This is a genomic window from Butyrivibrio sp. DSM 10294 (assembly GCF_028539135.1).
GTDB lineage: Bacteria > Bacillota > Clostridia > Lachnospirales > Lachnospiraceae > Butyrivibrio.
The window spans coordinates 1-57,671 of record NZ_JANSWL010000049.1 but is presented as its reverse complement, the minus strand read 5'-3'; the positions used below and the strand labels follow the sequence as shown (position 1 = coordinate 57,671).

Sequence of the window (57,671 nt, the reverse complement as noted above, 5' to 3'; positions counted from 1 at the left end):
GATATTACAAATCATAGCGCAGACAATGTACGGGGACGTATCTGTCTGCGCTTAGTTTTTTGAATGAGGCACGTCCCGCCGCAAAAGAGAATGAACGGATTTGAGAACAAAGTTTATAACTTCATAAAGAAAGAGCGGATGCTGGAACAGGCAGACGCTGTAGTGGTGGGCTTTTCCGGCGGAGCAGACTCAACGGCCCTGATGACGGTTCTGTATGAGCTTAGAAGACTTCTTGGAGTAGAGCCCGTGGCAGTTCATATCAACCACGGTATCAGGCAGGAGGCGGCAGAGGACGAGGCCTTTGCCGGGAATTACTGCAAGGAGCGGGGGATCCGCTTCATCTCGGTTCAGGAAGATATTCCATCGCTGTCTAAGAAATGGAACATGACAGAGGAGGAGGCAGGCCGCAAGGTAAGATATGAAGCCTTCAATAAGGCGGTAACAGACCTTGCCGGAGAAGGGAAAAAGGCAGTAATCGCCGTTGCTCACCATGAGGACGATGTGGCGGAGACTCTGCTGATGAATCTCCTTCGGGGCTCGGGTCTAAGAGGAGCCGGCGCCATAAGACCCGTTCGCGACAACGTGATAAGGCCGCTACTGTGCGTCACCAGAAGAGAGATTGAGGAATATCTTCAGGAAAAGGGCATAAGTTACTGCACCGACAGTACCAATGCCGAGAACATTCACACCAGAAACAAGATCCGCAATGAGGTGATGCCATATCTGATAAAAAATATCAATGATGAGGGCGCGGAGCATTTATCCCGTGCGGCTACGGATTTTGCCAGGGCAGATGAGTATATCAGAGGGCAGGCAAGCGAGCTTTTTTCCCGAATCGTTACCATTACGGGGGGCAAAGTGGTGTCATTTAATGTGACAGAGTTTGGCCTTCAGCCCGGTATCATCAGAGAGTACCTGATACTTATGTGCTTTGAAGCGCTGGTCACTGCCAGGAAGGACATTACAAGAGCCCATGTGGAAGCGGTTCTTGAGCTTACGGATACAACAGACGGAGGAGGGTGTTTGAATCTTCCCTATGACATTCTGGCAGAAAGAAACTATAATGAATTCAGGATGTTTGTTCAAAATACCGGGAAGCGCGAAAAAAGTGAAACATCCGTGGAAACCCGTTTTGACGTGCTATCGCTTTTAAAAGATAAAAATAGTCAAAAAATTAACATAAATTTGCCGGGATTGGGTGTAGCGGAAATTGAAATTTTAGAGTACAATGGCAAGACACCATATCCTACTGCTTCATATACGAAGTGGTTTGATTATGATAGAATACAAACAGCTGTCTTTAGGACAAGAGAGCCTGAGGATGAGATAATTCTCGATAAAGGCGATGCTTTTTACAGTAAGAAATTGTCCAAATACATGACGGATGAGAAGATTCCGGCAGCTGTGAGAGACAGTTTGCCGATCCTGGCGGAGGGAAACAGCATCATCTGGGTTCCGGGTTACCGCTACGGCAGCAAATACAAGGTCAGCTCAAACACCAAAAAAATTTTGGCTATAAATATAATCAATGGAGGAAATAACAATGGCTGAATCAGTTCGAATTCTACTTACAGAGGAAGAGGTTGACAAGAGAATCAGTGAACTTGGAGAGATGATCAGCAGAGATTATGCAGGTAAGACAGTTCATCTCGTATGCGTACTTAAGGGTGGTGTATTCTTTATGTGCGAGCTTGCCAAGAGAATCACTGTTCCTGTAACAATGGACTTCATGTCCGCATCAAGCTACGGCAGCTCAACCAAATCCAGCGGAGTGGTCAAGATCGTTAAGGACCTTGACGAGCCTTTGAAGGACAGGGATGTTATTATAGTTGAGGATATCGTAGACTCAGGAAGAACACTGTCATACCTTATCAAGATGCTGGGAGACAGAGGACCTGCAAGCATCAAGCTCTGCACAATGCTTGATAAGCCTGAGAGAAGAGTTACTGACGTTAAGGTAGACTACACAGGTTTTGAGATACCTGATGAATTCGTTGTGGGTTATGGTCTTGATTATGACCAGAGATACAGAAATCTTCCATATATAGGAGTAGTCGAATTCAATTAAACTTTGGGGGGAAAGAAGTTGAATCGTTCAAGAAATTTTAGTCCCATCTTTATTTTTGCACTGATCATGCTGGTATTTGTGGTAATACTGGAATATGGCTCAAGTCTTATGGCAGGAGGCAGTACCACATATTCCAGAGCCTTATTGGAGAGTGATGTCACAGCAGGGAGAGTCAAATATGTTGTGATCATGCCAAATGCTGAGACGCCTACAGGCTCTGTGAAAGTCAGCTTCACCGAGGGAAAAGATGATGTGACCTTTTATACCACAGATGTGGTATCGCTGGAGGAGTTCCTGACAAGCAACAATGTCACCGTTGAAGTTAAGGACATACCTACAGAGAACGTACTGATTAACGGCATAATTCCCATAATAGTGGGACTTGTGCTGATGGTCTTCATATTTAATCTGATGACCAATATACAGGCGGGCAATTCCGGCAACAGCAAGATGATGAACTTCGGCAAGAGCAGAGCCAAGATGTCCACCGGTGAGGAGAACAAGGTCAAGCTAAATGACGTGGCAGGTCTTAAGGAAGAGAAGGAACAACTTGCGGAGATAATTGAATTCCTGAAGGACCCCGGCAAATTTACCCAGGTGGGAGCAAGAATTCCCAAGGGAGTTCTGATGGAAGGCGCTCCCGGAACAGGTAAGACACTGCTTGCAAGGGCAGTTGCCGGTGAAGCGGGAGTTCCCTTCTTTAGCATCTCCGGCTCCGATTTCGTAGAGATGTTCGTGGGCGTAGGTGCTTCAAGAGTAAGAGACCTTTTTGCCGATGCCAAGAAGAATGCACCCTGTATCGTGTTTATCGATGAGATCGACGCCGTTGCCAGAAGGAGAGGAACCGGAATGGGCGGCGGACACGACGAGAGGGAGCAGACCCTGAACCAGATGCTTGTTGAGATGGACGGCTTTGGCGTAAATGAGGGAATCATCGTCATGGCAGCCACCAACAGAGTGGATATTCTCGATCCCGCAATTCTTCGTCCCGGACGTTTTGACAGAAAGATTACCGTTTCAAGACCGGATATTGGCGGAAGAGAAGAGATCCTCAAGGTTCACGCAAGGAACAAGCCTCTTGCAGAGGATGTTGACCTTAAACAGGTTGCTCAGACTACAGCCGGATTTACCGGAGCAGATCTTGAGAACCTCCTGAACGAATCGGCCATCAATGCAGCCATCGGAGACAGGAAATTCATTACACAGAACGATATCAACAAAGCTTTTATACAGGTTGGAATAGGAACAGAGAAGCACAGCAGGATCATCTCCGATGAGGAGAAGAAGATCACTGCCTACCACGAGACGGGACATGCGATCCTCTTCCATGTTCTTCCCGATGTGGGACCTGTTCATACCATATCTATCATCCCTACAGGCCTTGGGGCAGCAGGTTACACAATGCCTCTTCCGGAGAAGGATGAGATGTTCATTACCAAAAGGAGAATGCTCCAGGATATTATGGTTTCTCTCGGGGGGCGTATTGCAGAGGAGATCATATTCGGAGACATTACCACCGGCGCTTCCAGTGACATCAGGAAGGCCACACAGGAAGCCAGAAACATGGTTACCAAGTACGGCATGTCCGATAATATCGGCGTGATCAACTATGATGAAAATGAGGAAGATGTTTTTATCGGCTACGACATATCTCACAGCAAGAAGCACAGTGAGCTTATGGCGGGAGAGATAGACAGGGAGGTTAAGACCATCATTGACAAGTGCTATGCCAAGGCCAAGGAGATCATCCTTCAGTATGAGGATATTCTTCATGCCAGCTCCGAACTTCTTATAGCAAAAGAGAAGATCGGAAGGGAAGAGTTCGAAGCACTTTTTGAGGGTCATGCTATCACTACCGATGTTGAAGTGGCAATTTGACGGGCGAAAACGTTTGAGCCTTGTTAAAAATCTACAAAAACGAGTAGCTGTTTTTAGTAAATTTGTGAAGTATGTGTCTTTACTCATGGGTAGGTGGGTGTTAGTATAATATGCGTAACCCCCCAATACATTATATAGTTTTTTGCTATACCCCATAAGAAAGAAATACCTTCTCTAAAAAGACAGCTTGCCGCTGTCTTTTTTGCTTTATACGAAAAAATTGGGGTACAGAGGATTTTATGAACACTAAAGCTTTTTTCCACGACATGACGCTGGATTACTTAAGACCGGCGGAACCGGATTCAAACAGAGTTACACTGGTGCGCTTCAGATGCGGAAGCGGCGAGGCGGAGAGTATAGAGCTTATCTGGAATAACGAAAGACATCCCCTTAAGCTGTCGGAAACTGAGGGGGAATTTGATTACTTCGAGACCAGAGCCAAGACCGGAACAGGACCTTTTACCTATTATTTTGAGATCAGAGGCAAGGACGGAAGCTTTTTTGCCTACGATAAAAGAGGGTGCTGCAATGAGCCCATGGAGAGCATGAAGTTCAGGGTTCTTCCTGATTTCGCAACCCCTAACTGGGCCAAGGGTGCTGTAATGTACCAGATATTTGTGGACAGGTTCTGTAACGGAGATCCTTCCAATGACGTGGTGGACAGGGAGTATGCCTACAACGGCGGCTACAGCCATCATATCGCGGATTGGGATGCATATCCTGCCACCAGCTTTGATTTTTGCAATTTCTATGGGGGAGATCTTCAGGGAGTTCTTGATAAGCTTGATTATCTCAGGGACCTGGGCATTGAGGTTATCTATTTTAACCCCCTGTTCGTATCCCCTTCATCCCATAAATACGATATTCAGGACTACGACCACATCGATCCCCACTTTGGCAGGATCGTGAAGGATACCGGCAAGGTTCTTGCGGAGGGTCAGTACGACAACAGCCAGGCCAGCAAATACATCAGCAGAGTGACGGATAAGACCAATCTCACCGAGAGCGATATGCTCTTTGCAGAGGTGGTCAAAGAGGCTCACAAAAGAGGCATCAGGGTAATCCTTGATGGTGTCTTTAATCACTGCGGTTCCTTTAACAAGTGGCTGGACAGAGAGAGAATCTACGAAAAGTCCGGTGAGTACGAAAAGGGTGCCTTTGTAGCAAAGGACAGCCCCTATCATGACTATTTTGCCTTTAACGGAGGCAACTGGCCCTACAACGGAAATTACGACGGATGGTGGGGCTATGATACCCTGCCCAAGCTTAATTATGAGGGCTCCTCCGACCTGGAGGAGTACATTCTTGAGATTGGAAGAAAATGGGTGTCACCGCCATTTAACGCAGACGGCTGGAGACTCGACGTCGCAGCGGATTTGGGACATTCTGCGGAATACAACCATCATTTCTGGAGACGATTCAGACAGGAGGTATTAAGTGCCAATCCTGAGGCACTGATCCTTGCAGAGCACTACGGACCTGCCAAGGACTGGCTTATGGGTGATCAGTGGGATACTGTCATGAACTATGACGCCTTTATGGAGCCTGTCAGCTGGTTCCTTACAGGAATGGAGAAGCACAGTGATGAATTCCAGCCCTACAGAGTGGGTAATGCGAGACAGTTTTTTGACACACTGCTGTATGCCGGAGGTGAGAACTTCACAACCTCTTCTCTGTACTGCGCTATGAATGAGCTGTCCAACCATGACCATTCCAGATTCCTTACAAGGACCAGTCAGAAGGTGGGAAGGACCGAGACTCTTATGGCAGCCTCAGCCAATACAGGCATCAAGAAGTCGGTGCTGAGAGAAGCTGTTGTTATGCAGATGACCTGGCCGGGAGCGCCCACTATTTACTACGGCGACGAGGCTGGTGTATGCGGCTTCACCGACCCCGATAACAGAAGAACATATCCCTGGGGCCATGAGGACAAGGCTCTCATTGATTTCCATAAGGAGATAATAAACATTCACAAGACCTGCCCTGAGCTCAAGACGGGCTCTGTGAGAGAGCTTCTTGCAGATTATAACTTTATTGCCTACGGAAGATTCAACAGGACTGCGGCAACGGTTGTGGCTATCAACAACAACGATTTCATGGAGACCAAGGAGATCGAAGTATGGCCCCTTGGAATTCCGAGGAACGCCAAGCTGTCAGTTCTTATGAAGACCGATAATGCGGGATATTACACCACTAACACAACATTTTCTGTGGTGGAGGGAGTTCTTACACTGACACTTCCCGCAAGAGGCGCAGCCATCCTTCGTTACAACAGTTTCGAGGCTGTATCCAGTGATGAATTCTGGGCTGAGAACGAACTTGATTTCGGAGGCAATGAAATACACTAAATTTGTTTATTTTTCTGAACTACAAGTATATAATGAAATATAACTATAACCATCAAAAACACAAGTAAGGGAGAGAAACAAATGTTAGTATCCGCAAAAGACATGCTTGTAAAAGCAAAAGAGGGCCACTATGCAGTAGGCCAGTTCAACATCAACAACCTGGAGTGGACAAAGTCAATTCTCTTAACAGCAGAAGAGCTTAAGTCCCCTGTTATCCTCGGTGTTTCCGAAGGCGCAGGCAAATATATGACAGGTTTTGAGACAGTAGCAGCAATGGTTAAGGCTATGGACAAGAGCCTTGGAATCACAGTTCCTGTAGCTCTTCACCTTGATCATGGTACATATGACGGATGTTACAAGTGCATCAAGGCAGGTTTCACATCCATCATGTTCGACGGTTCACATTATGACATCGAGGAGAACGTTGCCAAGACATCTGAGCTTGTTAACGTATCTCATCAGCTTGGCCTTTCAATCGAGGCTGAGGTTGGTTCCATCGGCGGCGAGGAAGACGGCGTTGTAGGAATGGGCGAGTGTGCTGATCCCGATGAGTGCAAGAGAATCGCTGATCTCGGCGTAGACATGCTTGCAGCAGGTATCGGTAACATCCACGGCAAGTATCCTGAGGGATGGCCGGGACTTCGTTTCGACGTTCTTGATGCTATCCAGCAGAAGACAGGCGTTATGCCTCTCGTTCTTCACGGCGGCACAGGAATTCCTGCAGATATGATCAAGAAGGCAATCACACTTGGCGTATCCAAGATCAACGTTAACACAGAGTGCCAGCTTTCATTCGCTGAAGCTACACGTAAATACGTTGAGGCAGGCAAGGACCTCGAGGGCAAGGGATTTGATCCTCGTAAGCTTCTTGCTCCCGGCGCTGAAGCTATCAAGGCTACAGTTAAGGAGAAGATGGAACTCTTCGGATCAGTTGGCAAGGCTTGATAGAAGATTTACATTCGAAAAAATTAGGAGACGGGGCCCGGGTTCGGACCCCGTCTTTTTTAGGAGTAAACTATGCATAACGAACTTACAAGAAAAGACATTGAGGATATGGAGGCAGAGATCGAACACCGCAAATGCGTGGTTCGTAAGGAGCTCCTTGAGCATGTAAAGGAAGCAAGGGCTCAGGGGGATCTGTCCGAGAATTTCGAGTACTATGCGGCTAAAAAGGCCAAGAACCAGAATGAAAGCAGAATCAGATTCCTGGAGAGAATGATCAAGACCGCAAAAGTAATTGACGATAAGGCCGGAGAGGACGAAGTTGGCATGAACAAGTCTGTTACGGTCAAGATCGTGGAGGACGACACCGAAGAGACCTACAAGATTGTCACAACCATGAGACAGAACTCTCTTAAGGGGCTTATCAGTGTAGAATCTCCTCTTGGCAAACAATTACTTGGACATAAAGTAGGTGACCGTGTTAATATTGTAGTAAGTAATGATTTCAATTACGATATTATTATTACCAAAATTGAGAACACAGGTCTCACGGATGATGATGTGATAAGAGACTTCTGATCTCGGGAAATGGAGGTTTTATGCGCGTTTTTCAGCCTGTTGACCCTACGGATATTGAAGATGGACCATATACCTTTGTGGGCGATAAGATCATTATCACCAGTACAGATGGCAAGAAGGTTAACATCACTGCGGCTGCCTGGGGCGGCGTAGGATATCTGTGGGACAAGCGCCTTGTTTTTATCTTTGTCAGAAAGAGCAGATATACAAGGGAACTGCTGGATACAACGGGAGAGTTCTCCGTAAGCTTTGTTGACCAGCAGGAGTTCAGAGGAGCGCTGAAGTACCTTAGTCTTGTGTCCGGAAGGGACGAGGATAAGGTGGCCGGTGCGCGCATGAATATCGGTTATTATGAGGGCATCCCTTATGTAGAAGAAGCGGGGGAGGTCCTTATCTGCAAGACTGTTTTCAGGCAGGAGCTTGAGAAGGAAGGCTTTATGGAGGAAGGCCTTGCTGAAAAGTTTTATAAGGATGAGGGTGAGTACCACATCCTCTATGCGGGAGAGCTATTGAAGATCCTGTTAAGATAAGCGGTTTTGTTTTACATATGAACATGGGGATGAAGATATAAGACTGATAAGTTGAGGTATCTATGAAAATCAGCAGAATCAAAAATATCTTTGTCGGAATGATTACTACCTTGGCGGTAGCAGCAGGGGCGCTGAATGGTTGCGGACAGGCGGCGAACCCTGCTGAAAGTACGCCAAATGCATCATCAGAAGCATTGCAGGAGGCTGCTTCGGATACAACCTCCCGTGAGCAGACTATCGGAAAACCCACTGCCGACGAAAGTACCGATATCGGCGGTGAGAAGATCACAATTCGCATAGCATCCTGGTATCAGGAGAGCTATCTTACCAATCTGAAAAACTATTTATCTGAAGAATTTCCGGAGTATTCCTTTCACTTTTTATATCTTGAAAAAAACAATTATGAGGCCCTGATGGATGATCAGCTGGCCTGTAAAGCTGCGCCCGACATTGTGTGCATCGATCCGCCAATGGCCAGAAAGCATGCAAAGAGCGGTAATATCATGAATGTATCGGATATAACCGCAGCTTTTTCCGAGGAAGGAAAAGAAGCCTTCACATATGACGGTAAGGTTTACGCTGTACCCAATACCTGTAACTACGAGTGCTTTTTCTACAACAAGAAGCTGTTCGAGGAAGAATGGAAAAAAGAACCTGCTGATTACATGGAGTACATAGAGCTCTGCGATTATTTCAGGCTGGAGAAAAATATGAAGCCTCTTGCTGCCGGTTTTAAGGATGAGAGACTTCTGGCCAACAGTGCGATTATTTTCCCCAATGCCGGATATTTCACTACTATATATGGCAAAACCTTTGGAGACAGGCTGCAGTTTGGCAAGGCATCTTTTTACAAGGAGCTGTATGCGGACCTTAGCCTGTGGGAAGTGCTCCTGGAGCATGAGATTCTGGTTCCGGAGATGTTCCTTCTTGATAAAAGAGCAGCGATAGAGGAATTTGCCACCGGCAAGGCGGCAATGATGGTGGGAGAGCCAGCTGATTACGCTCAGGTGATGGAAGCCAACCCCGAAATGGAGGTGGGAATCTTCGTCATTATGGATAAGAGGAATAAGGAATCGGCAATGATAGGCGGGAATGAGTGCGGCTTTGCAGTAAACAGCTATGGCAAGCACGTGGAGGAGGCTAAGGCGTTTGTGGCAAGCCTCGCAACGACAGAGGGGCAGGAGGCTCTGTGGAGGGACAGAGTGGGAAGTCAGACCTATCTGGCCAATGTTAAGTTCAGCAATCCTGACAGCTTTGACCCGATCAGGGATATTCTGGAGGAAAACAGACTGGTGGCGCCTTATTACAGCTGGGGCCCCCATAGCAGAGAATTGTATCAGACCTTTGGACGAGAGCTTCAACAGGTGGTGCTGGATAAAAAGGACCTGGCCACCGCATTACAGGATATGGACCAAGAGGCGCAGTTAATCCGAGAAGAAGAGTGGTAATAGAGGGGCTTATATGAACGGGAATAACAGAAAGAGCATAAAATTTCAGCTGAGGATAACATTCGCGATACTGATCGTGGTACCTATTGTGGTGCTGGGCGTGTATGCGTACATTGTGGCGCGCAATAACCTCATAGCGCAGACTAAGATAGCAATGCAGGGAAATGTGGATGTTATAGCCTATGGTATTGAGAACAATATCAAGAATGAGAATGATGTCATTAAGTTCTTTTCCTATGAGACGGATTTCAGAAAGGTGCTGCAGCATGTGAATCGTGATCCATATGCCCTGACGGAGTCCCTTAATGACAGGATTGAGCCTCTTATCTGGTATTACTTAAGTAGCGATACTAATATTTCTGATATTCATATCTATTCGACGCTTCTACAGCAGGATCATATAGGTGATTTTACCAGCATTCCTGAGACAGCGCAGGAACTTGCGTGGTACGAAGAGTGTAAAAAAGAGTACTCAGCCATGTGGGTTGTGGACGGCGAGGGCGGCGTTTATGTCATCAAGACTCTTCTTGATGTGGCTACATCTTCGCAGGTTATCGGAATGATCACCTTAAAGATAGACACGGATCAGTTTTTCTCTATCCTGAACCAGGCCAGCTATCTGTCCAACGGTATCTATGTGCTTAACGATAATGATGAGATAATCATCCATAAGGCCACGGGCAGCGAGGCAGTTGATAAGGGGGTTCTTGAGAATATCACAGCGGGAACCACAGAGCAGAATGCTGAGAAGTTCAGCTATACTCAGAAATATTTTCTTTTGCCCTCTGAGACGATCTCAAATGGCTGGACTGTTTATTACTATATTGACAGAAGTGACATTACCACTGACGTTTTTGGAATGCTGAGGACGGTGATAGTGATAGCACTGATCATGTTCCTGTTGTCTTACAGCTTTGCCAGCATTTTCGCAAGTAACTTAAGCAGGCGTGTTACGGGGCTTAATAAGCTGGCAAATGAGGTAAAGCACGGCAATTTCGAGGTGTCCTACAGCGATGCCTATGAAGATGAGATAAGCCAGCTTGCGGATTCCATGAACAGCATGACCAGCAAGCTAAAGGAAATGATGGACGAGATCAACAGAAGGAATGAGGAGGACCTTAAGCTCAAGGAGAGTGATATTCATTACAGAGAGTGGCTCTTCGACTTCGTGGTTGAGAGAAATAATGACGTTTTGGCGGTGCTGAACACAGAGAGCTATGCGCCGGACTTTGTTACGGCCAATGTTGAGGCTACACTAGGAATCCCGCTGGATAAGGTAAAAGAGGATATCAGAGTCCTGTCGCAGATTCAGCTTGAGGACGAGAGGTTCAAGGAAAATGTGAAGATCTCTGACAAGATTCAGGAGAGCATGCGAACCGGCGAGATCATCGTTATGGATGAGCTTAAGTTCGAGCACAAGCAGACCAATGAGCATCTGTATTACAGAGGCGTTATCGTCAGCACCATTGACGACGGCGGTAAGAGGCTTGCTATCGCTCTTTATGACAGAACTCAGGAATTCAGGAGAAATCACCAGCTGCAGGAGGCGCTTCAGGCAGCCGAGACAGCTAATAAGGCCAAGACAAGCTTTTTGGCAAATATGTCCCATGACTTCAGGACTCCTATGAATGCCATTACGGGCTTTAATCTTCTGATAGACAAGAACTGCAACGATCCTGAGAAGGTAAGGGAGTATACTCATAAGATCAGTCTTGCGTCCCATAATCTTCTGGGACTGTTAAATGATGTTCTTGATATGAGTAAGATCGAGAGCGGTAAGACGACGCTTGATATACAGGAAATGAGGATGGGGCAGCTCCTTGAGGAGGTTAATACCGTCATCGGAATGCAGGCCAAATCCAAGAATCAGGATTATATCATTAATGGCAACGGGCTTCTTCATGACAGGTTCATGGGTGATAAGCAGAGGATAAATGAGATTCTGGTGAATATCCTTGGCAATGCCGTTAAGTATACTCAGGAAGGTGGCAGGATAGAGTTTACGATTGAGGAGAGCACCACCTCTTCCGAGGGCTTTAACAATGTTCGGTTTATTATATCCGACAACGGTATAGGAATGAAGCCGGAGTACAAGGACAAGATCTTTGATGCCTTTTCAAGAGAGGAAAAGGGAGCCACCAAGACTATTCAGGGAACGGGCCTTGGTATGGCTATAACCAAGAGTCTGGTTGAACTCATGGGCGGAACCATCAGAGTGGATTCGGAGGAAGGAAAGGGATCCACCTTTACCGTGAACCTAAGGCTGCAACTGGCGGGAGAGAATGAGATATATTGGAAGGACAACGGAATAAAGTACTTCCTTGGAGTGAATGGCAATATCGAAGAGAACGTATTTTTCAGAGAAAGGATGAAGGCTGCAGAGCTTGAGGGCGATGTGGCTACCAGTGCAGGTGAAGCTCTGCGCTATATTGAAGAGTTCGAAAAGACGGGAAGGCATTTGGATTTCATCATAATCGATGACGACATAGAAGATATGCCGATTACGGATCTGATCAAGGCCATAAGGACCGGTGAGCAGGGCCGAAAGGGAATTATATTTGTGGCTGTCATCAACAAATCCGAAGTAGAAAAGCCTCTTATAGAGGCCGGCGCCACCAAGGTGCTTCAGAAGCCGATTCTGGAATACATGTTCAAGCAGGCCTTTGATGAGATGGCACAGGGAAGAGCCGATGCAGAGGCCAAGGCAGCTGAGAACACCAATCCACTGGATGGTATGAAGTTTCTGGCGGCAGAGGACAACGATATCAACGCCGATATCCTCATAGAGCTGATGGATATGGAAGGGGCTACGGTCACAAGAGGTGTCAACGGACAGGAAGTTGTTGAGATGTTTAAGAATGCCCATGAGGGAGACTATGACATGATCCTTATGGATATTCAGATGCCTGTGATGAACGGCTATGAAGCGGCAGCAGCCATCAGAGCCCTGGGTACAGACTGGTCTCAGAAGATTCCTATTATCGCCATGACAGCCAATGCCTACGCTGACGATGTGCAGCAGGCATTCGATGCAGGTATGAATGCGCATGTCACCAAGCCCATTGATATCCGCATAGTGGAGAAGACGATTTTGGAATTTAAGAAGTGATGTGATAGAATTGAATAAGCACCGTATTTCGTTTAATTTCTTAAATGTAAAGAGGGATAATTATGAATAACATCAAGAAAGTGACTGACAGAATTTCCTGGATTGGCGGAAGCGACAAGCGTCTTGAGCGTTTTGAGAACATTTTTCCCATACCGGAGGGTGTTTCTTACAACAGCTATTTTATTGATGATGAGAAGACTGCGGTCTTCGATACTGCGGATATTACCGTGGCAGATCAGTATCTTGAGAATCTAAGTGGGGCTCTTAGCGGAAGAAAACTGGATTATCTCATTGTTCTTCACATGGAGCCGGATCATTGTTCACTTATCAACACAGTAGTGGCTTTGCACCCCGAGGTTACGGTGGTGGGAGGAGCCAAGACTTTTACCATTATGGAACAGTTCTTCCCGGAGGCTGCGGGCTTTAACAAGCTTGAGGTCAAGGAGGGGGATACTCTTTCCACCGGTGCGCTGGAGTTTAGTTTCATCGCAGCGCCAATGGTTCACTGGCCTGAGGTTCTTATGGCTTATGAGAAGAGTAGCGGTGCGCTGTTTTGCGCAGATGCATTCGGAACCTTCGGGGCCCTTGACGGCGGCATTTTTGCCGACGAATACGATTATGAGAAGGACTTCATGGACAGCGCAAGAAGGTATTATGCCAATATCGTTGGCAAGTACGGAATGCAGGTTCAGGCGGTTCTTAAGAAGGCAGCAGGACTTGATATCAAGATGCTCCTGTCTCTTCACGGACCTGTGTGGAGGAAGGACATCAATCTTCTTATGGATAAGTATCAGAAGTGGAGCACCTACGAGCCTGAGAGCGATGATATAGCTATCGTGTACGGAAGTCTCTACGGTCACACCAGGAGCGCTGCGGATGCGGTGGCTTCTGGACTTAGGGAGAAGACCGGCAGGAACATCAAGGTGTATGATGTGTCCGGAACAGATGTGTCCTACCTGATTGGGGAGGTATGGCGCTGCAAAAAGATTGTTCTTATGTGCCCAACCTACAACAATGGGATCTATCCTCCTATGGCGGCATTTTTGCACGATATGGAGGCGCTTGCTGTACAGAACAGGACTTTTGCTCTTGCTCAGAACGGAACCTGGGCTCCGGCTACGGTTAAGCTCATGACCGAGAAGCTCTCGGCCCTTAAGAATGTTACTATACTTGAGAATAGTCTCACCATCAAGAGTGCGCTTCATTCAAGTGACGAAGAAGCTGTGAAGGCTTTTGTGGATGCTATTGCAAGTGCGTGATCTTAAATTCTTTTCGAAATAAAAAATAAAATGTGTGGAGGTTCAGTGTGAAAAAGGGTTTGTTATTTAAGAAGATTTGTGTTGCGGTGATGACTGCAGCAACTGTTGTGATGGCTGTAGGCGCCCATGACGTCGTGCTCCCTGAGGGAGTTGTAGCTGAGGCGGCCGGCCGAGTTGTAAGTATCAATTCTTGTATGATCCAGGGCGGAAGCGTTGTGGTCAATGTGGCTGCTTCCAGCATTCCGGCTTCGGATGACGGATTGTATTATCTGTACGCCGACGAGGTATATCAGGATGGAACGGTGGGAAATGTTGTTGCCACTGCTCCAAGAGATGCGGCGGCTACTTTCTCTTTTGATCTGGGACTTAATACTCCGGGTTCCAATCTCAGCAAAAAATTCCTTGTGGCAGTTAAGCAGGGCGGCAGCATGGTTCAGGTAAGTGATGAGCACTATATCACCAATCCTGAGGCGGTTGCTACGCAGACCACCGGCAGAAACGACCACGGTATCAAGGGAATTCTTCCTAATGATGCAAATGCAGCTACTTTCAAGGATCTGGGAGTTGCCCAGATGGTTTATAACCTGTACATGGGTGATATTGTAGGACCTTCATCGGATCCGGCTGTTGCAACTACAGAGTTTGCCTATGACGGAAGAGTATATCAGTTCAATACCGCAGCTCTTGCACAGTATGACGGCTTTGTTCACTGGTGTAAGGCCAACGGTTTCCAGCTCACAATGACTATCCTTAACAACAAGACTGCTGCAGGAGCTGATCTTATCCATCCACTTTCAAGGGATTCCCATGTATGCCCGGGATATGCCATGAATACCAAGGAGGACGGTGGTACACAGCACCTTAAGGCTATCGCAGCTTTCCTTGCTCAGAGATATTCAGGCGGCTCCATCGGAACTGTTGATAACTGGGTAATCGGCAATGAGATCAACGCAAGAACAGAGTGGTACTACATGAACTCCACCAATCTTGAGCTCAATGTCAGCGAGTATGTTAAGGCCTTCCGTATTTTCTACAACGGAATCAAGAGTGTCAATGCCAACGCCAAGGTGTACAATTCGATCGACCAGGAATGGCAGAGAAAGTCCAATCCCGGTTGCTTTCTTGCCAAGGACTTCCTGGACAGATTCAACTACTACATGCTCCGCGAGGGTAACATAGACTGGTCACTTTCGGTTCATCCTTACAACGCTCCGCTTTTTGACCCCTACGCATGGAAACAGCAGGCTCAGTATGTCAGCCAGAACCTGTCTACACCATATATTACAATCGAGAATATTTATCTTTTGACAGATTATATGTGCCAGCCTTCCTTCCTGAATCCTGCAGGAGCTGTGAGAGATATTTCTCTTTCAGAGATTGGCTATACTTCAAGCTTCGGCGAGGAGTATCAGATGGCATCCATTGTTTACGCTTACACGATGGCTTCCAACAATCCTTACATCAAGAGCTTCATTCTCTTTAGAGAGACCGATGATGCCCATGAGATGGAGAGCCATATCGCCCAGGGACTTAAGAATCTTGATGGTTCGCCCAAGGCTTCCTACGGCGCATACAAGGCAATGGGCACCGGCGCAGCAGCAAGCTACAAGGCCCAGGCTGCACAGGTTACCGGAATGGATATTGATGCTATGGTAACTCAGCGCACCTTCATGACCCGTGGCGGCTGGTTCCTAAATGATTAATGAATTAGTGATTAGATGGCGCTTCGTGGCAGAAATGCTGCGAAGCGTTATTTTTTGTCCAATTGTGAACATTCTGTGATTGGGGTCTGACCCCAATTTTTTTTGCGTTGAAGAGATGTGGGGATATGTGCTAGTATAGTGTGAATAGTTTTTTGAAATTGCATTAGTTTTAGAGAAAAAAGTAGGTTGGAAAAATGGGACTTGATTTGGATAAGAGAGACAAGGAATTAGAGGCATTAAATAAGATCACAAATATGCAGAAGGACATTCTGGGAAGTCTGTACGGAGACTTCTTCAATGCAGCGAAGACCACTGTTAATAACGCAAAGAATACTTTCTCCGGTAACGGATTTAACTATGACGCCATTAAGAGAGAGGAATCAGATAATCAGACAACTCTTGAGTTTGACGGAAATGTAACAGAGACACCTAAGAAGCCTGTCGCTGCAGGAAGTGTAGGGCTTGGCAGCGAGGATGCCATGGAAAAGGCTAATTCTGCACTGGATGAGGCTAAGGCACTGATCGCAGCAGATAAGCATGTAACAGCAACTTCCGGTCCCAAGGCAGAGGAAGCAGCCAAGGAGCCTGAGGAGCCTGAAGAGGATCCGATGGAGACTCTTGATAAGCTTATCGGTCTTGGAACGATCAAGGATGATGTCAAGGAGCTTGCAGCCTTCGTCAAGGTTCAGAAGCAGAGAAAAGAGCAGGGACTTAAGTCCGTACCTGTATCTCTTCACCTTGTATTTACCGGCAATCCCGGAACAGGTAAGACCACAGTTGCCAGAATTATCGCCAAGATCTACAAGCAGATCGGCGTTCTTTCCAAAGGACAGCTGGTTGAGGTCGACAGATCAGGACTTGTAGCCGGTTACGTTGGTCAGACAGCCATCAAGACCACAGAGCAGATCAAGAAGGCTATGGGCGGCGTTCTTTTCATTGATGAGGCATATTCACTGGCTCAGAAGGATGATGCTTTCGGCCAGGAAGCTATAGATACCATCCTTAAGGCAATGGAGGACAACAGAGATGATTTCGTTGTCATCGTTGCCGGATATACCAATCCTATGAAGAAGTTCATCGACTCCAACCCCGGTCTCAAGTCCAGATTCAACAAGTACATTGAATTCTCCGATTACAATATTGACGAGCTGGAAGAGATCTTCTACATGAACTGCAACAAGTATGATTACAAGGTTGCGGATGATGTTAAGCACCAGATCAGAGCTCTCATCACAGCCAAGAAGATCGAGAACATCGACAATTTCGCCAATGCCAGAGAGGTTCGTAACCTCTTCGAGGAGATCATCACCAATCAGGCCCGCAGGATTTCCCACATGGAGAATCCTACCAACGAGGATATGATGACCATTGTCCTTGATGACCTCTTTGAGAAGTCCCCTGAGGAGAAGGCCAAGGAAGAAGCTGAGAAAAAAGCTGAGAATTCAGAATCAGCTGATGTAGACAAAGCAGAGGCTGCTGATACAGATAAGAAGACCGAGGAAGAAACTACAAGTGAAGATACAGAGGCTGCTGAGGCCGTAGAAGAAAATCCTTCCGAAGAAGAAAAAGCCGCAGATAGCAATGACACAGATAAGGCAGAAGAGTGATTTATAGAGGTAAAGGGTACCGTTTTGGTGCCCTTTATTTTTTTATGATATAGGAAATTTCTTCGAAATTCCTATATCATAAAAAACGCTCCGCTATGGATGCGCACTCGCGCGATAGGAATATGTTGCCTTCAGCAACCACGCTCGGCGCGAGAATGTCGGAAGCGACATTCTTTTTTGATAGTATGTGTGACATTTCTGTGATAAAAGCTGTGATAGACTAAAAATGTAAAGAACGAAAACGTTTAAGTCATTTTCTATGAGGAGAGGAAAAAATTATGAGAAAACTTATTTTTAACAAAGTAATAATGATCGCAGCAGTAACAGCAATCGCAGGAGGTGTTCTTGCAGGTTGCGGAGCAAAGACAGAAGAGACCATCGGTGCTGAGGAAACAACAATAACGGAAGCAACAATAACAGAATCAACTGATCAGCAGGTGGCACTTTCAAATAGCCCTGAGCAGGGCGAGACTGAGTTGACCAGAGCACCTTATTTTGAGGCCGGTGTATACGCTGTTTATCCTGAGAATGCCAAGAATCAGGAGAAGACAAATTTCTATGTATTTAACGCCGACTCTTACGGATATACCACAGACGGAGCAAATCATGGAATGGGACTTCCTTTCTCTTGCACACAGGCTGACGGAACAGTAAAGTTCAGCTTCGGCGGAGCTGATTCTACAGAAGAAGCTTTTGTGGTAAAGGCTGATGAGAGCGGCAAGATCACCGGTGCTTTTGGAGATGGGGTTGTAATGGTGTTTGAGAAGCTTGATGGTGTTGATCCTGATACCTTTGATGCAGAAAACTATCTGAGCGACCCTAAAGACCAGGTTTATCATGATGCAAACGGCTGGAGTGTACGTTATGATGCCACAAATATCTCAGTCACAAATGAGAACGGCAAGGTATTCTTCGTCTACACCGGAGAATGCGCCGGAACAAACATGATCACAGCCTATTATACTGTAGACAACGAGGGCGAGGCAGCTATCGAAGAGCTTGGAAACAGCTGGGGTGAAGCAACAGTATTTTCACAGGGACCCTTCCCCGGAGCTGAGAGCGAAACCGGCTATTGGGCAGTTCTTCCTCCTGCAGAAGAGGGATCAGGCGCATACATGACAGCCATCGGCAGAGACTATATGGACGGAGCACTTATTTTTGAACTTAGCGGCCACAATGGAAATGATGAAGAGATGAACATGGCTGTTTCAGATGCTCTGGCAGCAGTTATTGATTCACTTACTTTTGAGACCTACGGTGAATAAGCACAACCTGAGGTTGCAGGAACTTGCAAACTGCGTCATTGTGACTATAGGCATTATCATCTACAATAATCCTTGTAAGATATGAAATAGAGCTCTATTTCTTCACAATCAGATGAGGAGAATGTAGAAAATGAATATAGGGAACAAGATCAAGGCACTTCGTCTTAAATCAAGCACTACACAAGAGGCACTGGCTGAGGCTCTTGGAGTCAGCAGTCAGTCCGTTTCTAAATGGGAAAATAATGTGTGCGCTCCGGATATTTCTTTGCTTCCGGCTATATCGGAGTTTTTCGGCGTGACGATCGATGAGCTATTTGACCTTTCTGTAGAGCAGAAGCTCCACCGCATCGAGAATATGCTGGATTATGAGAATGAGCTCACAGATGAGATGTTCAATAATACCAGGGAGTTTCTGTTGGACATCAAGGATGATTATGATGAAAGTCACCCCGACAGGATGGACGGCAGGATCTATACCTTTTTGGCCCATCTGTATCATCACAGAATCGTCAGCGACAGCAGATATGTCAGTCGCTACGCCAGAAAGGCAATGAATCTCCATCCAAAAGCCAAGGAGGATCAGTGGCTTCTGCAAAAGAGCGAGGGCGCTGTAATCTGGGATTGGAACGCAAGGCAGCATAACGGAACAATAGAGTTCTTCAGGGAACTTGTGGATAAACATCCGGAGATTGGCAGAAATTACCTGTTTCTTATGGACAATCTGATCGCTGACCACAGGACAAAAGAGGCAGCAGAGTACCTTGGCACATACGCCGGGCTCGCTGATCACAAGGAGGTTCTGATTCCTGTATATGAGGCCAATATTGCTTTCGCTGAGTATAGAGCAGAGGATGGCTGGAAAATCGTGGCCGATATCGAGGCAAAGTACCCTGACAGCTATGATGCGATATTCGAAGTTGCCGGCATATATGCTTCTAATGCCAGATATGAAGAGGCTCTGGAGAGATATCACAGAGCCGAGGAAATCTATATCACGGATCATAAGGACCACGTGTGTATGGATCACCTTCAGGCCCAGGCAAGGATATATGAGATACTGGGAAAATATGAGGATGCAGTAAGGTATGTTGAGGCACAGATTACATTTTTGAAAGAGGAATGGAATATCACTGAAGGTGCGGATGTAGACGTACTTTTGGAGGAAAAAAGAAGGCTGATTGAGAAATTAAAGTAATTTTTCAAAAAAATCAGAAAAATAGTTTTATTTTTGGGATTTGTGTGCTAAGATGATTCTATCCTAAAAATTGTACTGTTTTTTCATTGTGGTGTGGCTCCTGAGAAATCGGGAGCCTTACCTCTTTTTTTTGCAAAAAAATAAGGGCTTGAATAACTCAAACCCTTGAAATATCAAGTCGGGGCGACCCGATTCGAACGGGCGGCCTCTACGTCCCGAACGTAGCGCTCTACCAAACTGAGCCACGCCCCGAAAGCTAATATGGCAATTAGCAACATTAGAATTATATCATACAGTTGGGAAAAAACAAGATATAATTAAAATGATGACAATTCGTATATCCTATGTCATGGAGGACTAATTTGATCATATAGGAGGGGGCATATGTCAAAGTCAAAAAGACTGAGTCAGCAGCGAAAGATCGCACTGCTTCTTATAGTGTGGAGGCTTCCTGAGCTTGTGACGTCATTTATAGCGGCCTGCGCCAGCGGATCTGCGGTGGTGTGGCTGGAGTTTGTGGAGTGCGCCAGCATAGTGCTGCCGGGGGCGATACTGGTTATTCTGACAAGTAAGCTTAACAGGAATCTCAAGTACGTTTTTAACTACGGAACAGGCAAGGTGGAGGCTATAACTGCCCTTAGCTGTGAGATGTTCGATGTGGCCGGAATAATGTGCCTTATGTTCTTCTCGATAAGAAGTCTCCTTGGCTGGGAAGCGGAAACGGGGAATTCGAGATTTGCTCTGGCGGTGAGCATACTGGGTCTAATAATCGATATCTTCATTATGCTCAGGCAAAAAAAGATCCTGGAAGAAAGTCACAGCAAGATGTACCACACGGCCTATGTGAGTGCTCAGAAGGAGTTTGCATTTGACGCAGCTTCCATCATAACCCTGATAATCACCATTATATTCGAGGGCACAGTCTGGATCCGCTATTTCTCTCCGGTGGTATGCATTATAATCGCAATTCCATTGTCGCGGCTTGTATTCGGGCATCTGAGGGAGTCTGTGGAGGAACTTATAGACAGGACTTTGGATGAAGAGAATCAGCTTAAGATAATCAAGGTCATCAATGAGCATTTTGACAAGTTCGAAGAGCTGGGAGCGGTGAAGAGCAGGATAACGGGACAGGAAAAATATATTGATATCGAGATGAAGTTCCATGAGGATATGCAGTACTCGGAGGTGAGAGAGGTGGCGCAGCAGATCAGCCGCAGGATCTCCGAGGAACTGGGACATAGCAATGTTAATATCGTAGTTATCTAAGAAGAGCATTAAATGATCAAATAAAGGCGAAAAAATAAGGGACGGTGCTGACTAAGCGCCGTCCCATTTCATTTTTGCCTGAATTATTAAGCTGCTTTTTCTTTGCTGCCGGAAGCCTTTTCCTTGTGCTGCTGAAGAAGTGTCTTAACTGCGATGACAGCAAGTACAACGGACAGAGCTACGAGAAGCACTGCGATAACAGACTGGATAAGTGCCCAGTAATCAGCTGCACCTGACAGGTAAGCTGTCATTTTGGCCTTGATTGTCTGGCCCAGTGAGCAGATTGTTACAGCAAGCATGAAGGTCATAGGGATGTAGAACATTTTGTTGTTCTTACCTACAGATCCGAGCCATGTGCAAACTGCAAGAAGTCCGATTGCTGCAAGAAGCTGGTTGGCTGCACCGAACAAAGGCCAGATCTTGGTGTAACCGTTCATTCCAAGGGCAACGCCAAGGACAACGGTAAGGGCTGTTGATACATAAGGATTGGTGATGACTTTTTTAACACCTGTGACATCCTTGTTGGTCTGGCCATCGTGCAGGAAGAACTCCTGGAACATGTATCTGGCAAGACGTGTAGCTGTATCTAAGGATGTGAGGCAGAATACGGATACTGCCAGGATCAGAAGCTGGTACATGATGTTCTGAAGTCCGGGAGCGAAGCAGCCGATCATTGCTGAAAGACCACCTGCAAATACCTGTGTAGGGCTTGCGTAGGTTCCGTCTGAAGCTGCAGCCCATACAAAGCCGATAGCACACAGAGAGATAACAGCAACGAGACACTCGATGAGCATTGAGCCGTAAGCTACAGGACGAGCATTCTTCTCGTTATCAAGCTGCTTGGCACTTGTTCCTGAAGAAACCAGTGAGTGGAAGCCTGAAATAGCACCGCAGGCGATTGTGACGAACAGTGCAGGGAAGGCAGTTCCTGTTGTAAATACACCGGTTCCCTTAAGAGCTGCATCGCCGAAAGCAGGAACCTGGAAATTGCCGTTGCCTGAAACAACTCCTCCGATAACAGCAATGATACCTGCTGCGATCATGAAGTAAAGAAGGAATGAGCTAAGGTAATCTCTAGGCTGAAGCAGGATCCATACAGGTGTAACGGAGGCTACAAGGATATATGCTCCAACGATCCACATCCATGCGTTGTAGGAAAGTGAGATGGGATGGAAGTTAAGTCCGAGAGCTACAATAGCTACGATTCCAAGAACACCTACAACAGATGCGATTCCGATAGGTACATTTTTACGATAGATAAAAAATCCAAATGCAATGGCAAGAGCTATGAACAGGATTGAGATCATTGCTGTTGACTCGTTGGCTGCAAGGGTTGCGCCTTCAACAGCTGCGCCTGCTGCGGTGGTGTTACCGAAGGTGCTGGCAACGATTGAGCTGAAAGCTGCCACAACAAGGATCAGTGTAAGATAGCCAAAGGTAAGGAACAGCTTCTTGGCTGCTCTACCCATGGAATTGTCGATGATCTCGCCGATTGACTGGCCTTTGTTACGAAGTGATGCGAAAAGTGCGCCGAAATCGTGCACACCGCCGAAGAAAATTCCTCCGATCAGAACCCATAACAGAACGGGAACCCATCCGAAAACTGCTGCCTGGATAGGGCCGTTGATGGGGCCTGCGCCCGCAATTGATGAAAAGTGGTGTCCCATAACCACCGGTGTCTTGGCAGGAACATAGTCCATGCCGTCCTCCAGCTCGTGTGCCGGAGTCTTTCTCTTAGGGTCGATTCCCCACTGTTTTGCAAGCCATCCGCCGTAGAAAACATAGCCTGCGACCAGGACCACAACGCTTGCAATAAGTAATACTGCTGCATTCATGATACTTTCTCCTCCTTATCCTCATTAAGGGATTTAAATATATTGGTAAAGAGCGGTTTTAGCTCTTTTGCCCCAGAGTTGGTGGCACAGCTGCGACTGTCCAGGAATACGCAGCCAAGCTTGCCTTCACTGTGTCCGCGGAAATTGAAGAGGTAACCCTTGTCGAAGTTAAAGCGCCTGATGGCCTTAATGACTTCGGGGCCCGGTGTCGTATCGGATATTATGACAAAAGAGAGGTAGGAACACATGTGGTCCTTCTCAGGATATTTCTCACCTTGCCTTACCAGGCGCGGTTCCATCTGCTCCTCCATTGTCTTCCTTAAATCTGCTATTAAATTCTCATCTATGGAATCTGTTTTAATGAAAAGAACATGCTCGTAGGCTCTTATGGCCCAGAGCTTGGCTTCTTTTTTAAGAACGTATTTTTCTCCAAGGGAAAAAAATCTCGCGTAGGCAGGATAAATTCGCTCACCCAGAGCATAGTTCTCTGTGATATCGAAATTTGCGCGATATCTGTTAAGAAGTTCTTGTAAATACGCGTCAGATGTAGTCCCCATTGAATACTTTTTCTCCCAAAAACTTGATTTGTTTTTAACTTTATCACTGTGACGCTTTATTGCAAGATGACAAAATTAATGTCTTTTGAGATTAATTTTGTAATGTATTTGGATTTGGTTAAGTTTGGACTTAATGTTTGGGACAAAATGAAAGGGCATCGCGGTGATCGCGATGCCCCAATAAGCGCTTCCAGAAGAAATGTTCCCTATTATATTGATCTATTTGTATCATTCCAATGTGTAATCAAAGGAAGATCCGATGGATCCGGCGCCAAGGCTGCCGAATTCGATGCTGGAACCGTTTGGAATAGTTCTGTTCCAATCAACAGGGGTGATAACGTAATAGTTACCGCTGGTTGTGATGTTTACATTCCAGCTGGAACCGATGTTGACCTGATTCTTGTTGACCTTGAGAGTCCAGCCGTTAACGGTGCTGCCCGTGTTGTTGCTGATCTTGTAGCTGATCTGATAACCTGATCCCCAGTTGTTGATAGTATAGCTAAGATCAAGTCCTGACTCTACGATGACAGGCTCCGGCTCAGGCTCGGGTGTAGGCTCAGGTTCAGGTGTAGGCTCGGGCTCCGGAGTAGGCTCGGGTTCAGGTTCAGGCTCCGGCTCAGGCTGAGGCTGAGGCTGAGGATCCTGTGATGATGAAGAATCAACCTTCTCGAACTGCCACTGCTGATTAGGATTGCCGTTGTAGGTCCACTGGCATACCTTTGAACCGTCAGTTGTCTTTTTCTCATAAACATCCAGATACTTGGTGGCGCTTGAAGCCTTGGTTCCGATGGTGTAAATGCCGTTTGTACCTGTAGTCTTGACTATGAACTGCTGAGCGTTGCCGCCGTAAGCTGAGTAGATACCGATGCTGGCTCCGTCTGTGTTCTCGCCGTTGGCAACATCAAGCATTACGTTGCCCATCTTGTTGGTAAGTGTGATATAGCCGTCGTTTACATTAGTAACATACCATTTCTGAGCATCGATGCCACTGCCGGTTCTGATGCATACGCCCTTCCAACCGCTTACGTTGTCGGCATTAACTGTGAGGTACTTCTGGGACTGTACACCCTTGATGTAGTACCAGCCATCGTCAATGCGGGCTGTGGAGTTAGGATTGGTAGGAGTAGAAGGTGTAGGATCTGTTGTGGGCTGAGGCTCAGTGCTGCTCTGGCCCGGCTTACCGAATACATCTGTATAAGCCTTAATAACATAGTCATAAGCGGGCTTGGTCACACCGATATTGGACCATGGAAGAGGCTTCTCCCCGCGAAGCCAGGTCTCTGCATCTGAAGGTCCCCACCAGGTGATCAGTGAGATGTTTCCGCCGTTCTTCTTGGCTGTATTGATGCTCTTAAAGAGGTTGTAGCAGTAGTTATCAAGGTTCTGCTCGCCGGTGTTCTTGATGTCGAGCTCTGTGATCTGTACTTCAAAGCCTGCCTTAAGGAAAGCGTTAAGGGCCTGTGTGTAGTAATCAACTGAAGGATAAGAGGTGCTAAGGTGTGACTGCATTCCGATACCTGCGCAGACCTTTTTGCCCTGGTTGATGTAATTAACAAGCTTGATCTCATCGTTAACTACCATGTAGGTGTTGTAGTCATTGTAGAAGAGCTTAACCTTGTCGGTGAGTTTGTACTGCTCAAGGACATCATAGGCGTAGTTGAAGGCTTTTTTAACATAAGTAGCATTGGTCTTGTTGTTGCCGTAAACTGCCTCCCAGCCTGAGTTGCTGGCATGCATGATCTCGTTGGCAACATCCCAGTATACAACAACGCTGCCGTACTGGCCTGAGTAAACGTGTCCCATAACGGATTTAATGTAGAACTCAAGACGGGCGTCCATTGTGCTCTGACTTACGAAACTGCCGCTTCCGTTAAAACCGTTTCTGAAAAACCAGGTAGGAGTCTGTGAGTGCCATACAAGAGTGTGGCCTCTCATCTTAAGACCGTTCTGGTAGCAGAGCTTGAGTGCCTCATCAACTGTGCTGAAGTCGATCTTGGGTACATAATTCTCTTTGTAATTGGAAGGGATGTAGTAGCCCAGTCTCTTGGCCTCTGCAACTGTGATAAGAGTTGCGGATCTGCTGCCGAGGAGATAGTCAGGCTTCATCTCGTTACCAAGGGTGATGATGTTGGAATCTTTTTTGATAGCATTGACTGTGTTCTGATTACGGAGCATATAGGTGTGTACGCAGTTTCCTGAGTAGCCGTACTTGGCTCCGTAGGTCTCCATGAAGTTGTAGTCAGCTGCGCTTGCTGTGGTCTTCACGGATAATCCGATCGTACTGACGAGAAGAACAAAGATCATCAGTTTTGCAAAAAAACTTTTACATACTTTTTTCATACTTTTTACCTTCTCCCTTTATTAAGTTGTGTGCCCTGAATGATTCCCGATAAGTCCCCCAACCATCGGCGTTCAAGGCTTTTGCCCGAGCAAAATAATCATAACAGTAACCCTATGGGTGCACTCACTACTAATTGCGATATGTTACGCAAATATTGCGAAAAGAGTAAGAAATTTTGACTCTTGGGGTCAGCGGCTCTTGAGCGAAAGCTTCGTATCCCGGGATTTGGTAATCTCATCTTATTTTTCCGTGAATGGAATCTGATCATGTATAAGGCATAATGACGCAGCTAACGAGAGATCGGGGGCTGCGTTTTTATGAATGAAAACAGAAATTGTATTCGTTGAAGAGACAATTTGCGAATGATATAATGATTATACGAGGCTTATGGGGGTTCTTTTTATATAGGAGACAAGATTATGGAGAAAGGAAATGTACTGGTAATCGGGTTTGCAGGAGTAGGAAAATCGACGCTTATTAAGACCGTTCTTGGCGAAGAGGTTATGGAGAGCACCAAAAAGAGCGTAGCGGAGCGCCATACGGATTTTCAGGTATATGAGAACAAAAACGTACCCTTCAGGCTCATCGACACAACCGGTATCGAGCCCGGTGTGTTCAAGGAGCAGAAGGCTGTAAATGCTGTTAAAAAATGGTCCGAGAGCACCATCAAATCAGGCAAAAAGGACAAGCAGATAAGCGCGATCTGGTTCTGCGTGGACAGATATACCGCCAAGCTTTTTCCCAAGACCATCGACTCCTTCATGAATGCCATCAGCAGTTGGAAGAATGCGCCCATTGTGGCGGTCATCACCCAGTCCTACACTGACGCTGCCACCAGTACTGCCAAGGAGGTTGTGGAAGAGGCCTTTCTATCCAAGAAAAAATATATGACAAGGCTTGCGGAGGTGGTATCTGTAATTGCCATGCCAAGAGCCAAGGATGACGGCGAAATCCTGCCACCCAAGGGGATCACGGAGCTTATCGAGATCACGAATAGTCTTTTGCCCGAGGGTATTCAGGCGGCGGAGAAGGATATCGCACGCTATAATCTTACGAGGAAAAGAGCAATGTCCCACGCGGTTGTCAGCGTAGCTACTCTGGCGGGCATCACAGTTGGCGGCATCGCATCTCCTGTAATTGACGTAATGCTTCTTAAGCCCACGGAATCTCTGGAGATTCAGGCTATTTTCAAGATATGGGGCATACGCAATACCAAGAAAGCCAAGGAGCTGGTGAAGCTCATCGTGGATATAGGAACTGTCAGCATTACGGGAAAAATGCTGGTTTCCGCCCTTAAGGTCATTCCCGGAGTGAACCTTGGAGCAGCGGCGGTTAACGCAGCTATCTCAGGAACAATTGTGTTTGCGCTGGGAGAGGCGGCTGCCTACATTTTTGAGCAGATCTATACCGGCAAGAAGACTCTTAACGACATGGAGTGGGTACAGAAGGTAGTGAGTGAATCCATATCAAGCACAGCTCTTGATAAAATCACAGATACAGTCAAAGGCGTTGCCAAGAATGCGGACAAAAACGAGATCCTTGATGCGGTGGCCAGCGCTTTTGCCAAGAATTCAACCGCCTGATCGGTGTCATCAGAGTAACGTTCGGAGTAAGGTTTTCTACAGAGAGGATCTGCAATGCACAGATTATATGAAAATGAAGATATAGCGGTGTTTTGGAATTCGGATAAATGCAGACATGCCAAGCAGTGCGTAAACGGAAGTCCCAGAACATTTAACGCCGCAAGAAGACCCTGGATAGATGTGACTAAGGCTCCAACAGCGGAGATCTGGCAGGCCATAAGCGCATGCCCTTCGGGGGCTGTGACCTGCATCTACACCCATGGGATCAGAATAGAATATGAAAAAGACGAAAGCAGGAGCGCAGCCTATGACGGCGACCTTCTGATCGGCGAGTGCGACTACCGAAAGACTCCGGAGGGGTGGAATATCTACCACACTGAGGTGAACCCGGAATATGGCGGAAAGGGCATCGCCAAACGTCTGGTATATAAGGTAATAGAAGCCGCAGAGCAGTGCGGGAATACGGTGGTTGCTACTTGCTCCTATGCGGATAAGGTGTTGAAGGAGTAAGTTACCGGGATTAAGTGAAGGTGACACGGGAACGGTTGCGAGTCAATGGGGACGGTTTTTATACCAATGGGGACGGTTCTAAATGGTAAAGTTTTTGCAAAGAAAAAACTTTACCATTTAGAACCGTCCCCATTGGTATAAAAACCGTCCCCTTGTCATCACATCCCCTTGTCATCTTTTTTAAACTAATGTATTGACAGATGACTCAATTTTGATTATATTGAATACAGATTCAATGAATATAAATTCAACAAACAATTCAAAATATAATCAAAAAAGAGGGTATGGGTATGAACAATCAGAACAAAGTAGTAATAATCGGTGGTGGAATTTCAGGATTATCCGCAGGAATCTATGCGCGTCTTGCAGGATTTGACGCAGAAATATATGAGAAGAATTCTATTCCCGGTGGCGAGTGCATCGGCTGGAACAGAGAAGGTTATCACATTGATAACTGCATCCACTGGCTCACAGGAACCAAGAAGGGCACAGAACTCTATGACGTATGGAAGACAGTAGGCGCAATTGCCGATGATACAGAATTTGTCGGTCTGGATTCATTTTTTACCTCCTGCCATAATGGCAAGAGCATTACACTTTGGGCGGATCTTGAGAGAACCAGAAGAGAGATGCTTGAGCTCTCTCCTGAGGATGCTGATGAGATCAATAAATTCATAGATTACGTTGAGTACTCCAAGCAGTGCCTGATTCCTGCCAAGAAGCCGATGGATATGTTTGGAATAGGCGATTACATTGCATACGGCAAATCCATGGGTGATTTTGTCAAAGTTATGAAGGAGCTTGGCAGCATCTCCTTGGAGGATTACAGCAAGCGTTTTAAATCCGAGCTTATCCGCAAGATGTTCTGCGACTACCTCCCCAAGCAGTACACAGCCTATTCACTTCTCGTTTCCTACGCTTCAATCGCAGACGGAAATGGTGATATTCCTATGGGAGCTTCACTCCAGATGTCCCTTAGGATGGAAAAAAGATTTAAAGACCTCGGCGGAAAAATATTCTATAATAAATCAGTTGAAAGTGTGAATGTAAAAGGAAGAAAAGTCTCATCCATGATCCTTTCAGACGGAAGCCGGGTTTCCGGCGACTATTTCATCGCAACTTTGGATGCCAGCATTCTTTTTAACAGGCTCATTGATAAAAAGTATATGCCCAAGGCCCTTAAGAAGGCCTACGAGGCACCGGAGGCATACCCGGCAGTCAGCGGCTTCCAGGTTGCTTACACAGTTGATGCGAACTTTAATCCGGGAGAAACTGTTTTTATCGACATCGCACCAATTAAAGCAGGAGCTACAACTATAGACAGAATGTACGTTAAGGTCTACGGCTATGATCCGCTGTTTGTGAAGGACGGCAGACAGGTTATGCAGACCAACCTGGTTCAGAGCGATGCCGACTATGAGTATTGGAAGAGTCTTTCAGCAGAGGAGTACAAGAAGGCCAAGGAAGCGCTTGTAGCAGCTGTTACTGAGAGAATTGAAGCTGCATTTCCTGAGATCGTCGGAGAGCTTCACTTCCTTGATGCATGGACACCTCTTACCTATGAGAGATACTGCAATGCTTATCACGGAAGCTACATGAGCTTTGTGACCACAACTAAGGGTAAGCCTGTCAGGATCAAAGGGGATATCAAGGGCATCAAGAACATGTGCTTTGCAGGTCAGTGGAACTCCGCGCCCGGAGGACTTCCGATAGCAGTGACCAACGGCAAGTTTGCAGTACAGAGACTTTGCAGGAATAAAGGATATTTTGAGGGGAAAAACAATGACGAGAGAAGAACAGAAGGAAGCCAAAAGGAAAGCCATACTTATGACGGCGTTGACGCTCTTTGTGGAAAAAGGGTATCATGAGACCAAGGTGACGGACATAGCCGCTGCGGTGCCCATGAGCACAGGCCTTATGTTCCACTACTTCAAGTCCAAGGAAGAGCTCCTTATGGCGCTGGTGGTCATGGGAAAAGACTTCACCAAGGCAACAGGCGGAGGCGATGGAGTCCCGGCGGACTTATTTCTTAAGGGTATGCTAAGCCAGCTTTTTTCCTATGCCAAAAAGGAGCCCTTCGTTGCCAATATGTTCGTACTTATGGCCCAGGCAAGACGCGCCGGTATGCCCGAGGAAGTGCGCAAAGTTGCTTTATCCGTGGAGGCAGTGGATAACACCGCCAAGATAATCGAGAAAGGTCAAAAGGATGGGCTCTTCAGAGAAGGTGATCCGGGTCTCTTAGCCCGGTGCTTTTGGTCAGCTTTCCAGGGAATCATGGAAGAGATGACCATAGACAAGGAACTGGATACGCCGGATCCGGAGTGGCTGATGGGGATATTATATTCATGAAAGAAAGGTATTAGGGGATGGACGAATCAGGAAAAAAGGTATTAAGAGAGAAAATTCTGGCACTGGCCAAAAACGAACTTAAAGGATGTTGCAGATCTCGATGAAGAGAATCTGCTCCCGAAGACTGGAATCTTAAGTTTCTTTTATGAGGTGGAAACCATGAGATGGGGCTTTGATCACAAGGATAAGGGCTGCTCCAAGGTTTTCTACTTCCCGGAGGGTACTGAGCTGTATTTTGCAGAGATGCCCGAGGATTTCTGTGATATCGGCGTATTACCTGAGCTTGATGTGGATATCGAGAAGCATATCAGCCTTTATAACGAATGCGACATTTGACAATGTATGGCTGATCGCTCAGTGTGGTTGATGCCTGTAAGAGGATACGTGGACGGTTTTTATACCAATGGGGACGGTTCTAAATGGTAAAGTTTTTGCAAAGAAAAAACTTTACCATTTAGAACCGTCCCCATTGGTATAAAAACCGTCCACGCGCTACTAAAAAGTGCATTTCGTCCGATTTCAGATACCGTTCGTCAGATTTTGATAACATAATAAATTTTTTGTGATATTATGGCTACACTTGTCACGTCAAGGAGGCTATAATAGATGCCATCGTTTTATATTGATTTAAATGCTTGCTATGAGGATTCGCGCTTGTTGTGCGCGGCGGCGATGAAGATCAGCGGAGAGGCTGTAAAAATCCGAGAAGTTAAAGAATCTCTGGATCTGAATTATGCAGAGGTTATTACAACCTTGGAATGCCTTGAACAAAAAGCTTCGGAAGAGGCCAAGTTCTTCATGAATGCAGGTACGGCACTATACAATATTACCAAGGAGTATGAGAGGACTGAGTCATCCATTATTTCGAATATGGGCGTTCTTGGTCCTATTGATCCCTCAACATATCCTTATGGTGAGGTGGAACTTCCGGGTGATCCTGAATTCTGGGAAAAACTGTTCAAAGATTTTCTCTGGGTTACAGCATCTGGTTTTGTAGAGCTGTTCAATAAAACTGCAGGTAGATATGGTATACCTGTAGTGTCAGGAATTTTTGAATTCGTACAGATGATTGATAGTGGTGTAAGTGTTGAGGAAGCTCTAATTAAAGCAACAGCTCATACCGGAATCGGAATTGCAGCAAGTGCAGCTGCTGGAGCAATAGTAGGATCTGTTTTCCCGGGGATTGGAACAGTTGCAGGTGCTGTTGTGGGTATCGTTATAGGATTCGCTCTTCAGGAAATCGGAAATGGATTATTTGATTATGTATATGACAACTGGGATGAACTTGTGCAATTTGCTAGAGATAATTGGGATATACATGTAGATCCTAGTGATTTACGTGTTGGTGGACTTGGACTTTCAAACAACTTGTCTATGGCAGTTGGTCCTCGTCTTGGAACAGCTTTTGGATAATTAGATAGGAGATATTTATAATGAAAAAAGTATTATTGGCAATTGGCTTTAGTGTTATTTGGTTTGCTGTTTTTTTTGGAACTGCACTTTTAAAAGCCCGGCACAGTCCTAACTATAAGTTGGCTGCATTAATTGCACTTCCCTTTGCGGTGGGCTTTGGAATCTCGTCAGCATTAAAGTATGCATCGAAATAATCATTGTATAAAAGTATAGAAAGAATTAGGAGAGATATAGTGAAAAAAGTATTATTGGCAATTGGCTTTAGTGTTATTTGGTTTGCTGTTTTTTTGGAACTGCACTTTTAAAAGCCCGGCACAGTCCTAACTATAAGTTGGTTGCATTAATTTCACTTCCCTTTGCGGTGGTCTTTGGAATAGTAACAGCAATAAAGTATGCTTCGAATTAAAGCTTTATGTGAAAATAAAAAGAAACGATCAGGAGAAAAAGAATGGAAAAGCTTTACCCCATAGGAACAATTGTAAGATTAAAAAAGGGTCAGGTGGACATTATGATAACGGGTGTCTGCCCACTTTACAATGATAATGGAACAATCGGATATTACGATTATTCAGCCTGCCTCTATCCCCACGGTCAAACAGATCAGAATTCGTTATTTTTCAACGAGGAGGATATAGATGAAGTTCTCTTTACCGGCTATGAAGATGAACACTTCGAGAAATATAAAGAGATGGTTATGTCAAAGCTTGGCGATATCAAATATCCTCATTTGAAATTGCACTGAGAACGGAATATTTTTGTTTAGGGCAATCAGGAGAATATCTTTCCTGGTTGCTTTTTATATGACAAAAGAACCGTTCCCGTGTCATCCCAAACAAACAAAAACCCCAGAAAAATCTGGGGTTTTTGAGCAAAAAAATAAGCGATAGACGGGACTCGAAGTAATAGCCCGTTTCGAAAGCCGCATGGAAAGGAGGTTTTCGGCACTCTCCTCTTCAAAAAAGACCACTTAAAAGACTACTTTTATTCATCGTCTTTTGATTGTTGAGGATATAGATAGGTTTTCCAATCTTCCGGGAATCCCATGGAACCGATATCGATATTTGAATACTTATCTATCAAATTCTCTACATCTTCAAGAAATCCTATCCAATGCGCATCTTTCTCAATAATATGACTTATACAGAGCAAAACTGCAAAAATACGGTTATTATCTATTCCTGCTTCGGTATATTGCTTATACAGAATAGGCTTTTTAGCAAGTTTTGCATTGTATATCCTGCCATAGTGAGCACAGATGTTTCTCACATATGAAATAGACTCAATCCAGCTTTCATAATATGTATATCCGATACCAAAAGACTTTGCGATAGCCTTCTTGTCGGAGTTCTTCATGTTCTTAAAAAACTTAGATAAAGTACCAAAGCTGCATATCTCTACAAGAGCATACATGGGAAGATCTCTGCCCTCGTAGTTTTCCGTGAAATTCTTTACAAATGGAGCACGCAAGTTTCGCCTTATTTCTTCGTTAATATCTGACATAAATTGTTTATGATATTCTTCGTCAACAAAATTGTCTTTGTCCTTATATCCAAGTACACCATAGTGCTCAGATACGTAATTTCCTATTCTGCATCTAGCATTAATTTCTATTTTCTCGATCAGCGGGAAGAGTAACTGCCTAAAATTAGCATTGAACAGATATAATTCTACTATCTGACTGAATTTAACATCCTTGTGATAAGAACCATTTCTTGGTTTTAGATTTAGGCTAAAGGCTTAAAATAGGATATGTCATTCAATATCCTTTTTGCATATTCTTCATTATCTATTTGCAGCCCTAACGATTTAAGATTCTCAATCTGTTCGTCAATTGTCATGGCTTGTTGATGCTTTTTTAATGTTTCTGCCATATTTTCATCCTAAAAAAAACGACCCGACGTGGTCCGCATCATAATGAGAGGCGTGTCGGGTTCTGTTAGCTATATTATATGTATGATTTTTGGGCTAGTCAACCTTTTCTTAATTGATGATCAACTTCTATTTGAGAGCATGGCTCTGTTTAGTTGAAATAAACATTTTGTCGATTTATTTTCTGCGTTTTAATGCTTTATAATAAAAAACAAGGAGGATGACCATGAAATACGATATTGCACAAACCGAAATAGGCAAGCGAATAGCTGAAAGCCGAAGAGACAAAAAGCTTACACAAGAAGAATTAGCTAATAGGATAGGAATAACTGCACAAGCACTCAGTCAGTATGAGCGTGGGCTTAGATATCCTGATATTGCTATTCTAAAAGCATTATGCGTCACACTTGGTGTAAGTTCTGATTATCTCATGGGATTGAAGGATTCCAAAGTCAATGAAATAGATGATGTGGAAATTGAACAGGAAATATGGTCAAATCTTCGAAATTCCTTGGATACTCTGTCGATAGTGTTTGGAGAAGATTTTATTTCGAGTTGGAGCAATGATATTCATGGAAAACAGATTCCTGATCTTAGACTACGTCTTGCAAAAGAAGGGATCTTAATGCCTATCGTAAGAATACGTGATTGGGATCAGTTAAAACCCAGAGAGTTCATTATTCTTGCATATGATAATGTTCTTTACCATGAAGAAATAATTGAAGGTCATCCGGTAACAGTTGATTACACAGTGCAAAAGCTTGAAGAAGTTGTAAGGCAGCGTTATGCCGATATTCTTAGCCCAGACATCATAAAGGATATGGTGGAAAACCTTCGAATCAATCATAGTGCAATAATTAATGGAATTGTTCCTGAAAAGATTTCATATGGACAACTTCTTGTAGTATGCAGAGAACTTCTTGGTAGAGGAGATGGTATGGTTTATCTTCCGAGAATCATAGAGATGATTGGAGAAATACAACGAAAAAATCTCACTTCATCTGATGATGAGATTGTCGAAATCGTTGCGAAGCAGCTGGAATCACCCAATAATAAATGGGTGTGGCTTCATGAGCAGGAAAAGAAATAGTGTTTAAGTCATAATATAATGAATCGGGCTTTTCGAAGCCCGATTTTGTGTTTTACAGACATTTCATAGACAGCCCAACCCTAAGAAAGGCTGCCACACTAATTAGTGCGACAGCCCCATTGACTCCCTTTAGGCATAAGAAAAACTCCGGAGAAAATCCGGAGTTTTGAGCAAAAAAATAAGCGATAGACGGGGCTCGAAGTAATAGCCCGTTTTGAAAACCGCATAGAAAGGAGGTTTTCGGCACTCTCCTCTTCAAAAAAGACCACTTCAAGACCACTTCTCATATTGAGAATTCTAAAAAAGACCACTTCCAAGACCACAGATTTTCACTTCTATGAAGTGGCTTGTAAAAGGCTGGAGTGATATTTTATAATACAGTTAGAAGTAACAACCGATATACGTATTGAGGAGGTGAGCGATATGACAGCTACAGCTGAAACACTCCGCAAACTGGATTCACTTAATGAACAAGACTTTAACATGATCGTAAGTCTGATTGATAGACTGAGCGTATCACAGGATACTAATAATGATCTTGAGACATTCAGACAGATTAGAAAGAGGACATCTCAAAATCCAATGACAGAGGACGAAGTCGAGGCAGAGGTTGCTGAAGCCAGGAAGGAGCTTTATGCAACAAATCGTAATTGATACTAATATACTTGTTAATGCCTTGAAATCTCAAAATGATGATGCCAAATCGGTTCTGCTTTTGGAAGATGTTTTCAGAGGAAAGTATGAAATTGGTTTGTCATCTGAGATAGTAAGGGAATACCGGGATGTTTTGCACAGACCGCATTTGAATATCAATCCTGAAGATGCAGATGCTGTAATAGCTCTTGTTGAGAAGCATGGCTATTATATTGAACCAAGGCCATCAACAAATGATTACGTGGAAATGCGCGATGAAAAGGATAGGGTATTCTTTGATGTGGCAAAATGCCTTAATGCTAAGCTTATCACTCGTAATTATAAAGATTATCCAGTACATGAACTTGTAACTCTGATTGATGAATTGTACTAATATATTGGACAAGAGAATATGCAAACCGTAGAATTACAGCCCATTATGCCGGACTGAATCCTACGGTTTTTTATTTATTAAAAAGGGTACTATCTTTTTTAGGGTCAACATCGTTATACATATTATAAGGATCTGATTGGAGGAGATGAAATGGATTCAGATTTGATTTTGATCCATAGAATTAGAGCTGGGGATGAAGCGGCTATTGAAGCGTTTGTAAGAAAGTATTACGCAAAAGTTCTCTCTTATTGTGAGTATCGGCTTCAGGATGTTCAGCAAGCAGAGGATTTGACACAGGAAACTTTTTATAGGTTTTTCAGGGCTTTCGAGACATATAACCATAGAGGAAAGCTTGTAAATTATCTTTATTCAATAGCAGGCAATCTTTGTAGAGACTATTGGAAGGTTGAACAAAAAATACAAAAGGTAGAACTGACAGAAACAATTAAGAATATGCCAGTTGAGTGTGATGTTACTGAAAAAATGGATATTGAAACAGCAGTGATGGAACTGCCAAAGGAAATAAGGGAAGTCATCTGGATGCATTTTTTCCTTGGAATGAAACTTGAAGAAATATCTGAGGCTGAAGGTATAAGCCTTCCATTAGTAAAATACCGCTTGAAACGAGGACGAACTTTGCTTAAAGGTATCCTTGGTAAGGAGGATCTATGAATTTAGATAAGATGTTATGTTCATATGATAATAATACAGTAATCCCCAGGGAAGAGGCTGTTTTATCTACTATAAAAACAGCAAAAGATGCATATTGGGATGAAGAATCCTCAAGATGTATATCATGGATGGAATTTATGTACCAACAGTTGTTCTATATTAGAAAAACATGGTGGTTAATACAATTTGGTGTGCTATTTGCTATATGGATTCTTCTTAAGGTTTCAGGAAGTGGTCCTTATTCAGAAAGATGCATGGGAATTCTTGCGCCTATATTTATAATTCTGGTGCTGCCGGAGCTTTGGAAAAATGTCAGTAACAGATCAATTGAAATAGAAGGAGCGTCTTATTATTCATTTCAAAAGATAATGGCAGCCCGGATGATAGTGTTCGGGTTAGTAGATCTTATGATGTTAACTATATTTGTAATTGTAAGCGTATCTTCTACCGAAGTGCCAATGACGGATCTTATAGTTCAGTTTCTATTGCCTATGCTGATTACATCTTGTATTTGCTTCAGGGCATTTTCTGGAAGGCTTTTGAGAGGAATTGTGCCGTCAATTACAGTAAGTCTTTTATGGATGGCAATATGGCTATTTATTGTTTTGAGAGAAGATGTTTTTACTCGTGTATCTGGTTTTGCCTGGGGATTATTGTTGGTAATATCGGTTTCTTACCTATGTTACTGCATATACAGAATTATGAAAGATTATGGGAGAATTCTGGCTTACAACTTTATGGGGGAAATGTGATATGGAACTTGTAATATCAAGTGTAGAAAAGGATTATAGCGGATTTAAAGCGGTAGACAATGTCAACCTTGAAATGAATAATGGAGTGTATGGTCTTCTGGGGGTAAATGGAGCAGGAAAGACTACACTTATGAGGATGATCTGCACACTTATACACCCAACAAAAGGTAAAATCTTCTGTGATGGAAAAGATATTTTTGAAATGGATGGAGAATACAGAAAGCTGCTGGGGTATCTTCCACAAGAATTTGGGTTTTATCCTGACTTTTCAGTATTTGACTATTTGAGGTATATTGCCTCAATCAAGGGGCTGTCATCTGCACTTGCAAGAAAGCGTATAAATGATGTTTTGCAGCAGGTTGGAATGGAAAAAAGCAAAAACAAAAAAATGAAAAAGCTTTCTGGTGGAATGAAGAGAAGAGTCGGCATTGCTCAAGCTATGCTAAATGATCCTAAGATTTTAGTGTTGGACGAACCTACAGCAGGACTTGATCCAAATGAGAGGATACGATTTAGAAACTTAATAAGTGAACTGTCACAGGACAGACTGGTTCTTCTTTCAACGCATATAGTTTCAGATATCGAAAGCGTGGCAAGCCAGATTTTTTTCATGAGAGATGGCAGAATTGAATTATCGGGAACGGCAGATGAATTGCTTGAGGCTACCCCGGCAAAGGCATGGGAATGTACGCTGTCAACAAATGAAGCTGATATAATACAAAATCGTTTTTGTGTTTCCAATCGCAGAGTAATACGTGGCGGAGTAGAATTACGCATAGTTTCGGAAGAAAGACCTTGCCCAGAGGCTTGTGAAGAAATAATGACTTTGGAAGATCTGTTCCTATATGAATTTGGAGAGAAAGCAGGTGACATAGATGGTTAGATTTGAGATTAAGAAAATCTTTTCAAGAGCCGGAGGTAAGCTTGCTCTTCTGCTTCTTTTTATAATATTGGTAATAGTTAGTGTTTTTGCTGTTAGATATGTGGATTACACAGATGAAAATGGAAATAATACTTATGGGTTTCAAGCCGTAAGATTGCTAAGAGAACGAAAAAGTGAATGGAGCGGATATCTTACAGAAGATGTATTTGCTGCAGTCATAAAAGAAAATGCAGCCATTGAAGCTACTCCCGAAGCAAAGTCTAAGGATTTCCACGAAAATAATAAAGCGTATGCAAAGAAACAAGGTTTTTCTGATATACGTGATATTATTAACAGCTCCCTCAGTTCTTTTAGGGAATACAATTACTATTTGATTGACGGTGCAAACGTAGATGATTCTAAATATGTTTATCAGAGAAGAATTTCGACTCTTCAGGAGTGGCTTAATTCGGATGAAGCTAAAGACAGGTATTCTGCCAGTCAAAAAGAATTTTTTCTGGAAAAATATCAAGAGTTGGATACTCCTTTATACTACGAAGATGCTGATGGATGGAAAGCTTTGCTGGAATATTCGCAGACAATTATAATGTTGACCATGTTAATCTTAAGCTTTCTTGTGTGTGGCATTTTTTCGGGAGAATATCAACTAAATGCTGATGCAGTATTCTTTTCCACTGCTGAGGGCAGAAGAAAAGGAATCAGAGCCAAAATACTGGCAGGACTTGTAATGATAACCATAGTATATTGGGGAATGGTAATTATATACTCGTTAGTAGTATTAGGCATTTTAGGTACAAGTGGTTGGAATTGTCCTATACAAACTAGCCTATATGGCTGGAAGAGCCTTTATAACATTACCTTTTTTGAGGACTATTTATTTACAATCATAGGTGGATATATTGGTAATCTGGCTATTCTGTTTGCAGAAATGTTGTTGTCAGTAATCACCAGATCTGCTGTTATTTCAATCACGTTTCCATTTGTAATATTGTTTCTGCCATCATTTGTCGGGGGTATTGATCGTCTTTCAGAATTTCTAGGGCTTTTTCCGGATCAATTATTGCAGATAGGAGTGGCAGTCAGATTATTTAATACATATGAAATTGGAAGTAAGGTTTTTGGCGCATTGCCAATCTTGTTTATCTCATATCCTATAATTGTATGTCTTATGATACCTATTATTTATCAGATATATCGTAAATCAGAAATAAGATAAGTTATACACAAAAACGTCATCATATCTAATTTAGAGAGATATGATGGCGTTCATTTTTAGAGTTATTTCTTCTTCCCTCTTCCTTTTGAAGGCTGCCTGATAAGAGGATTACGAGAAGCTTTTGTAACTAAATTCATTAAGGTTCTTGTTTCTTCTGGAGATAGCTTGGCAAAATTGATATCCAGTTTCTTTCCCCACTGAATAACTGTAGCCTTATCTACAATGGACATTTCATCATCTTCGCTTTCTATGGTTGGGGTAGGTGTTGAATCACCTTTCTTCAGATTTTCTGCAAGTTCTTTTATTGATTCAATGTATTTATCTGCAATACTCTCTTCATCTCCCGTATCCCAATCATCTTTGTGAGCTTCTCTTATATCCTTTGCGATAGTTTTAAGGCTTCGTTCCATCAGATCGCCAAAGTATGCGGAGTCATCGATCACTGCTTTTTCAAATGTCCTCATATAAATATCATCTGCTGGAACATTTGCTTTTTCCATGATGAGGCGTCTAAGTCCTGTCACATAGCTGTTCACTTGATGGATCATGGTACCTGCATGGTTATCCACATATATTTCCATATCACATAGCAGGTTTTCAAACTCAGGATGCTTGATCATTTCACATAAAAGTCTGTTGTTAAGCTTCTGGCTCTTAAGGATCTTTATGGTCTCATCATCAAGATGGAGTTCGTCAATAGGAGTTCCGTTCTCTGTCAGATTATCCGTAAGACCAAGCAGATAACCAAGAGATACATTATAGTATTTCGCCAAAGCTTTCAGTGTCCCTACCTGAAAGTCTTTTGTATCATCATTTTCGTAGTTGCTTATGGTGGAGCTGGAAACACCTGACTCCATTTCTACCTGCTGCAGCTTGTATCCAAGTTTTGCACGCAGGTCTCTTAACTTCTCCTGTGTAGTAAGATTGCACCTCATATCTTAGATCTCCCAATCATTTAAAAATCAATTATAAGTATAACGACTTTCTGAAATAAAGTAAGCATCCAATTAGCATAGAGACTTAAATAGTTCTTTCCAAGAAAGTGGAAAAAGTATCGTTGCGATAAAATTTCCAACCTTTTGGATATACGGGATGGAAAGGCTCATTTTGCGACAATCAGTATAGAAAAAGTGAATGAGCGTTCCAAATGAATACTATTTCGGGGAAGCCAAGCGATGATACCAAAAGGTGGAGCGGGCCAAGGGTAGAAAACGACAAAGCTCAAAAAAGTCTAAATGGCTAACATGGATCTAGAGAGGACTTGTCAGGAACTCAGGCGGTGAGGCGACACCTTAAGCAAAGGCTTAAGTGAGAAAGAAACAAAAAGAAGCAAGCTCGGACTATCTTTTGATAATGAGCAAATGAATGGTCACCAGTTTATCTATATCAAGCTGGTGACTTTTGATTTGCCCATTATGGACTTTGTTCCATGCGCAGGAACAAAGTCATTTGCTTTTCCAAACTTTGATGAGGGCAAACAGCAAAGCTTGGAAAGGCATGCAGCTGCCAAAAGCAGATGCCAGCGAAAATGAGTGCACGCATTTTCGCAGAAAGGGGGTCAAGGGGGCATCGTCCCTTTGTCAGGTCGAGGGTGAAACCCCGCCCAGTAGATGTGGTCGTGTGCGACACATCGTACTGGGTATTTTTAGTCGCTTATGGCACTTAAATGCCTTTGAAGGCGATGCACCCCGGCTGAAACTTCTTTATCAAAAGAAGCAAAACAAAAAATGATTTTCACAAATGGAGGTTTTTAAAATGATGAGATGTTCAAGACACAACGGACGCTCTGGCAAATGTGGAAGTTATAATCCCAAGCATAATGACAGAGAGTTTGATCTTGATAAAAATGAAGAACTAAACAAAGAAATGACAGATGAGAATGTTTACTGGAACTGCATTGACCAGGAAATAGTCCGTCATGGGGAAAGGGATGATGACAGCATCTCCTTTACTGAGGTGGAGAAGATTTTCTATGAGGATGCCTACAAGGATTATCTTGACGGTCAGAATCAGCGGAACATTGAAGCAAGGCATAAGGAAAGATGCAGGACTATGGATCAGCTTCGTGAAAGCAAAAAGACCTGTCCTGAAGAAAGCCTGTATCAGATCGGAAACATCAATGGAACTGTTGATTCGGATGTGCTGCTGGAGTGTGCAACAGAGTTTTTTGAAACAATCCATGAAAGGTATGGTGATCATTACCATACCTTAAACTGGGCGCTTCATCTTGATGAGGCGACTCCCCACATTCATGAAAGACATGTCTTCGATGTAATCAATCAGTATGGTGAAAGGCAGCCCAAGCAGGAACAGGCACTTAGGGAGCTCGGATTTGAACTGCCGGATCCAAACAAAAAAGAAGGGAAATATAACAATCGAAAGATGAGCTTCGATGCAGAATGCAGAAAAATCTTCATTGAAATCTGCAAAGAGCACGGTCTACAGATTGAGATGGAACCCATATATGGCGGAAGAAAATATCTTGAGAAGCAGGAGTATATCAATAGTCAGATCAACGAAAAGAACCAGGTGCTTCGGACGGAAAACACTCAGTTACTTTTTAATAACAGTGCTCTTATAGAACAGAAGCAGGAACTTACCTGCGATATCGAAAAGCTGGATGATGAAAAGCTTAAGAAAGAGATAAAACTTGCTTCTGTAGATGAGTTTATAAGTGATGTGACCGAAATTATATACGACAAAGCCTGTGTGACAGTCATTGATGAAGTTGCCGAAATCATGCGGAAAGAAGAATCAAAAGAGATAGGCAAGCTCAAAAGTGAGATCACAGAATCTGATAACCTGATAACCAAGACTCTTGGTAAGTTTGCGGTGGATCAGCTTACAAAACTTCAGCAGAGGCTTCATGGTGTTAAGAGAAATGTTGTGGACACACTAAAGAAGACCTTTTCATCTACAGCCAAGAGAGAACGGCTCATTGAAAAGATTAAAGAGGAAGCTAAGCCCAGCCTTTTGGAAGCTCTTCATCTTAAAAATGATGCTATACAGAGGGATAAAAAGGAAAAGACTCTGGAAATTCCTGCAAGAAACAAAAGGCACGAGCAGTGCCTGTGAGGGAGGTATCAGGATGAGTGTATTCAATGAGATAAAGGAAAAAGTAACTGCTTTGGATGTAATTACCCACTATGGAATAAAGGTAGGCAGCAAAGGAATGTGCTGCTGTCCTTTCCATAATGACAAAAATCCCAGCATGAAAGTCGATACCAGATATCACTGTTTCGGATGCGGGGCTGATGGTGATGCTATTGATTTTGTATCCAACTATTACGGACTGTCCGCTATAGAGTCAGCAAAGAAGCTGAATGAAGATTTCTTCTTAGGAATACAGTTTGGATATGATAGCAAATCTTTAGCAAAAACACCAGAGCAGATCCGTCAGGAAAAGAAACTGGAATTCAGTCGAGAGGTAGTCAAAGCTTTCGATATTCTGAGACGGGATGCAATCAATACCCTGTCAAAGTATCACAGGCTTTTATGGGATTGGAAAAAGGAATATGAACCAAAAGATATGGGGGATGCCGACTGGCATCCCTTTTTCGTGGAGGCATTAAACAAACTTGATCTTATAAATGAGCTTCTTGATGACCTTTGCTTTGGAGAAAGAAGCAAGCAGATCGAGGTGTTGGAGATTTATGGAGAGGAGATAAAGAGTATTGGGGAACGAATTAAAAACTTTGAATAATGATGAACTGTCAAAGATGGCGCAGGTCCTTATAGAATCAGGATTCATGAACGAACTTGCCAAGCAGTACGCAGCAAACAAAGAAAATGAGTCCACTGAAGCCACGGATGAAGTCACAAGACAGCGTGAGCTTGTAAGAGGAATGCTTGAAACAGATATGAAGGGAAATCTTAAGCAGTCCAATATCAATTGTAAGATAGCACTTAGAGAGGATCCTGTTCTAAAGGATGCCATCAGATACAATGAGCTAAATGAAAGAATAGATATCATAAAGCCCATGCCATGGAGAAAAACTTCCGAGCCACTGACTGATGTGGATGAGGCTAATCTTATCACCTACCTTGAGACCTATTACGGGCTTAAGGTTGACAGGATGATAGAAAGGGCAATAAAGACTGTGTCATTTGATAATCCCTACCACCCTGTCAAAGAATACTGGGAGTCACTGGTCTGGGATGGCAAAGAAAGGGTCAGATATGCACTGCACCATTTCCTTGGAGCGTCATTAACAGAGCTAAACTATCAGGCATTGAAGCTGTTCATGCTTGGAATAATATCAAGAGTCTATGATCCAGGTCACAAGTTTGACTATATGCTCTGCCTTGTTGGCGGTCAGGGTGCCGGAAAGTCAACTTTCCTAAGATTCCTGGCAGTCAGGGACAGATATTTTACCGATGATGTAAAAAAGCTGGATGGTGAGGATGTCTTTGAAAAGCTTCAGGGACATTTGATCGTAGAAATGGCTGAGATGATAGCTGCCATAAGAGCTGCTAATGAAGAGGAAATAAAGGCTTTCATTACAAGACAGGTTGATGTTTACAGAATCCGCTATGATAAGTTTTCTTCCGAACATCCGAGAAAGTGTGTGTTTGCAGGAACTTCAAATAAAAAGCAGTTCCTACCACCTGACAAATCAGGCAACAGACGATTTATCCCTGTTGAGTGCAATGCTTATCTGGCGGAGGTTCACATCCTCAAAGATGAGGAGTCGTCAAGAAAGTATATCGAGCAGATGTGGGCTGAAATGATGGTTGTCTACAGAAGCGGTGATTTCTCTTTGACGCTTTCAGAAGAAATGGAGAATGAGCTGGAGGAGCTTCAGAAAGACTTTGTACCTGAGGATCCCATGGAAACATCAATAAGAGACTTTCTTGATGCTACCAAAGAGAACTATGTCTGTGGAAACATGCTTTATTACGAAGCACTTGGTCACAGCAAGCTCTTTGACAGACCAAAGATGGGTGAATCGAAGATAATCGCTGAAATCATGAACAACATGCCCGGATGGGAATATGTCTCATCTCACAACTTCTTTGAGTATGGCAAACAGAGGGCATGGAGAAGGGAAGGTACTCCGCCAGTGGTCGAGGATCCGGACGGATTTGTCCCTGTTCCTGAACAGATGGAAATACCTTTTACCTGATCTTTATCTATAAACGGATAAACGGTAAACGGAAGAAATAAAAAAATAATCACAGAAAGGATATAAGAATAAAGTTTTAGAGTCGGTTTACGAGGTGCGTTTACACTTCGCTGCCGGCTCTTTTTATGAGGAGAATATGGGGAAAGACAACAGAAACAGATCGCTATTTGCTTTACAGTCAGATTACGGCGGTGCTACACTTTTCCTAGAGGAGAGTGCCGAGATTGCAAATATGAAGATGCAGTATTTGGCACGGAAACGTGTTTTAAGAGTAAAGGAGGCTTTTCTACCTTATACAAGGGAAGGAAGTAAGATCGTCGTCTATGACAAGACCAACAAAAGTTACAAGATAAGGATTCCCAAGGCGCTCAGGAACGATGACAGAAGTAAGATTACTGCCAAGAGTGAGCAGGAAGTCTATGAGAGGATGTATATATATCTGTTTGGAGATGACAGATATACAGTAAGGTCACTGTTCGAAGAGGTAATGAACAACAAGGAACATGATGCTGACACATCTTCTCTTACAGTATCGAGATACCGCCAGATCTGGAACAAGTATTATGAAGATGCTCCGCTTGCAGATATGTCGATATCAGAGATCAAGGCATCAGACCTTAAGCAGTTCTTCAAGGATCTAACCGCTGGTCGCGTCATGAGCAGAAAGAACTTCGTCAATATCAAGAGTATCTTCAATGTAGTCTTCGATATAGCTGTTGATAATGACATTGTTACAAGCAATCTGAGCAGAAATATCAGCTGCAAGGACTTAAAATTCAAGGCTGTGGACAATGAAAACATCAGATATACGGATGAAGACAGAGACAAGATACTAGCCTATCTTGATGGACTTGCAGAAAAGACGGGTTATGAATACGGTATTGAGCTTATGTTCTGCCTCTGTGTGAGAATCGGTGAGCTTAGAGCTCTCAGATGGTCGGATGTAGATTTCAGGAAACATACGATTTCCATCTCAAGAGAGATAGTTCTCCGAAAGGGTGATGATGGAAAGAATCATTTCATTGAAGTTAATCACACCAAAGGCGGAGAACATGGAGCAAGAGTACTTCCTTTATCTGAAAGGGCTGAAAAAGCACTGAAAGCGTTAAGAGAACAGCAGGTTGTATCAGATCACATCTGTTGCAACGCAGCAGGAAGTCCACTTGACGGAAACAAATTTAATAAGCACCTGAAAAAGGTAACGGAAGCAGTAGGTATTCCCTATCTTTCAAGTCACAAGATCAGGTTCTGGAGCGTTACAGCCCTTGCAAGGGCAACCGGTGGAGATATTCAGACGGTGATGTATGCAGCAGGACATGTTGATAAGAACACTACTCTGCACTATATCAGAGCGGTTCAGAGTGACACACAGGCTGAGAGAATCAGGGAATGCTTCGCTTGAAAGACCAAAAAGACCACTTAAAGACCACTTATTTTTTGCCTAAAACAACTGAAACCCCAGAAAACATCTGGGGTTTCAAAGAGCGATAGACGGGGCTCGAACCCGCGGTCTCCACCTTGGCAAGGTGGCGCTTTACCAACTAAGCTACTATCGCATTTAATCGACACATTTATTAGCGGCGACAACGAATTGATTTTAGAATAAATTTGGTGTATTGTCAACATATAATTTAAAAAAATTTTAATTTATTTCCAGATTTATTTTTTGAAAGGTGATATATATGAGTAAAATCAGCTGCAGCAACGCACAGGTAATCCTGAAAAAGCGCGAGGGTCGTGAGTTTAAGGCCGGCGGAGCATGGATATATGACAATGAGATCGACAGGATCGAGGGAAGCTTTGAGAATGGTGATATTATCGAGCTTCACGATTTTGACGGATATTTCCTCGGATATGGTTTCATTAATATGAACTCCAAGATCAGAGTTCGCATCATGTCCAGGAGGAAAGAGCATCCTGTGAACGAGGAGCTCATCGAGAAGAGAATAAGCGATGCCTGGAATCACAGAAAAGAAGTCATGAAGAGCTACATGCTGGAGTACCTGTCTAAGGACCAGGGAGCTTCAGACCATGAGCCCGGAGCAGATGAGTTTACAAGACTTTCCACAAGACTTATCTTCGGCGAGGCTGATTTCCTCCCCGGAATCACGATAGACAAGTTCTCGGATGTTCTCGTTATCGAGTCCCTTGCCCTTGGCACGGACCGAATGAAGGAGCTTATCATCGATACCTGCAAAAAAGTTCTTGCCAAAGACGGCGTGAAGATTCGCGGCGTCTATGAGAGAAGCGATGCCAAGGTTCGTGAGCTTGAGGGCCTTGAGAGATGCAAGGGCTTTATCGGCGAGCCCTTTGACACTAAGGTTATGATCGAGGAGAACGGTGTTAAGTACTACGTAGATGTTGAGAACGGCCAGAAGACCGGCTTTTTCCTTGACCAGAAGTTCAACAGACAGTCCATTAGAGGCCTTTGCAAGGGTAAAAAAGTTCTGGACTGCTTTACACACACCGGCTCCTTTGCTCTTAACGCAGCGGCAGCAGGGGCTTCTTCAGTAATAGGTGTTGATGCATCAGATCTTGGCTGCAAGCAGGCTGAGGAGAATGCGGCCCTTAACGGCCTTGAGAATATTGCCACCTTCAAGTGCGCGGATGTATTTGAGCTTCTTCCCGATCTTGAGAAAAAAGGTGAGAAGTTCGATGTTGTAATTCTTGATCCGCCTGCTTTTACCAAGTCAAGAGCTTCTATCAAGAAGGCTGTTACCGGCTACAAGGAGATCAACCTCCGCGGTATGAAGCTGGTTAAGGACGGGGGCTATCTTGCAACCTGTTCCTGCTCACACTTCATGGATGAGGAGCTGTTCCTTAAGACCATCGCCGATGCCGCAAGGGATGCCCACAAGAGACTGTGCCAGGTGGAATTTCGCCAGCAGGCAGCAGATCACCCGATCCTGTGGGGCGGCGCTGCTTCCTACTATCTGAAATTCGTGATCTTCAGAGTCAGCGACGAAGTATAATGAAGCCACAACATATTTTATACAATTTGTTTATTGTTTGTTTATTTGCGGATTAAAAAGAACGATATTACAATAATTGTATGAATGACGACAATGAACTGTTGTCCCGAAGGGACAGGACATACAGGGAGAATGAGAGCGGCGACTACTTCAATCGAAGCCAGTATCTGGCAGTGGCCGTTTCTTTTTGTGTGATCCACATTCTCTTCGAGTTCATGTATTATTATCTGGGTTGTATACCAATGGCCATCATCAATGCGCCGGTTATTTTTCTCTACGTGGGCTGTACCGCATTGGTTCTTAAGAGCAAGACTCAGATCACTATGTGGGTGATGCTGTTTGAGGTGTATTTCCATGTCATATTTGCAACCATATTCATGGGACTTCACTGTGGATATCAGCTGTGGCTCTTCGGAACCTTTGCCTGTATCTTCCTTCCTTTGTTCCAGGAGGGACTTTCTAAGAGTATGAAGTTCCAGATTGCCTTTTTTGCCTTTGTGATACTGGCAACTTTCCAGGTCTTGACCTTTATGGGAACCAATGGATGGTTTCCGACAAAATATTCACCCCCTTATAACATATCCAGGATTATTTATCACGTGAATGCAACCACCAGTTTTTGCAGCATTTCGATATACACCTTTGTTTACAATTACAGCATGAGTAAGAAAAACAGAGAGATCAAGCGGGCTGCGGATCACGACTATCTGACGGGAATCTTCAACAGGCACAGGATTCAGATCATTCTTGAAGCGGAAGCCAAAAGGGAGCATATGCTGGGCAAAGAAGATCTGTCCGTCGCCATACTTGATATAGATCATTTCAAACAGGTTAACGATACCTACGGACATGCTGCAGGTGATGCAATCCTCAAAGGAATTGCAGAGGTGTTTGCCGGGCATAGTTCCTACGGACTCTTGTACGGCAGGTGGGGCGGAGAGGAGTTTCTTCTTATCGCACCGGAGGATTGTGCCTATGATGATTTTGCCGGGATGCTGGAGGGTATAAGGAGAGAGATTGAGGAAAAAGAGTTCTCTTTTGCCGGACAGTTGATCCATGTTACGGTTTCTATAGGCGCCGCTGCATATAAAGACGGCATGAGTGTGGAGAAGCTTGTCAGCACAGCTGATGACAGGCTCTATACAGCCAAGGAATCCGGCAGAAACCGTGTGATTACGTGACTTTTGGTCATTTATATATTGTTGACGACAGTTTCCTGTAAGTATAGAATGGTTTTGCACAATAAAAGTGCTCACAACGTCATATGCTTACAGGATTCTTTTTATGCGGGGCATATGGACGAAATGCAGAAAGGACAGGTTATGACAGATTACAGATTACTGACACAGCAGCTTAAGTCACTGGCGGAGGATGAGCCTAATTTCATCCCGGTTTTATCCAACGCTTCGGCACTTATTTACGATAACCTTGAAGACCTTAACTGGGCGGGCTTCTATCTGATGGACAAGGGAGCTCTGCTTCTGGGACCCTTCCAGGGTAAGGTGGCCTGCATCAGGATTCCCCTGGGAAAAGGAGTGTGCGGCACAGCGGCAGGAGAGGACAGAACTCTTCTGGTTCCAAACGTTCATGAGTTTCCGGGACATATCGCCTGTGACGGGGCCTCCAACTCTGAGATAGTGGTGCCTATTCACAGGAAGGATGGCAAGGTCATCGGAGTATTGGATATCGACAGCCCGAAGCTTGAGAGATTTAGCGAAGAAGACAGAGAAGGCCTTGAGGATCTGGTGAAGGCCATTGAAGAAGTGACACAGTTTGACGGGATCAGTTTTGACTGATTTATGATTAATCAAAGAGGTGCATAGAAAATGATTTCATTTTCCAGTGATTATACAAAGGGCGCACATCCGAATATCCTACAGCGCCTTGCAGAGACTAATTTTGAACAGAATACGGGCTACGGCACCGACAGGCACTGCGAAGCCGCAGCTGAGAAGATCAGGAAGGCCTGCGGACTTGATGATGCGCAGATTTTCTTTCTTGTGGGTGGAACCCAGACCAATCAGACCATAATCGATATGGTGCTTGGGCCCTACGAGGGCGTTGTTGCTGCAACGACAGGACATATCGCAGCTCACGAGGCAGGGGCCATTGAGTTCTCAGGCCACAAGGTATTGACGATAGACTGTCACGGAGAGGAGACCGATACCGCCAAGTACGGAGACAACATCGGCAAGATCTCAGCGACTGCACTGACGGAGCTGCTGGAGAGATTCTATGGCGACGACAACCATGAGCACATGGTATTTCCCGGAGCGGTGTATATCTCCCATCCCACGGAGTACGGAACTCTGTATACCAAAAGAGAACTTAATGATATTTCTGCTGTCTGCAGGCAGTATCAGATTCCGCTCTTCCTGGACGGAGCAAGACTTGGCTACGGACTTATGAGCCGCAGAACCGATGTGACGATTCAGGATATAGCGGGGGCTGTTGACGTATTCTACATCGGAGGAACCAAGGTGGGAGCCATGTTCGGTGAGGCTGTAGTCTTCACTCATAAGGATGCGGTCAAGCACCCCATACCGATAATCAAGCAGCACGGAGCGCTCCTTGCCAAGGGGTGGCTCCTGGGAGTTCAGTTCGACACACTATTTACGGATGACTTGTACTTTGAGATCAGCAGAAATGCCATAGATATGGCAGAGCTTGTAAAAGAGGGGCTGGTTAAAAAAGGCTATAAGATGTTCCTGGATTCTCCTACTAATCAGCAGTTCGTTATCATGGATAATGAGAAGCTAAAAGAGCTGGATGGAAAAGTTGGGTACGGATTCTGGGAGAAGTATGATGATACCCATACTGTAATAAGATTTGCCACAGATTGGGCGACGACGAAGGAAGATGTGGAGAAGTTGATGGAGTTGCTGTAAGTTGATGAGATGACAAGGGGATGACAAGGGGACGGTTGCGAGTCAACCGTCCCCTTGTCATCTCAAACCGTCCTCAATCCCTCAAAGCTCACATTCTCACAGTACTCCATATGAATACTGTCTACTCCCTGTACAGGATTCTCCATTGTAATATCCTTAAATCTCACATTCTTAAGTTCAAATCCCGGCACATCAAAGCCGCTCAGATATATAGAAGGGCAGCTGTACCAGGTATTATTCCCATTGTTGTTATCAAGATATCTTCCAAGCAAATGCAATCTCTCATAATGGAAGTCGCTGAATACAGGTGGCACCGGTGCGCCTTCACCGTCGTCGTTGTAGCCGACGGAGTGGATCTGGACGTGGGAGGCGGTAATGTCTCTTACGATCATGCCGCGAACGTAGCCGCCGCGCTTCTTGGTGGCTTTGATCTCGATGCCGGACCAGGTGGGACCCATATCGCAGTCCCAGAGCCTTATATCTTCAACACCGCCGGACATCTCGCTGCCGATGCAGAGGCCGTGGCCGAAATGGCAGATGCTGTCGAAGACACGGATGTGCTCCGTGGGCCTTTTTATCACGTTTCCTTCAGGATTTTTGCCGGACTTAATGGCAACAGAGTCATCCTCTGTATAAAAATCGCAGGCATATAATGTGGAATTGGTGGAGGAATCCGGATCCCATCCGTCTCCGTTCCACACTCCCTGGGACTTGATCGTGCAATGATCCGTAACAATCTCGTCCGAATAAATAAAATGCAGGTTCCAGGCAGGGGCAAAGCCCAGAGTAAGGCCGTGGATCCAGACATTCTGGCAGTTACTCATGTTGATGAGACGACCCCTCGCTCTGCTGGCGATGGTCTCGGGCTTTTCATACTCTTTTATCCTGTCACCAAGAGACTTGATGAAGTCCTTGAGCCTTATTGCTTCAAGAGACGCGATGGACTTGGCAAGAGGTGCGCCGCCACCAAGAATTGACCCTTTTCCGCGAATGATTACATTGCTGCAGTTATAGCCGCCGTTACGGTCCAGGGTTCCCAGATTCAAGAGACTTCTGTAGCACTCCATCTCATAGCCTTCGAAGCGGCTGTGAATCTTGGGCAGGTAGTCATCGGGAATTACGCTTCCCTGTAAAAGAGCGTCTTTTTCCAGATACAGCTCAGAGTCAGAGTGCATATCAAGAGCTCCTGTCAGGAAATCGCCCTTTGGAATATACACATAGGAGTCCGAGGTGCAGTCGTTAAGAGCCGCCTGAATGGCAGCAGTGTTCATGGTCATGCCGTCGCCTACAGCGTTGTAGGGAGGCTTCGTTATATCAATTCTCTTTTTGGTCTTGCCCGTGCAGAAGTAGATCCTGCCAAGAGACATGGGAGGCATGCCGTTTCTGGCATCCTCGAGAGTGGACAGAAGAACCTCCACTTCATAGTCTGTCTCGGGGGTGAGTCCCTCAAGGGAAAAATGTGTTTTTTCAACAATAGCTTTGTTCTCGCCGTTTAGATATACGAGATATCTGCAGCCGGGAGTTGCTTCCAGTGGCATGTCCCAGAAGATTTCAGCTTCGGTGTCTGTGGTTCGATAGTCAAGTAAAAAAGAAAATTCCATAAGAGCCCTTTCCGGATCAAGTCCAAATCTAATAGATAAATCATAACCTCGGGCGATTAGGATTTCAAATGATAAGTTTATAAAAAGATGGCACAGATGGCGATAAATGCCCATAATTACAGCAATATTTGAGTTGACGATAGACTGAGCCGTGTATATAATTTTTAATGCTTTAATATGAAAACCAGAAGGGAGTAATTAGGTATGAAACGACGCGTTTTGGGGGCAATTCTTGGCTTGACCCTGTCTGCTGTTCTGGCAGTTACATCAAGCGTACCTTCATTTGCCGCAGAGGACTTCTCAGCAGAGCTTGAGGAAGCGGTAATCGAAGAGGTTCAGGAAGAGATCACCGAAGATGAAGAGGCTACAGAAGAGGTAGCAGAAGAGGCTTCTGAGGAAGCATCCGAGGAGACAGCAGAGGATGAGTACTTCGTAGAGCCCGAAGAGGAGACAGTTTCCTTCGATGTTGAAGAGGCTGTAGAAGAAGTAACAGAAGATACAGAGGAAGCTGATCTTACAGAAGAGGAACTTCCCGTATCCGATGAAGAGATCACAGAGCCTATAGCAGATCCTGCTAAGGAGCCTGTACAGGAGCCTGAGGAAGGCTGGAAGAACGCAGAGTACACTGTTGTTTTCCACGCTAACACAGGCAAGAAAGATATCAAAGAGAAAAAGACATTCAAAGTTGAAGATAAGGACCAGGTATTATCTACTGCTTTCACTAAGCAGGGATACAGACTGACATCCTGGAGCTCCAAGAAGCCTGAGTTCAAGGTTGCAGTTGATGCTACTGTTGATGCACTGGTTAAGAACTACGCTGATGCTAACTCTCTTACAACCGTTGATCTGTATGCAGACTGGGAGCAGAACGAGTACAGCATCGTATTTTTCGATAATGACGGCAACAAGCTCGAGGCTCAGCCTCTTGGCAATTACAGCCTTGTTAAGTATGAGGAGAAGGTTAACTTCATCTCAGCTGCAACCCAGATGAATGTTAATCTTCCTGACGGAGTTACCATCAAGGGCTTCTCCAAGACCAAGGAAGGTGACCGCAAGATTGATTTTGCACTTAACAAGGACTACAGCAAGCTCGTAGATGTTCACGAGGGAACACTTGAAGTTTATCCCGTTCTTGGTGAGGGCGAGTACACAATCAACATGATGCTTGATTCTAATGTAACTCTTTCCAAGAAGATCACATCTTACAAGTCAGGCAAGAAAGTAACACTTCCTACAGCTAAGAAGACAGGCTACAAGTTCCTTGGATGGGTTGCTCTTGATTCAGAAGGCAATCCTCTTAGCGAAGAAGCTCTCAAGGAGCTCGAGGACGTATATGCTACCAAGACAGTTAAGGATGCTGACGGAAATCAGTGGACTGTAGTTACAGCAATCAAGAAAACTGCTAAGCAGACCGTTTACATTGGCTCTTACTTCGAGGCATTAAGATTCAAGATCAGCATCGATCCCAACGGAAAAGGTGTTGAGCGCAGCGGCGAAGAAGAGAATATCGCACTTAAGAAAAAGACCTATTGGGCAACATTTGACTACGATGGTGAGCCCAAAGATATGGCGTTCACACCTGAGGTATCCAGAAAGGGATATACACTTGTTGGTTTCTCTCTTAAGAAAAAGATCAAGTCAGAAGCAGATCTTATCGACGGAGACGATTTTACCGGATTCACAACTAAGGCCGGTGTTACGATCTATTGCATCTGGCAGGCTAATCCTTATAACGTATATTACATGAACAGCGCAGCTGCCTGCGATCCTGCAGCAGCTAAAAAGATCACCGACGAAACAGAGTTTTCAGAGGTTCTTATTGATGGAACACGTGCCTCTCACGAGAACTACAAAGAAGAGACCAAGTATTTTGGAAGCGTATCCAAGCTCACACCCGCAACCTATCCAGGCTGCAAATTCCTTGGCTGGATGCTCGCAGATGGATGCGCAGCCAAGGTTGCAACAGATAGGAACGGATTCGTTACCAAGGTTCTTGCAGATAACGAGGAAGATCTGTTTGTATATGCTGTATTCGCTGAGAACTCATACAAGCTCAAATTCAACACCAACGGCGGAACAATCCTTGTTGACGGAGCAGAGAAGAAGGGCGTAGTTGACCTTATGAACAACACAACAGTTCTTCCTGTTAAGAATGCCAAGGAAATCAATGATGCCATTGCTACTTTCACAGGATCTGTTAAGAGAGAGGGCTACAAGTGCGTTGGAGTTGCTCTTGATGCCAAGGGCAAGAAGCCTGTAACAGAAGAGACAGTAGGAGCTCTTTCCAAGAAGGCTAACAGCAAAGTAACATTATATGCTATCTGGGAAAAAGATAACTAATCCACCTGCTAACAGTGCTATAATATTCAGAGAATAATTGTGCGAAGAAGCACATAAATAGGAGGAAAAAGGTATGAGGAAATATGTTGCGGAATGTATTGGAACTTGTGTACTTGTTGTGCTCGGCTGTGGTACAGCGATGCTTGTTGGCTGTGATGCCATGAGCGGCTGCGGCTACCTTCTGACAGCCCTTGCCTTTGGTCTTACCATTGTGGGTATGGCTTACTGCATCGGCAACGTTTCAGGCTGCCACATCAATCCTGCCGTTTCTCTGGGAGTATTTTTAAACGGTGGAATGAACATGGCTCAGTTTATTGCTTATGTAATTGCTCAGTGTCTTGGCGGTATCGTAGGATCAGGTATCCTTGCAGCAATCTTCACTCTCGGACAGATTGATGATGCTACAGGCGGATTTGGTGCCAACGGTCTTGACGGTGTAAGCGGAAGCTTCGTTGCCGGCCTTATCGTAGAGATCGTTCTTACCTATATCTTTGTTCTTACAATCCTTGGTGTTACATCACCCAAGGCTAAGCACGGCTCCTTTGGCGGACTTATCATTGGTCTTACACTGACCCTGGTACACATCTTCGGAATCGGCCTTACAGGCACCTCCGTTAACCCCGCAAGAAGCCTTGGCCCTGCAATCTTTGCAGCAATCACAGGCAATACAGCACCCATCATTTCTGTTTGGGTATTCATCGTTGGCCCTCTTGTAGGTGCAGCACTTGCAGCATTTACACACAAGGCTTTCGAGAAGGAATAATCCACGGATTATCTTATAATCAGCATCACAAAGTACCGGGCAAATCGCTGCCCGGTATTTTTTTTGCTGTTCATAGGAAGTGGTCCGCCGTGTTATAATGTTAAGGATTATGAATAATTTCAGAAGAAGGTACTTCTATGGCACTTAACAATGATGATAACAAACAGTCGCCTTTGGCTAATACTGATTTTATCAGCGAGAAGATCAAGCAAAGGCCTATAAATAAAAAGAAGCTCTTTAGGAGAACCGTTATTACTTTTGCACTGGCGGTGCTGTTTGGCATCGTAGCCTGCTTCACTTTCCTGGTGCTGCAGCCCCTTTTCAGTGACAGGCTGTTCCCGGAGAAGGAGCCTGAGGCCATCTCTTTTCCCGCAGAATCTGCCAGTGATGAGCTGACACCGGAGGAGATGTTCGCAGATGACAGCGAGATTGCGGCGGTGGAGGCCATGAGCCTTGAGGAGAGTCAGAAGGGCCAGATCGATGCAGCCATTGCATCCTACAACTTTGATTCCTCCGATTACGGCAAAATGATGAACTCATTAAAAAGCATTGCTTCTGAAGCCGGGCGCAGCATGGTGAAGGTAACAGGATTGTCCAATGATGCCAACTGGTTCAGTGAGTCTATACAGAGCAGCACTGCTACTTCCGGAGCTATTGTTGCGGACAACGGAGTCAGCCTTTTTATCCTGGTTCCCTACAGCGCGGTGGAGGAAGCGGACAGCATCAGGGTTACCTTCTGTGACAACACTACTGCAACAGCCAACATAAGGCTGGCGGACTCTGTCAGCAAGTTCTGCATCCTGAATGTCAGAATAGCAGCCCTTTCGGAGGAGACCAAGGACCACATTCTGGTGGCCACACTTGGAAGCTCCAACTCCAACAGTATCACGGGACGCCCTGTCATTGCGGTGGGAAGCCCCATCGGAGTTCAGGACTCTATTGCCTATGGCATTATCACATCCGAGAAGACCAGCCTTGATCTTCCGGATACGGATTACAAGCTTCTTACCACGGATATTGCGGGAAGCTCCAACGGAAGCGGAGCGCTGATCAACCTGTCGGGCCAGATTGTGGGTATGATCGATATGGCTTATACTCCGGAGGATCTTAAGGGCAACATTTGCGCTGTTGGTATTACTGAGTTAAAGAGCCTTATCGAAGATCTCTCCAATCTTAAGGACAGAGCATATCTGGGAGTTCACGGAACAACGATTCCTACGGATATCATACAGGCCGGGAACATCCCTGCGGGTGCATATATCACGCTGACAGAGATGAACTCACCGGCAATGAAGGCGGGAATACAGAGCGGTGATATCATTACGGCTTTCAATTCACAGGAGATCACCAGCTACGAGATGTTGATAGCAAGGCTTGCAGAGTGCAAACCTGATGATATAATTACTATTACTGTTATGAGGCAGGCGCCCACTGATTACATCAGTCTGGACATAGAGGTCACGCTTGAGAAATCAACTCACGGCTAAGGCCAATAGCGGACCACAGGAAACAAATAATTCAAGATTTAGAAATGAGGAAATTTTAATGAAGTTCATCAAGGATTTGAAACCCGGCGACAGAGTGGCTGATATCTATATGTGCAAGCACAAGCTCTGTGCAACCACCAAGAACGGAAAGGAGTATTATTCTGTAACCCTTCAGGACAAGACCGGAACGGTGGATGCCAAGATCTGGGAACCCGGCGGCGCGGGGATAGATGAATTCGACGACACGGATTATATCGATGTATTCGGAGAGGTTACCAGTTTTAACGGAGCTCTCCAGATCAATGTGAAAAGAGCAAGGAAGTGCCACGAGGGTGAATATGACCCGGCGCTGTACCTTCCTGTTTCGTCCAAGGATAATGACGAGATGTACAAGCAGCTTCTTGCTATCATCTCAACTATAGAAAACCCTTATTTGAAGCAGCTCCTGGAGGAGTTCTTCGTAAAGGATACTGATTTTGTCACACTTTTCAGAAAGAGCAGCGCAGCCAAGACGGTGCATCATGCCTTTATCGGTGGCCTTCTTGAGCATACCTTAAGCGTTACCAAGCTCTGTGACTACTATTGTACAGCTTATCCCGTGCTCAAAAGGGATCTCCTTCTTACTGCAGCTATGTGTCACGACATCGGTAAGGTGAGAGAGATCAGTCTTTTTCCTGTTAATGATTACACCGATGAAGGTCAGTTCCTTGGCCATATCGTTATGGGCTGCGAGATGATCGGCGTCAAGGCCGCTAACATCCCCGGTTTTCCTATTTTGCTCAAGCAGGAACTGCAGCACTGCATCCTGGCCCACCACGGAGAGTTTGAGTATGGTTCACCCAAGAAGCCCTCTATCATTGAGGCCGTTGCCTTGAACATGGCTGACAATACCGATGCCAAGATGGAGACCTTCACTGAGCTCCTCTCTAATGTTACTGAGCCCGGTTGGCAGGGATACAACAAGTTCTTCGAGACCAATATATACGAGACCAAAATGGACTAAAGTGTTATTCGTCCGATTTGAAGTGTCATTTGTCAGAAAAGCAACAAAAATATATTTTATGATGTATCAGCGAGAAAACTCCTTCCGACATAGTCGGTGGGGGATGAATCGCTGGCCCTCAGCGTTTCGCTTTGCTGTATCGTCCTGTTTTTTCATATTTTCTTTTGTGGTCATCCGTGCGCTGGCTTTCTATATAT

The 57,671-nt window shown here is 44.6% G+C and carries 49 protein-coding genes, 2 tRNA genes and 1 pseudogene (1 of these 52 running past the window's edge); 43 read left to right on the top strand and 9 right to left on the bottom strand.

The window, feature by feature from the left end; genetic code table 11:
- The 15 genes from NXH67_RS04275 to NXH67_RS04205 form a co-directional block, all read left to right on the top strand.
- Window positions 1-2, top strand: a 2-nt sliver of a protein-coding gene (locus NXH67_RS04275; RefSeq protein ID WP_022779282.1) for an FtsB family cell division protein. The gene continues 310 nt to the left of window position 1, outside the view; just 2 of its 312 coding nucleotides fall inside the window; the start codon falls outside the window, past its left edge; its stop codon straddles the left edge of the window (only 2 of its three bases are visible, at window positions 1-2).
- Window positions 3-90: 88 nt separating this feature from the next.
- Window positions 91-1,551, top strand: a complete 1,461-nt coding sequence (gene tilS / locus NXH67_RS04270) for a tRNA lysidine(34) synthetase TilS (protein ID WP_272796529.1) — start codon at window positions 91-93, stop codon at window positions 1,549-1,551.
- Window positions 1,544-2,068, top strand: a complete 525-nt coding sequence (gene hpt, locus NXH67_RS04265; RefSeq protein WP_022779280.1) for a hypoxanthine phosphoribosyltransferase — start codon at window positions 1,544-1,546, stop codon at window positions 2,066-2,068. Before tilS ends, hpt begins: the two co-directional genes overlap by 8 nt.
- Window positions 2,069-2,086: 18 nt before the next feature.
- Window positions 2,087-3,946: an ATP-dependent zinc metalloprotease FtsH gene (ftsH, locus tag NXH67_RS04260; protein ID WP_022779279.1), complete on the top strand. Its 1,860-nt coding sequence runs from the start codon at window positions 2,087-2,089 to the stop codon at window positions 3,944-3,946.
- A gap of 239 nt (window positions 3,947-4,185) precedes the next feature.
- The gene (locus NXH67_RS04255) at window positions 4,186-6,294 is read left to right on the top strand and encodes an alpha-glycosidase (RefSeq protein ID WP_022779278.1); all 2,109 of its coding nucleotides are present in this window, start codon (window positions 4,186-4,188) and stop codon (window positions 6,292-6,294) included.
- 81 nt (window positions 6,295-6,375) lie between these two features.
- Window positions 6,376-7,239 carry a class II fructose-1,6-bisphosphate aldolase gene (gene fba / locus NXH67_RS04250; RefSeq protein ID WP_022779277.1) on the top strand — a complete coding sequence of 288 codons (864 nt, stop codon included), beginning with the start codon at window positions 6,376-6,378 and terminating at the stop codon, window positions 7,237-7,239.
- A gap of 72 nt (window positions 7,240-7,311) precedes the next feature.
- Window positions 7,312-7,815, top strand: coding sequence for a GreA/GreB family elongation factor (locus NXH67_RS04245; RefSeq protein ID WP_022779276.1), 504 nt, complete (start codon window positions 7,312-7,314; stop codon window positions 7,813-7,815).
- Between the two features lie 20 nt (window positions 7,816-7,835).
- Complete coding sequence (locus NXH67_RS04240; protein WP_272796527.1) at window positions 7,836-8,345, top strand: flavin reductase family protein; 510 nt, start codon at window positions 7,836-7,838, stop codon at window positions 8,343-8,345.
- Window positions 8,346-8,407: 62 nt separating this feature from the next.
- The gene (locus NXH67_RS04235) at window positions 8,408-9,793 is read left to right on the top strand and encodes an ABC transporter substrate-binding protein (protein ID WP_272796526.1); all 1,386 of its coding nucleotides are present in this window, start codon (window positions 8,408-8,410) and stop codon (window positions 9,791-9,793) included.
- Between the two features lie 13 nt (window positions 9,794-9,806).
- Entirely contained in the window at window positions 9,807-12,902 is a 3,096-nt protein-coding gene (locus tag NXH67_RS04230; RefSeq protein WP_272796525.1) for an ATP-binding protein, read from the top strand.
- A gap of 62 nt (window positions 12,903-12,964) precedes the next feature.
- On the top strand, window positions 12,965-14,161 hold the full coding sequence (locus NXH67_RS04225) for an FprA family A-type flavoprotein (protein ID WP_022779272.1): 1,197 nt from the start codon (window positions 12,965-12,967) through the stop codon (window positions 14,159-14,161).
- A gap of 47 nt (window positions 14,162-14,208) precedes the next feature.
- Window positions 14,209-15,864 (top strand): DUF5722 domain-containing protein, encoded by a 1,656-nt coding sequence (locus NXH67_RS04220; RefSeq protein ID WP_022779271.1) that lies wholly within the window; start codon window positions 14,209-14,211, stop codon window positions 15,862-15,864.
- 194 nt (window positions 15,865-16,058) lie between these two features.
- Window positions 16,059-17,471 carry an AAA family ATPase gene (locus tag NXH67_RS04215; RefSeq protein ID WP_272796523.1) on the top strand — a complete coding sequence of 471 codons (1,413 nt, stop codon included), beginning with the start codon at window positions 16,059-16,061 and terminating at the stop codon, window positions 17,469-17,471.
- Window positions 17,472-17,749: 278 nt separating this feature from the next.
- On the top strand, window positions 17,750-18,736 hold the full coding sequence (locus tag NXH67_RS04210; RefSeq protein WP_272796522.1) for a hypothetical protein: 987 nt from the start codon (window positions 17,750-17,752) through the stop codon (window positions 18,734-18,736).
- Between the two features lie 130 nt (window positions 18,737-18,866).
- Entirely contained in the window at window positions 18,867-19,931 is a 1,065-nt protein-coding gene (locus NXH67_RS04205) for a helix-turn-helix domain-containing protein (protein ID WP_022779268.1), read from the top strand.
- Between the two features lie 178 nt (window positions 19,932-20,109).
- On the opposite strand, the gene NXH67_RS04200 is transcribed toward NXH67_RS04205, so the two are convergent.
- A tRNA-Pro gene (locus NXH67_RS04200) sits at window positions 20,110-20,183 on the bottom strand.
- Window positions 20,184-20,315: 132 nt separating this feature from the next.
- Here NXH67_RS04200 and NXH67_RS04195 point away from each other — a divergent pair.
- Window positions 20,316-21,197: a cation transporter gene (locus NXH67_RS04195; protein ID WP_272796521.1), complete on the top strand. Its 882-nt coding sequence runs from the start codon at window positions 20,316-20,318 to the stop codon at window positions 21,195-21,197.
- 86 nt (window positions 21,198-21,283) lie between these two features.
- Here NXH67_RS04195 and NXH67_RS04190 read toward each other — a convergent pair whose 3' ends face one another.
- The 3 genes from NXH67_RS04190 to NXH67_RS04180 form a co-directional block, all read right to left on the bottom strand.
- On the bottom strand, window positions 21,284-23,032 hold the full coding sequence (locus tag NXH67_RS04190) for a carbon starvation CstA family protein (RefSeq protein WP_272796520.1): 1,749 nt from the start codon (window positions 23,030-23,032) through the stop codon (window positions 21,284-21,286).
- Entirely contained in the window at window positions 23,029-23,589 is a 561-nt protein-coding gene (locus NXH67_RS04185) for a hypothetical protein (protein ID WP_272796519.1), read from the bottom strand. Before NXH67_RS04185 ends, NXH67_RS04190 begins: the two co-directional genes overlap by 4 nt.
- Before the next feature lie 228 nt (window positions 23,590-23,817).
- Window positions 23,818-25,929 carry an endo-1,4-beta-xylanase gene (locus tag NXH67_RS04180; protein ID WP_272796518.1) on the bottom strand — a complete coding sequence of 704 codons (2,112 nt, stop codon included), beginning with the start codon at window positions 25,927-25,929 and terminating at the stop codon, window positions 23,818-23,820.
- A gap of 420 nt (window positions 25,930-26,349) precedes the next feature.
- Between NXH67_RS04180 and NXH67_RS04175 the strand changes: the two genes are divergently transcribed.
- The 8 genes and pseudogenes from NXH67_RS04175 (at window position 26,350) to NXH67_RS04140 (ending at window position 32,527) form a co-directional block, all read left to right on the top strand.
- A complete protein-coding gene (locus tag NXH67_RS04175) occupies window positions 26,350-27,513 on the top strand; it encodes a GTPase (RefSeq protein WP_272796517.1) in 1,164 nt (387 codons plus the stop codon).
- A 54-nt stretch (window positions 27,514-27,567) separates the two neighbouring features.
- Window positions 27,568-28,023, top strand: a complete 456-nt coding sequence (locus tag NXH67_RS04170) for a GNAT family N-acetyltransferase (protein ID WP_272796515.1) — start codon at window positions 27,568-27,570, stop codon at window positions 28,021-28,023.
- Window positions 28,024-28,313: 290 nt separating this feature from the next.
- Entirely contained in the window at window positions 28,314-29,891 is a 1,578-nt protein-coding gene (locus NXH67_RS04165; RefSeq protein ID WP_272796513.1) for a phytoene desaturase family protein, read from the top strand.
- Window positions 29,806-30,372, top strand: coding sequence for a TetR/AcrR family transcriptional regulator (locus NXH67_RS04160; RefSeq protein ID WP_026668786.1), 567 nt, complete (start codon window positions 29,806-29,808; stop codon window positions 30,370-30,372). The genes NXH67_RS04165 and NXH67_RS04160 overlap by 86 nt, the downstream gene beginning before the upstream one ends.
- Window positions 30,373-30,459: 87 nt before the next feature.
- Window positions 30,460-30,708, top strand: a pseudogene (locus tag NXH67_RS04155) (DUF1963 domain-containing protein); the annotation flags it as partial.
- 336 nt (window positions 30,709-31,044) lie between these two features.
- Complete coding sequence (locus NXH67_RS04150; protein ID WP_272796512.1) at window positions 31,045-31,785, top strand: hypothetical protein; 741 nt, start codon at window positions 31,045-31,047, stop codon at window positions 31,783-31,785.
- Between the two features lie 20 nt (window positions 31,786-31,805).
- Entirely contained in the window at window positions 31,806-31,979 is a 174-nt protein-coding gene (locus NXH67_RS04145; RefSeq protein WP_272796511.1) for a hypothetical protein, read from the top strand.
- Between the two features lie 254 nt (window positions 31,980-32,233).
- On the top strand, window positions 32,234-32,527 hold the full coding sequence (locus tag NXH67_RS04140) for a DUF4176 domain-containing protein (protein ID WP_022780139.1): 294 nt from the start codon (window positions 32,234-32,236) through the stop codon (window positions 32,525-32,527).
- A 239-nt stretch (window positions 32,528-32,766) separates the two neighbouring features.
- Here the strand turns inward: NXH67_RS04140 and NXH67_RS04135 are convergent, their stop codons facing one another.
- Window positions 32,767-33,444: an Abi family protein gene (locus NXH67_RS04135; RefSeq protein ID WP_272796567.1), complete on the bottom strand. Its 678-nt coding sequence runs from the start codon at window positions 33,442-33,444 to the stop codon at window positions 32,767-32,769.
- A 65-nt stretch (window positions 33,445-33,509) separates the two neighbouring features.
- Window positions 33,510-33,656: a hypothetical protein gene (locus NXH67_RS04130; RefSeq protein ID WP_272796510.1), complete on the bottom strand. Its 147-nt coding sequence runs from the start codon at window positions 33,654-33,656 to the stop codon at window positions 33,510-33,512.
- Window positions 33,657-33,880: 224 nt separating this feature from the next.
- Between NXH67_RS04130 and NXH67_RS04125 the strand changes: the two genes are divergently transcribed.
- The 7 genes from NXH67_RS04125 to NXH67_RS04095 all read left to right on the top strand — a co-directional run bounded on the left by NXH67_RS04125 (window position 33,881) and on the right by NXH67_RS04095 (window position 39,294).
- Window positions 33,881-34,744 carry a helix-turn-helix domain-containing protein gene (locus NXH67_RS04125; protein WP_272796509.1) on the top strand — a complete coding sequence of 288 codons (864 nt, stop codon included), beginning with the start codon at window positions 33,881-33,883 and terminating at the stop codon, window positions 34,742-34,744.
- Window positions 34,745-35,167: 423 nt separating this feature from the next.
- Window positions 35,168-35,398 (top strand): hypothetical protein, encoded by a 231-nt coding sequence (locus NXH67_RS04120; RefSeq protein ID WP_026510915.1) that lies wholly within the window; start codon window positions 35,168-35,170, stop codon window positions 35,396-35,398.
- Window positions 35,379-35,771 (top strand): putative toxin-antitoxin system toxin component, PIN family, encoded by a 393-nt coding sequence (locus tag NXH67_RS04115; RefSeq protein ID WP_026510916.1) that lies wholly within the window; start codon window positions 35,379-35,381, stop codon window positions 35,769-35,771. The genes NXH67_RS04120 and NXH67_RS04115 overlap by 20 nt, the downstream gene beginning before the upstream one ends.
- A gap of 150 nt (window positions 35,772-35,921) precedes the next feature.
- A complete protein-coding gene (locus tag NXH67_RS04110) occupies window positions 35,922-36,443 on the top strand; it encodes an RNA polymerase sigma factor (RefSeq protein ID WP_026510917.1) in 522 nt (173 codons plus the stop codon).
- The gene (locus tag NXH67_RS04105; RefSeq protein ID WP_272796506.1) at window positions 36,440-37,195 is read left to right on the top strand and encodes a hypothetical protein; all 756 of its coding nucleotides are present in this window, start codon (window positions 36,440-36,442) and stop codon (window positions 37,193-37,195) included. Before NXH67_RS04110 ends, NXH67_RS04105 begins: the two co-directional genes overlap by 4 nt.
- Before the next feature lies 1 nt (window position 37,196).
- Entirely contained in the window at window positions 37,197-38,078 is an 882-nt protein-coding gene (locus NXH67_RS04100) for an ABC transporter ATP-binding protein (RefSeq protein WP_026510919.1), read from the top strand.
- Window positions 38,071-39,294, top strand: a complete 1,224-nt coding sequence (locus tag NXH67_RS04095) for an ABC transporter permease (protein ID WP_272796505.1) — start codon at window positions 38,071-38,073, stop codon at window positions 39,292-39,294. Before NXH67_RS04100 ends, NXH67_RS04095 begins: the two co-directional genes overlap by 8 nt.
- Before the next feature lie 62 nt (window positions 39,295-39,356).
- Here the strand turns inward: NXH67_RS04095 and NXH67_RS04090 are convergent, their stop codons facing one another.
- Window positions 39,357-40,229 carry a helix-turn-helix domain-containing protein gene (locus NXH67_RS04090; protein WP_272796504.1) on the bottom strand — a complete coding sequence of 291 codons (873 nt, stop codon included), beginning with the start codon at window positions 40,227-40,229 and terminating at the stop codon, window positions 39,357-39,359.
- Between the two features lie 820 nt (window positions 40,230-41,049).
- Between NXH67_RS04090 and NXH67_RS04085 the strand changes: the two genes are divergently transcribed.
- From NXH67_RS04085 to NXH67_RS04070, 4 genes are all read left to right on the top strand, one after another.
- Window positions 41,050-42,369 (top strand): serine/arginine repetitive matrix protein 2, encoded by a 1,320-nt coding sequence (locus NXH67_RS04085; protein ID WP_272796503.1) that lies wholly within the window; start codon window positions 41,050-41,052, stop codon window positions 42,367-42,369.
- A 13-nt stretch (window positions 42,370-42,382) separates the two neighbouring features.
- A complete protein-coding gene (locus NXH67_RS04080) occupies window positions 42,383-42,997 on the top strand; it encodes a CHC2 zinc finger domain-containing protein (RefSeq protein WP_044957593.1) in 615 nt (204 codons plus the stop codon).
- A 142-nt stretch (window positions 42,998-43,139) separates the two neighbouring features.
- Window positions 43,140-44,420 (top strand): virulence-associated E family protein, encoded by a 1,281-nt coding sequence (locus tag NXH67_RS04075; RefSeq protein WP_272796566.1) that lies wholly within the window; start codon window positions 43,140-43,142, stop codon window positions 44,418-44,420.
- Between the two features lie 136 nt (window positions 44,421-44,556).
- The gene (locus NXH67_RS04070; protein ID WP_272796502.1) at window positions 44,557-45,822 is read left to right on the top strand and encodes a tyrosine-type recombinase/integrase; all 1,266 of its coding nucleotides are present in this window, start codon (window positions 44,557-44,559) and stop codon (window positions 45,820-45,822) included.
- Window positions 45,823-45,903: 81 nt separating this feature from the next.
- Here the strand turns inward: NXH67_RS04070 and NXH67_RS04065 are convergent.
- Window positions 45,904-45,976: transfer RNA gene (locus tag NXH67_RS04065), tRNA-Gly, on the bottom strand.
- 126 nt (window positions 45,977-46,102) lie between these two features.
- Here NXH67_RS04065 and NXH67_RS04060 point away from each other — a divergent pair.
- The 4 genes from NXH67_RS04060 to NXH67_RS04045 all read left to right on the top strand — a co-directional run bounded on the left by NXH67_RS04060 (window position 46,103) and on the right by NXH67_RS04045 (window position 50,280).
- Entirely contained in the window at window positions 46,103-47,392 is a 1,290-nt protein-coding gene (locus tag NXH67_RS04060; RefSeq protein ID WP_272796500.1) for a class I SAM-dependent rRNA methyltransferase, read from the top strand.
- A gap of 80 nt (window positions 47,393-47,472) precedes the next feature.
- A complete protein-coding gene (locus NXH67_RS04055) occupies window positions 47,473-48,573 on the top strand; it encodes a GGDEF domain-containing protein (RefSeq protein WP_022778776.1) in 1,101 nt (366 codons plus the stop codon).
- Window positions 48,574-48,696: 123 nt separating this feature from the next.
- Entirely contained in the window at window positions 48,697-49,188 is a 492-nt protein-coding gene (locus NXH67_RS04050) for a GAF domain-containing protein (RefSeq protein ID WP_272796498.1), read from the top strand.
- 30 nt (window positions 49,189-49,218) lie between these two features.
- The gene (locus tag NXH67_RS04045; RefSeq protein WP_272796497.1) at window positions 49,219-50,280 is read left to right on the top strand and encodes a threonine aldolase family protein; all 1,062 of its coding nucleotides are present in this window, start codon (window positions 49,219-49,221) and stop codon (window positions 50,278-50,280) included.
- A gap of 62 nt (window positions 50,281-50,342) precedes the next feature.
- Here NXH67_RS04045 and NXH67_RS04040 read toward each other — a convergent pair whose 3' ends face one another.
- Entirely contained in the window at window positions 50,343-51,881 is a 1,539-nt protein-coding gene (locus tag NXH67_RS04040) for a glycoside hydrolase family 28 protein (protein ID WP_272796496.1), read from the bottom strand.
- 204 nt (window positions 51,882-52,085) lie between these two features.
- Between NXH67_RS04040 and NXH67_RS04035 the strand changes: the two genes are divergently transcribed.
- The 4 genes from NXH67_RS04035 to NXH67_RS04020 all read left to right on the top strand — a co-directional run bounded on the left by NXH67_RS04035 (window position 52,086) and on the right by NXH67_RS04020 (window position 57,474).
- Window positions 52,086-54,221: an InlB B-repeat-containing protein gene (locus NXH67_RS04035; RefSeq protein WP_272796495.1), complete on the top strand. Its 2,136-nt coding sequence runs from the start codon at window positions 52,086-52,088 to the stop codon at window positions 54,219-54,221.
- Between the two features lie 73 nt (window positions 54,222-54,294).
- Window positions 54,295-54,984, top strand: a complete 690-nt coding sequence (locus tag NXH67_RS04030; protein WP_022778781.1) for an MIP/aquaporin family protein — start codon at window positions 54,295-54,297, stop codon at window positions 54,982-54,984.
- Between the two features lie 137 nt (window positions 54,985-55,121).
- The gene (locus NXH67_RS04025; protein WP_196804977.1) at window positions 55,122-56,471 is read left to right on the top strand and encodes a S1C family serine protease; all 1,350 of its coding nucleotides are present in this window, start codon (window positions 55,122-55,124) and stop codon (window positions 56,469-56,471) included.
- Window positions 56,472-56,529: 58 nt separating this feature from the next.
- Complete coding sequence (locus NXH67_RS04020; protein ID WP_272796494.1) at window positions 56,530-57,474, top strand: 3'-5' exoribonuclease YhaM family protein; 945 nt, start codon at window positions 56,530-56,532, stop codon at window positions 57,472-57,474.
- The last annotated feature ends 197 nt before the right edge of the window (window positions 57,475-57,671 follow it).

Coding starts and splice junctions, on each gene's coding strand:
- tilS (WP_272796529.1), top strand. CDS start 91: ATGAACGGATTTGAGAACAAAGTTTATAACTTCATAAAGAAAGAGCGG.
- hpt (WP_022779280.1), top strand. CDS start 1,544: ATGGCTGAATCAGTTCGAATTCTACTTACAGAGGAAGAGGTTGACAAG.
- NXH67_RS04255 (WP_022779278.1), top strand. CDS start 4,186: ATGAACACTAAAGCTTTTTTCCACGACATGACGCTGGATTACTTAAGA.
- fba (WP_022779277.1), top strand. CDS start 6,376: ATGTTAGTATCCGCAAAAGACATGCTTGTAAAAGCAAAAGAGGGCCAC.
- NXH67_RS04245 (WP_022779276.1), top strand. CDS start 7,312: ATGCATAACGAACTTACAAGAAAAGACATTGAGGATATGGAGGCAGAG.
- NXH67_RS04240 (WP_272796527.1), top strand. CDS start 7,836: ATGCGCGTTTTTCAGCCTGTTGACCCTACGGATATTGAAGATGGACCA.
- NXH67_RS04235 (WP_272796526.1), top strand. CDS start 8,408: ATGAAAATCAGCAGAATCAAAAATATCTTTGTCGGAATGATTACTACC.
- NXH67_RS04230 (WP_272796525.1), top strand. CDS start 9,807: ATGAACGGGAATAACAGAAAGAGCATAAAATTTCAGCTGAGGATAACA.
- NXH67_RS04225 (WP_022779272.1), top strand. CDS start 12,965: ATGAATAACATCAAGAAAGTGACTGACAGAATTTCCTGGATTGGCGGA.
- NXH67_RS04215 (WP_272796523.1), top strand. CDS start 16,059: ATGGGACTTGATTTGGATAAGAGAGACAAGGAATTAGAGGCATTAAAT.
- NXH67_RS04210 (WP_272796522.1), top strand. CDS start 17,750: ATGAGAAAACTTATTTTTAACAAAGTAATAATGATCGCAGCAGTAACA.
- NXH67_RS04205 (WP_022779268.1), top strand. CDS start 18,867: ATGAATATAGGGAACAAGATCAAGGCACTTCGTCTTAAATCAAGCACT.
- NXH67_RS04195 (WP_272796521.1), top strand. CDS start 20,316: ATGTCAAAGTCAAAAAGACTGAGTCAGCAGCGAAAGATCGCACTGCTT.
- NXH67_RS04190 (WP_272796520.1), bottom strand. CDS start 23,032: ATGAATGCAGCAGTATTACTTATTGCAAGCGTTGTGGTCCTGGTCGCA.
- NXH67_RS04185 (WP_272796519.1), bottom strand. CDS start 23,589: ATGGGGACTACATCTGACGCGTATTTACAAGAACTTCTTAACAGATAT.
- NXH67_RS04180 (WP_272796518.1), bottom strand. CDS start 25,929: ATGAAAAAAGTATGTAAAAGTTTTTTTGCAAAACTGATGATCTTTGTT.
- NXH67_RS04175 (WP_272796517.1), top strand. CDS start 26,350: ATGGAGAAAGGAAATGTACTGGTAATCGGGTTTGCAGGAGTAGGAAAA.
- NXH67_RS04170 (WP_272796515.1), top strand. CDS start 27,568: ATGCACAGATTATATGAAAATGAAGATATAGCGGTGTTTTGGAATTCG.
- NXH67_RS04165 (WP_272796513.1), top strand. CDS start 28,314: ATGAACAATCAGAACAAAGTAGTAATAATCGGTGGTGGAATTTCAGGA.
- NXH67_RS04160 (WP_026668786.1), top strand. CDS start 29,806: ATGACGAGAGAAGAACAGAAGGAAGCCAAAAGGAAAGCCATACTTATG.
- NXH67_RS04150 (WP_272796512.1), top strand. CDS start 31,045: ATGAAGATCAGCGGAGAGGCTGTAAAAATCCGAGAAGTTAAAGAATCT.
- NXH67_RS04145 (WP_272796511.1), top strand. CDS start 31,806: ATGAAAAAAGTATTATTGGCAATTGGCTTTAGTGTTATTTGGTTTGCT.
- NXH67_RS04140 (WP_022780139.1), top strand. CDS start 32,234: ATGGAAAAGCTTTACCCCATAGGAACAATTGTAAGATTAAAAAAGGGT.
- NXH67_RS04130 (WP_272796510.1), bottom strand. CDS start 33,656: ATGGCAGAAACATTAAAAAAGCATCAACAAGCCATGACAATTGACGAA.
- NXH67_RS04125 (WP_272796509.1), top strand. CDS start 33,881: ATGAAATACGATATTGCACAAACCGAAATAGGCAAGCGAATAGCTGAA.
- NXH67_RS04120 (WP_026510915.1), top strand. CDS start 35,168: ATGACAGCTACAGCTGAAACACTCCGCAAACTGGATTCACTTAATGAA.
- NXH67_RS04115 (WP_026510916.1), top strand. CDS start 35,379: ATGCAACAAATCGTAATTGATACTAATATACTTGTTAATGCCTTGAAA.
- NXH67_RS04110 (WP_026510917.1), top strand. CDS start 35,922: ATGGATTCAGATTTGATTTTGATCCATAGAATTAGAGCTGGGGATGAA.
- NXH67_RS04105 (WP_272796506.1), top strand. CDS start 36,440: ATGAATTTAGATAAGATGTTATGTTCATATGATAATAATACAGTAATC.
- NXH67_RS04100 (WP_026510919.1), top strand. CDS start 37,197: ATGGAACTTGTAATATCAAGTGTAGAAAAGGATTATAGCGGATTTAAA.
- NXH67_RS04095 (WP_272796505.1), top strand. CDS start 38,071: ATGGTTAGATTTGAGATTAAGAAAATCTTTTCAAGAGCCGGAGGTAAG.
- NXH67_RS04090 (WP_272796504.1), bottom strand. CDS start 40,229: ATGAGGTGCAATCTTACTACACAGGAGAAGTTAAGAGACCTGCGTGCA.
- NXH67_RS04085 (WP_272796503.1), top strand. CDS start 41,050: ATGATGAGATGTTCAAGACACAACGGACGCTCTGGCAAATGTGGAAGT.
- NXH67_RS04080 (WP_044957593.1), top strand. CDS start 42,383: ATGAGTGTATTCAATGAGATAAAGGAAAAAGTAACTGCTTTGGATGTA.
- NXH67_RS04075 (WP_272796566.1), top strand. CDS start 43,140: ATGCTTGAAACAGATATGAAGGGAAATCTTAAGCAGTCCAATATCAAT.
- NXH67_RS04070 (WP_272796502.1), top strand. CDS start 44,557: ATGGGGAAAGACAACAGAAACAGATCGCTATTTGCTTTACAGTCAGAT.
- NXH67_RS04060 (WP_272796500.1), top strand. CDS start 46,103: ATGAGTAAAATCAGCTGCAGCAACGCACAGGTAATCCTGAAAAAGCGC.
- NXH67_RS04055 (WP_022778776.1), top strand. CDS start 47,473: ATGAATGACGACAATGAACTGTTGTCCCGAAGGGACAGGACATACAGG.
- NXH67_RS04050 (WP_272796498.1), top strand. CDS start 48,697: ATGCAGAAAGGACAGGTTATGACAGATTACAGATTACTGACACAGCAG.
- NXH67_RS04045 (WP_272796497.1), top strand. CDS start 49,219: ATGATTTCATTTTCCAGTGATTATACAAAGGGCGCACATCCGAATATC.
- NXH67_RS04040 (WP_272796496.1), bottom strand. CDS start 51,881: ATGGAATTTTCTTTTTTACTTGACTATCGAACCACAGACACCGAAGCT.
- NXH67_RS04035 (WP_272796495.1), top strand. CDS start 52,086: ATGAAACGACGCGTTTTGGGGGCAATTCTTGGCTTGACCCTGTCTGCT.
- NXH67_RS04030 (WP_022778781.1), top strand. CDS start 54,295: ATGAGGAAATATGTTGCGGAATGTATTGGAACTTGTGTACTTGTTGTG.
- NXH67_RS04025 (WP_196804977.1), top strand. CDS start 55,122: ATGGCACTTAACAATGATGATAACAAACAGTCGCCTTTGGCTAATACT.
- NXH67_RS04020 (WP_272796494.1), top strand. CDS start 56,530: ATGAAGTTCATCAAGGATTTGAAACCCGGCGACAGAGTGGCTGATATC.